The sequence below is a fragment of the Streptomyces sp. Wb2n-11 genome, assembly GCF_001049855.1.
Taxonomy (GTDB): Bacteria; Actinomycetota; Actinomycetes; order Streptomycetales; family Streptomycetaceae; genus Streptomyces; species Streptomyces altiplanensis.
On record NZ_CVPB01000005.1, the window covers coordinates 173,015 to 229,364 of the forward strand.

Genomic DNA, 56,350 nt, shown 5'->3' on the forward strand with positions numbered 1-56,350 from the left:
GGCGCGCCCGCAACGCGGCCGGGGCGGCGGACAGCGCGTCCAGGTACCCCGCCGACCACTCCTCGCCCGCGGCGGACCGCTCGGCGGCCACCCGCATCCGCTCGTACCCGCCGAATACCTCATCGGCGGCGTCACCGGTCAGCGCCACCGTGAAACCGGCCTCGCGCACGGCCCGGAACAGTGCGTACGTGCTCAGTGCGATCGGGTCGGCGTTCGGCTGGCCCAGATGCCACGCCGTGTCCTGGAGGAGCGTGGGGAAGTCCGCCGGGTCGATCTCCACCTGGTGGTGCGTCGCCCCGGCTCGCTCGGCGACCTCCCGCGCGAAGTGCCGCTCGTCGAACGGCCACGTCCCCCGGTAGGCGATGTTGAAGGTGTCCACCGGCCCCCGCTCGGCGGCGAGCGCCGTCACCAGGCTCGAGTCCAGGCCGCCGGAGGTGATCATGGCCACCGGCACGTCCGCGACGAGCAGCCGGCCCACCTCCGTGCGCAGCGTCCTGCGCGCCAGCCGGGCTGCGGTGAAGCCGTCCGGCACCGGCCCCTCGGTCAGATCGGCGGGCCGCCGCCGCACCCGCGGGGTGCCGCCGAGCTCGCACACCCAGGTGGTCCCCGGCTGAAGGACGTCCACGTCCCGGTACACGGTCCGCGTACCGAACGGCGTCCTGGTCGTCAGGTAAGCGTCGAGCGCCGACTCCCGCACCTGGGCGGCGGTCCCGCCGAAGCCCAGCAGCGCGGGCAGTTCGGAGGAGAAGCGCAGGGAATGCTCCGCCGCGTCCCAGCGCAGGTACAGCGGCTTCATCCCGATGTGGTCGGTGGCGAGCAGCAGCCGCGGCGCCGGGCCGCGCTCGTCGACCAGCGCCAGCGCGTACATGCCGTCGAGGTGGTCGGTGAAATCCTCGCCGTACTCCAGGTACAGGGCGGGCAGCACCGAGCCGTCACAGCGGTCGGGGAAGTGGTGGCCGCGCTCCGTCAGGCGGGCGCGCAGCTCCTCGTGGTTGTAGATCTCGCCGTTGAACACGACCCGCACCTGGCCGTCCCGCCCGTACGGCTGCTCGCCGCCGTCCAGGTCGACGACGGCGAGCCGGTTGCTGCCGAGGCCCCAGCCGGGGGCCCGCGCGATCCGGGCGGCGTCCGGACCCCCGTGCCGCTGGAGGGCGGCGACGGCGCGCATCTCGTGCGGCGTCGCCGCCGCGTTGAAGTAACCGAAGATCCGACACATGTCTGCCTGTCTTTCGTGAGGAGACGACGGATCAGCGGGCCGTCGACAGGTAGCGCTCCCCGCTGTCGGGGAATACGGTGACGACCGTCGCGCCCGCCCAGCGGGAGCGGGCGGTCACAGTACGGGCTGCCCAGGCGGCGGCCCCGGAGGAGACGCCGACGGGCACGCCGGTGGCGCGGGTGACCTCCCGGGTGGTCGCCGCGGCCGCCTCGTCGGTGACCGCGACGACCTCGTCCACCAGGGACAGGTCGGTGATCTCGGATATGTATCCGGCGCCGATGCCGGGAATGCCGTGCGGCCCGGCCTCGCCGCCGGACAGCACGGCGCTGCGGGCCGGTTCAACAGCCACCACGTGCAACGCGGTGCGCTCCTTCAGGTAGCGGGCGGTGCCGGTGAGGGTGCCGCCGGTGCCGACCCCGCACACCAGCACGTCGATCCGGTCGCCGAGGGCCTGCCAGATCTCCGGTCCGGTGGTCGCGTAGTGCGCCGCCGGATTGGCCGGGTTGCGGTCCTGGTGCGGCACCCACGATCCGGGCATGGTCCGCTGCAGTTCCTCGGCGTACGCCCAGGCGGCCATCAGCCCGTCCCCGGCCGGCACGAGGCGCACCTCGGCGCCCAGCTCGCGCAGGATCAGGCGGCGTTCCTCGGTGGCGTTGTCGGGCATCACGATGACGCAGCGGTGACCGCGCCGGGCGCACAGCGCGGCCAGCGAGATGCCGGTGCTGCCCGACGAGCACTCGACGACGGTGCCGCCGGTCGGCGGCAGCAGCCCGGCCTCCTCGGCCGCCCGCATCATGAACAGCGCGGCTCGGTCCTTCACGCTGGACAGCGGGTTGGCCGCCTCCAGCTTGGCCAGCAGCCGCACCGACGTGCCCAGTCCGGGCAGGGGCACGTCGAGCAGCGGCGTCCGCCCGACCAGGTCGTCCACCGATCCGGCCGGTGCGCCCACCGGTCCGGCCGGTACTCGCGTGCTGAGCTCTGTCGTCACGGTCGCCCCTTTTCCGTTTCGCGCGGTCAGACCGTGCCGAGGCCGCGGGCCGCGGCCAGATGCGCGGCAGCGGCCTGCTGAAGGTGGGTGATGTCGCTGGAGACGGTGGCGAAGGTGAACCCCTCGGCGAGCCGCTTCGCGGCGTTCTCACCGTCCAGGACGTGGATGCCGCAGGCGATGCCGTTGCGCCGGGCCGCGTCCTTGATCCGCACCAGCGCCGCCTCCAGTGCGTCCGCCGCCGCCGGGTCGCCGAAGAAGCGCGCGCCGAGCGCCGCCGACAGGTCGGCGGGGCCGACGTACACCGCGTCCAGGCCCTCGGTGGCGCAGATGGCATCCAGGTCGTCCATCGCGGCCGCCGTCTCGATCATCACGACGCAGGCGACTCGCTCGTCGATCTCGGCGGGCACCGAGCCGAGCCGCACCTCGGCCCGGACCGGACCGCCCAGGCTGCGGGTGCCCGCCGGGTGGTGCCGGCAGGCCCGGACCACGGTCCTGGTCTGCTCGGCGCTCTCCACCATGGGGACGATCACGGCGCGCGCACCGGTGTCCAGGGCGACACCGATCGCGACCGGATCGGGCGACGGCACCCGGATCACCCCGGCGGACCGGCCACGAGCGTCGACCGCCAGCATCGCCGACTGCCAGCCGGGCTGGTGCAGCACGCCGTGCTGGCCGTCGACGCCGATGTAGTCGTAGCCGAGACCGGCGATCCGCTCGGTCCCGGCCGGATTGTCCAGGGCGATCCAGTAGCCGACCAGCGGCTCCCGGCGCCGCAGCCGCGCGGCGAACTCCCCGGGCGCGGGCACCGACACGTGCGCGTCGCCGGGACCGGCGGGTGCGGTCACGGGTGCGGTGCTCACGCGCCCTCCCGCAGGGTGTAACTGCGCTTGCCGTCGAGACCGACCGGCACGTCACCGTCGACGGACACCCGGTGCAGCACACGCTGGTGGCGGTCGTAGTCGTTGACCGCGTAGTGCTGGGTGCTGCGGTTGTCGAAGATCAGCACGTCGCCGGGGCGCCAGGACCACCGCGCGGTGTTCTCCGGGCGCCGCACGTACGACTGCAGCACGTCGATGATCGGCCGCGACTCGCGCGGAGTCATTCCGACCAGCCACTGCGCGAAACCGCCCAGGAACAGGCTCGGTTCACCGGACTCGGGATGCACTCGCACCACCGGGTGGGCGGTCTCGAACCGGCGGGCCAGGAATGCCTTCCGGACCTTCTCGCCCCGCTCGGTGCCGAGCCGCGGTTGCTCCGCGTGGTTGGTGTGCACGGCCCACAGGCCGTCCGCTACCGCGCGCAGCTCCGCCGGCAGGTCCCGGTACCCGGCGGCCGCGTTCGCGACCATCGTGTCCCCGCCGTAGGGCGGCAGCACCACGCTGCGCAGGCTCGTGCCCAGCGACGGGGCGGTGGTGAAGCTGATGTCGGTGTGCCAGTGGTCGGCACGCTGGTCCTCCCGTCGACCGGGATCACCTGAGGGGTGCCGTCGACCGTCCGCATCATCGGGTGCGGGGCGGTGAGCGGGCCGAACCTCGCGGCGAAGGCGAGCTGGTGGGCGTCGGTGATGTCCTGGTCACGGAAGAACAGGACCTTGTGCTCCAGGAACGCGTCGTGGATCTGCCGGAAGACGGCGTCCGACAGCTCGGCGGAGAGGTCGACGCCCATCACCTCCGCGCCGATCCTGCCGCCGATCCTGCGTAGGTCGAAGAGGGACACCGGCATTCCTTCCGAACGGGTCGGGAGCCCAGTGCTCCCGTGAGGGGTGGGGCCGCGCGGGCATCGGGCGCGACAGACCGTCCCGTCACGCGAGAACACCCGGCGGCGGTCGGACGGGACCGGCCGGGCAGGACGGCGCTGATCACACCACGGCCGGAAAACGACGGCAAGACATCCCGGAATTGCGCCGCGACTTCACCAACTCGGTGTTCACAACCACGAGGAGAGGGCCCGGGGAAATCCACGACTTGTTCAAGTTGTGCCGCCTTTCCGACCACCTCTTGCCGACCGGCCGATGGCGGGGGATTCTCGAGCCGCCGTACCTGTGCCCGCACCCTGAAAACGTCTTCCGCGCTCTTTGCCGCCTTCTGCAGAAAAGGACCGCTGACATGCCGGTGATCACCGTCAACTGGTGGCAGGGCAACGACCGGGAGAGCCGAAGAGATCTCGTGGCCGGCATTACCGATGTGGTCACCCGGGTCTCCGGCTGCCCCGACGAAGCCGTCACCGTGATCGTCCGGGACGTGGACCCCGGTCACTGGGGCAAGGGCGGTCAGCTCGCCGACGAGATCCGCCCGCCGCGGAGCCTGCGATGAGTACGGGGGAAGCGAAGAAGGCGAGGGACGAGGCGCGGACCGTCCTCGCCCTGCGCTCCCTGCACCCCAACATCCGCCTCCGTCTCGGCGTCGGCTTCGTTCAGCGGTTGCTTTCGGTCATGCTGATGCCGCTGCTCGTCATCCACCTCGCGGGCCTGTACGGTGCCGCCGTCGCGGGCGCCCTCACGGTCTGCGTGGCGGCGGCAGGCATCGCGGCCAACTTCCTCGGCGGCCACTTGGCCGACGTGCACGGCAGGCGCCCGGTCATGGTGGCCGGCGAACTCGGCGCCACCGTCACCTTCGCCCTCCTCGCGCTCGCCAACTCGCCCTGGTGGAGCTCGGGACCCGCGACCTTCGGACTGTTCCTGTTCAACACCTGCTGCTCGCAGCTGGCCACCCCCGCGGCCGACGCGATGATGGTGGACGTCTCCACCCCCGAGAACCGCCCGCTCGTCTACACGATCAACTACTGGTCCATCAACCTGGCCTTCACCGTCGGCGCGCTGCTCGGTGGCTTCCTCTACGACGGGCACTTCCTCCAGCTGCTGACCGGCGCCGCCGTGCTCTGCCTGTTGACCACGGCGGTGATGTGGCGGTGGATCAGCGAGACCGCGCCCAGCACCGGTGCCCCCGGCGCGTCCGGTCCGGCCGCGATGGTCCGCGGCTATCTCGCCGTGGCCCGGGACCGGGTCTTCCTGCAGCAGCTGGCCGCCGCCGCGCTGATCGCGGCCGTCGAGATGCAGATCGGCTACTACATCGCCGTCCGGCTCGCCGACGAGTTCCCCCGCCAGACGCTCCTCACCCTGGGGTCCTTCGGCCTCGACGTCGACGGCACGGCGATCCTCGGCGTCCTGCGTGCGGTCAACGCCGCTCTGGTCGTCGCCCTCATCCTCGCCGCCAAGACCCTCCTGGGGCGGGTCGGCGAACGCACGCGGCTGTACGGCGGCATCACTGTCTTCATAGCCGGCTACATGATCTGGGCCGTCAGCAACTCCGGCTGGGTGCTGATCGCCGCCGCCGTACTGCTCACCGTCGGCGAGATCGCCAGCGTCCCGGTGCGCCAGGCCCTGCTGGCCGACCTCATCGACCCCGAGGCCCGCACCAAGTACATGGCCGCCTATGCCCTCAACGCGCGCGTGGGCCTGCTCGTCGCCGCCCTGTGCGTCACGCTCGGCGCTTTCGTCCCCGCTGTCGGCATGAGCCTGCTCTACGCCACCGCCGGCGTCGCCGCGCTGCTCCTGTACCGCTCCCTCCTCGGGGTGCGCGCCACCCGCGAGGCCGGGACGAACCTTGTGGAGGCTGCCTGACATGACCCGCACCGCGACCAGACGTCTGTTCACCTCGGAGTCCGTCACCGAGGGCCATCCCGACAAGATCGCCGACCGGATCAGCGACACCGTCCTCGACGCACTGCTCGCCCAGGACCCCCGGGCCAGGGTGGCGGTCGAGACGCTGATCACCACCGGCCTGGTGCACGTCGCCGGCGAGGTGACCACCACGGCGTACGCACCGATCGCGCAGCTGGTGCGCGAGGCGATCCTGGAGATCGGTTACGACTCCTCGAAGAAGGGCTTCGACGGCGCCTCCTGCGGTGTGTCGGTGTCCATCGGAGCTCAGTCCCCGGACATTGCGCAGGGCGTCGACACTGCGCACGAGGCCCGCGTGGAGGGCGCCGGGGACGTGCTCGCGTCCCAGGGCGCGGGCGACCAGGGCCTGATGTTCGGCTACGCGTCGGACGAGACCCCGAACCTGATGCCGCTTCCCATCGAGCTGGCCCACCGGCTCTCGCGTCGTCTGGCCGAGGTCCGCAAGAACGGCACCGTCCCCTACCTGCGTCCCGACGGCAAGACCCAGGTCACCATCGAGTACGACGGCGACAGGGCCGTCCGGCTCGACACGGTGGTCGTCTCCTCGCAGCACGCGAGCGGCATCGACCTGGAGTCGCTGCTGGCGCCCGACATCCGCGAGTTCGTCGTCGAGCACGTCCTGGGGCAGCTCGTCGAGGACGGCATCAAGCTGGAGACCGAGGGCTACCGCCTCCTGGTGAATCCGACCGGGCGCTTCGAGGTCGGCGGCCCGATGGGCGACGCCGGACTCACCGGCCGGAAGATCATCATCGATACGTACGGCGGGATGGCCCGCCACGGCGGCGGCGCGTTCTCCGGCAAGGACCCGTCGAAGGTCGACCGCTCGGCGGCGTACGCGATGCGCTGGGTCGCGAAGAACGTCGTCGCGGCCGGCCTCGCCCGCCGCTGCGAGGTGCAGGTGGCGTACGCGATCGGCAAGGCCGAGCCGGTCGGTCTCTTCGTGGAGACCTTCGGCACCGAGGAGATCCCCCTTCACCTCATGGAGAACGCCATCGCCGAGGTCTTCGACCTCCGCCCGGCCGCCATCATCCGCGACCTCGACCTGCTGCGCCCGATCTACTCCCGGACCGCCGCCTACGGCCACTTCGGCCGCGAGCTGCCGGACTTCACCTGGGAACGCACCGACCGCGCCGACGCCCTGCGCATCGCGGCCGGCCTCGACTAGTCCCTTCCGCCCCTACGAGAGGAATCACCGTGTCCACGATCACCGCCCCGTCCGGGACCAGCTTCTTCCCGGAACCCGTCGCCACCGAGCGGGCCCGCCACCGCGTCGAGGAACTCATGGCCGACTTCCGTACCGGCGCCTGGCACCCGACCCGGCTCGAAGGCCGCGTCGCCGAGCGGCTCCTCGCGTCGACCGCCGGAGACGGCATGCTCACCCCCCGCCGTATCCGCGCGGCCCTGTGGGAGGGAAACATCGCGCTGACCCACGAGAACGACGGCCGCTTCGCCCAGCTCCTCGCCGACATCGTCCCCGTCCTGGACGACCCCCAGCTCACCGCCCTCGACATCGTCGACGCGGCGGGCGAGCTCGTCGGCGCCGTGGCCTCCACCGCCGCCGTCGCCGCCTGATCCCTCGACGCGGGTGGCCCGGACGGAGAACCTCCGTCCGGGCCACCCGCGTCGAGGACCGGATCAGCCGGCCCAGGGCGCCATCGGGTACCAGATGATGTCGCGGCGGGCCAGGATCCGCAGGTCCCAGTACAGGACCATGAAGACACCCGCCGCGATGAACGCGGCCCCCATCAGCGCCGCCGCACGGCTCGGCCGCTTCGTCATCCACCGGTGCAGCCGCTCCCCGAAGAAGCCGGTCACTAGGAGGAACAGCACCGCCATGACGAGGATGTTGCCCAGGGTCTGGAGGCTGAACGCCAGCGACCCGTACAGCACGTTGCGGCTCTCGGCCGTGTCCCGGAACAGCTGGCGGAACAGCGGGAAGGGACGCCCGATGAGGAAGGCCCCGATCAGACCGCCCATGAACAGCATCGGCGCGCTCGGGTACGCCTCCGACAGCTTCGCCAGCGGGTCGCGCACGATGCCCAGTGCCGCCAGACCGAGGTACGTCATGACCAGGCCGATGAGCCCGTAGACCACCATGGCCTGGATGAGCCGACCGGAGAGACCTGAACCGCCCTGGCTCTGGTCGAACTGCGGCATGACCGTTCCGGACATCGCGACCAGCATCCCGTACACGGCGGACACGGCGACCGCCCCGGCCGCGAGCAGCCCCAGCGGACGCAGCGCGGCGGCCATCCGGCCCCGGCGCGAGACGGCCCGCCCGCCGGTCAGCGGCGCCAGCGCGCTGAACACGGCGATGTTGCACGCGGTGAACGTGCCGGCGACGCCCGTGACCAGGGCGAAGAGGATACCGGCCAGGGCGCCGGCGATCGGGGTGCCCTTGGCGGTGTGCCCCAGAAGCGAGTCCGCGACCGTGTCACCGATGGTCCGGTCGACGAACTCCGCCGACCACACCACCGTCAGGGCGAAACCGAACAGGGCGCTGACCGCGATGACCAGCGCACGGCGCCGCGGAACATGGCCGTTGAAGAAGAACGACGGGGTGGGATGTTCGGGGACCGCGGCCCGTTCCGGCCGGGAGCCGACGGGGGCGGGTCGCTGTGCTGTCTGCGCCATGACATGCCGCTTCCATGAGGGGGTGGGATACGCGGCGAACGCTAGGCGCGACAGCGCGTCACCAGGGATGTCGTCGGCGTGTTCAGCACTCAGGAAGAACGCCCCGCTCCCACTTCGTGAGGTCGGCCCTCACCAGGGCCCGTGGGCGGCGTAGCGGGCGTACCCCTGCGCCTCCACCGCCCGCGCGGGCAGGGACGAGGTGTCCGCCTGCCAGGCGGCTCCCGTCACGTCCGGCAGCACCATGTCGAAGTTCCGCCACATCCACGCCCAGGCCGCGACCGGCCGGAACCGCCCCTGACCGTCCAACCCCGCACCCACACCGGCCGCGATGCCTTCCTCCGGCACGGCGTTCACGCTCGCGCGCCCGTCACCGGACACACGGCTCCGGAGGCGCCCGCCGCCCGTGGTGCTGACGGGAACGCGTAACGCACACCCGTCAGCCCCTCGGACAACCGCCAGAGGCGATCCCGCGCCGCCATGTCCCGGGAGGCCCGGCTGGATCGGGCCGGAGCGGGCGCGCCCCGGCTCTCGAAGAGCTTCGAGGGGCCGAGGTGAGCACCGCCCGGTACGCGCGGGTCGGTGGCCGCACGCAGCGACGGCAGCGCCGCCCGGTCCGCAGGCTGGGCCAGCCACCGCAGTCCCGCCGCGGCCACCGGCCGCAGGAACCGGGGTGGGTCGCCGTGCCACAGGCCGGTCGGGGACAGGCCCGGATGCGCTGCGAGAGAGGCCGTGGCCGCACCCGCCGTGGCGAGCCGGTGGTGCAACTCCCGCGCGAACAGCAGATTGGCGAGCTTGGAACGCCCATACGCCGTCAGCGACCGTCGCCCGGTCGAGGACCGGGCCCCGTCCTCGTCCAGGACCCCGAGACCCGCCCGGTGCGCGAGGCTGGCGACCGTGACGATCCGGGAGTCCGGCACCGCCGTCATCAGGCCGAGCAACAGGCCGGTCAGAGCGAAGTGCCCGAGGTGGTTGACACCGAAGTGCGCCTCGAAGCCGTCCTCGGTACGCCGGTACGGAGGGAACATCACCCCGGCGTTGTTGACCAGCAGGTCCAAGCGCTCGTGCCGGCCGCGGACCAGCGCCGCCGCCTCGCGCACCGAGTCCAGCGACGCCAGGTCCAGCCGGACGACCTCGGTGCTGCCACCGACGCGGGCGGCGGCGGCCCGGCCCCGCCCCACGCTGCGACAGGCGAGGAGAACGTGCGCCCCGCGGGCAGCGAGTACCCGGGCGGTCTCCAGGCCGATGCCGCCGGAGGCGCCGGTGACCAGCGCGACCCTGCCGCTCTGATCGGGAATGTGTACGGGGGACCAGACCATGTCAGCCTCCTGAGGAAGACGGCGCGGACGAGCACGGAACGTCAGCGGGCGGCGCCGTAACCGTGCTGGACGACGAGATCCGCCGCCACGTCGTAGAAGGACGGGTCGGACGGAACGTCCGTGGCCAGACCGTTCACGTACCGGTTGAACATCGCGAACGCGGCCGCGATCAGGACCGTGTCGTGGATATGGGTGTCCGTGGCGCCCTCGGCACGGGCGGCGGCGATCACCTCGCCGGAGACAGGGGCCGCCTCGGCCTGCACCTCGGCCGCCACCTTCAGCAGCGACCGGAGCAGCGGAGTGATCGCCGCCGTGTCGACGTCGGCGAGCACGGACACCACCAGCTCGGCGCCGCCCTCCAGCTGCGCGGCCGCGAACGCGCTGTGCGAACCGGCGCAGAAGTCAGTGCGGTTCAGGTGTGACACGTACGCGGCGATCAGTTCACGTTCGCCCCGGCTCAGCGGCGACGGACCGCTGCGCAGCAGGGTCTCGGCGAGCTCCGACAACACGCCGGCGGTGTCCGGGCGCTGAGCGAACAGTCCACTGATGCCGGGAAGGTCACGGGTGATCTCGATGTGGGGCACCGGCACGTCCTCGTCGTCACATGGGATACGGATGGGCTCATCGTCGGGACCCGTGGGCCGGCCGGCCAACTCCCGGCGTGCGGACCCCGCTCCGGACAGACGCCGTCAGCCCCGCACTCAGAGAGAGGCGTCCCGCCACCCGCTGGTCCAAGAATGAGGACGGGGCAAGGAACATCCTGCGGCACGCGGAGACTTGGGCAGATGGCCGTGCCGGTACGAGCACGCCCCGCTTCCCGGTGTCATGCCTCCACGGGGTGGGTGAGCCGCCAGTCCCGCAAGGCGGACGACAGCACCAGAACCCGCCGGCACACGGCACGACACCGCCGCACGGCGCTCGCCTCGTCCGGGGCCGGCAGGAAGGCGACACCCCGGGCGCCAGCCCGGCTCGCGTGCACCCGTACGGGTGCTGTCACGTTGGCTGTCCGGGTGGGGTGATCTTCGGGTTGGTCATGGTGGAGGGGGAGCGCCCGTGGACAGTGCGCCGTCGTACAGGGGGCACCGGTATCCGGTCGAGGTGATCTCGCACTGCGTGTGGCTGTACTTCCGCTTCCCGCTCGGTTTCCGGGAGGTCGAGGAGCTGATGCTGGAGCGCGGCGTGATCGTCTCGTACGGGACCGTTCGGTGCTGGTGCCTGAAGTCCGGTCAGCAGTACGCCAGCGGCCTGCGCCGCCGACAGCCTCGGCCCGGCGGCAAGTGGCATCCGGACGAGGTCTTCATCGAGATCAGCGGTGAGCAGGAATATTTGTGGCGGGCTGTGGACCAGGACGGGAGGGTGCCCGGCATCCTGGTGCGGAGCCGCCGGGACACGGCTGCGGCCAGGCGCTTCTTCCGTACGCTGCCGACGAAGACGGGCGGGGCGGGGCGGGTGACCGTCACGGACGAGCTCCGCTCCTGCGGCGCGGCCCACCGCGAGGTCGTGTCCTCCGCCCCGCACCGTTGCCACAAGGGCCTGGACAACCGGGCCCAGAACAGCCACCAGCCCGCCCGGCAACGAGAACGGGCGATGAAAGGCTTCCGCGGCGTGGGCGCCGCGCAGCGGTTCCTGTCCGCGTTCATCGGCATCTCACCCCACTTCCGCCCCCCGCCGCCACCTGATGACCGGCACCCAGCACCGCGCCGAGACGACCGTCCGCCTCACTGTCTGGGAGCAGGTCACCGGTGTCACCAGCCGGCCTGTCACGGCCCGAACCCAGAGCCGGCACCCGGCCCCGCCACACCTCGACACGCCGCCAGACACCCGCACACCCCACAACGTGACAACGCCCTCCGAGCTGATGCCGAGTTCCCGGGCGACCGCGGTGACCGTCTTGCCCAAGGAGTCGACGAGCGCGATCGCGTCCCGCTTGAACTCCTCGGTGTACCGCTTCGTGTACTTGTTTCCCACCTGGTGCTACTTCCTCTGGAACCTCAGGTCCCAGTCTCCAGGCGTCTACGATCAAGGGGAAGTTTCACGTATCCCTTTTCTCTGGAAGCGGCTTCCTGCCGCTCGTTTTTCGGATCGGCTCACAACAGCACTGGCAGGTCCCTGCCCGCGCTGCCCGCCACTCTTTTGCAATTACAACCTCCGTTCAGGGGGTTTGGAATCCGAAGTCTTTCAATCTGCTGATTCGAGGCTGGATTCTGAATCGGCACCGTCACGCCGTCGGGGCGGACGGGCGCACCGACAAGGAGACAGTCATGTCCTCAGCACGCAGGGTGGCTCTCGGCTGCACGACGTTTCTCGCCCTGGCGCTCACAGGCGCCGCCATGAGCCCGGCGACAGCCGCGCCCACCGACGACGCCGCTGCCCAAGCCGCCTCGCAGACCCTGGTCCTGCGCACGGTCAAGGACCCGAACCTGGTGGCCGACATGGCCTACAGCTCCCCGACGCCCGGCAACCCGGTCACCCTCTACCCCTACCACGGCGGGGGGAACCAGCAGTGGGAAGTGGTCCCGGTACAGGGCGACTGGTTCCAGCTGCGCAACAAGGCATCCGGCACCTGTCTGGTCAACGGCTACCACAGCGTCGAGAACGGTCACAAGCTGGCCGGCTACGGCTGCAACAGCGGATACGAGGACCAGCTCTGGACGATGGTGGGGGTCGAGAACACCAACCAGTTCACCCTGGTCAACAAGTACAGCGGCAAGTGCATGGACCAGACCCTCAACGGCACCACCCTCACCCAGCTGACCCAGTGGCAGTGCCACGGCCAGAACCAGCAGCGGTGGACCGCCACCGTCGTCTGACGCGGCCTCTCGCCACCGCGTATCCGTGCGCGGCCCACTGCCCGGCGCTCCACGCCGGGACAGCGGCCGCGCACGACCCCGAACTCTTGTCACGGTAGGAAATCGTCAGCCCGGGGCAGCCCTCTCCACAGCGCACTGTGAGCGGCACAAGGACGCAGAGAGATCCGCTGGCAGAAGATGAACACGGCCGACGCGAACACATCGGCCTTCTCCAGGTCTCCCGCTACAGGCTGCTGCCTGACCGCGGTGAAGTCCCGCTGGACCAGGTCCGGCACCAGCGGGGCGGGACGGTCCGCGATGGTGGTGCGCTTCCTTCTTGCGCAGGTGGCGGCCGACGATGCCGTTGCTGCGCATCAGCGGGGCGGCCCGCTTGCGGTTCACCGTGTGGCCGAAGCCGCGTAGTTCGGCATGGACGCGAAGCGCTCCGTGGTTCCCGCGGTGTTCGGCGTGGATCTCCCGGATCTCGTCGACCAGGGCCTCCTCCCCGGCTTGGCCGGGTGGCCCGAGCTTTTGTGTCGGCGATCCACCGGCAGTAGCCGGAGCGGGAGACTTCCAGGACCTGGCGTATCCGCTTGATGCCGAACGTCTCGGCGTGGGCGGGGACGAGGTCCCAGGCGGCGGTCTTCACTTCATCTCCCGGGCGGAACAGGCCGCCGCCCGCCGCGGGATCTCCCGCTCGAGTTGCCATTCCTTCTCCGCCTCGGCCGGCCGGGCGTTCTCCGCGCGCGGCCGGACCAGCTCGTCCATGGCGTCTCCCGGCACACCGGACGCGGCCGGACGGCCGTCGGTGTCACGCACCCGGGCCCTCAGCGTTTCGGGGCTGACGTTCGGATCGGCCGCGAGGTCCCTGGACGTCCGCCTGCCGGCCGAGGCCCGCCACAACGCGATCGCGTCGGACCGGAATTCCGGACCGTACTTCCGGGGCCGTGCCATACGGATCTACACCTTCCCGGACCGTCGAGATCCGTTGTCAGGTGTGTCCACACCACGGGAGTCGCCTCAGTACGTGAGCCACGTCGCAGGTGAGCACACAGATCCTCTCCGTCGGGTGGCTCCGCGCAGGCCGTATCCGCAGCGGGCCGCCGCCCGGCGCCCATGTCATTTCACGCCATCCGCGGCGCGAGAGTGGCGCGAACAAACGTTGCCGCCCTGTTTCGGGGCGAGCAACCTGGAATTACGGGAGCGCTCCCACGCCGTCGATCCCCTACAGGAATCAAACATTCCCCCACGGAAAGAAGAAGGTCATGGATTGTCATATGCATGCCCATCGCGGGCGGCGTCGTCTGATGCTCGTCCTGAGCACCCTCGCCGCGGTGCTGCTCAGCCTGATCCCCTGGAGCGGCACCGCCGTGGCTCATGGATCGGTCGTCGACCCGGCATCGCGCAGCTACGGCTGCTGGCAGCGCTGGGGCAGCGACTTCCAGAACCCGGCCATGGCGCAGCAGGACCCCATGTGCTGGCAGGCGTGGCAGGCCAACCCCAACGCCATGTGGAACTGGAACGGCCTGTACCGCAACGGCTCCGGCGGCAACTTCCAGGCAGTCGTCCCGGACGGGCAGCTGTGCAGCGGCGGCCGGACCGAGGGCGGTCGCTACAACTCGATGGACGCCGTGGGCCCGTGGAAGACCACGGACGTCGGCGCCAACTTCACCGTCAAGCTGTACGACCAGGCCAGCCACGGCGCGGACTACTTCCTGGTGTACGTCACCCGGCAGGGCTTCGACCCCGCCACCCAGCCGCTGCGCTGGAGCGATCTCCAACTGGTGTCCCGCACCGGCAGGTACGCGCCCAGCCAGAACTACTCGATCCCCGTGAGTACGTCCGGCTACAGCGGTCGCCACGTCGTCTACACGGTCTGGCAGGCCTCGCACATGGACCAGACGTATTTCCTCTGCAGTGACGTGAACTTCCGCTGACCTCGCCGGTCATCGGGCCGTCCCGCCGGATGCGGCGCGCCGTTCGGCGGGCCGTGTCCGGTGGGTCGTGTCCGTGCCCTGACGTACCGCCCCGAGGACAGACCGCCACCGCGTCACCCGGCGGCCCGCCCATTGGCCGGAGCCGGCGGCATCCGCTGTGACGAGCGCATCCGTACGGGACGACCGGAGCACGCCGCCCCCCGACCGACCGACCGACCGACCGACCGACCGACCGACCGGGGCCGGTGCCCGTCGCCTGCGGCGCATGCGGACCGGTCCGCCGGACCCGGGAGCCGGGGGCCGGGGGCCGGGGCCGGGAGTCGGCGGACCGCAGCCCTGTCGCGTTTGCCGCCCAGCCAGGCGCCACCGCGTGCAAACACCATCACGTGCAAGCAACCACCGTGCGCAGGCAACCACCGCCGCGCAAGCACCACCGCCATGCAAGCGCCACCGTCTCTGGAGCCGACATGTCACGACGCCGCTGGACCGGGCCCCTTCTGCTGGCCCTCCTGCTGACCGCCCTCACCCCGTTGCCCGCCACGACCCAGTCCTTCGCGGCGGCTCCCCCCGCGACGGCGAACACCATGGCGACCCGGACGGGAGCGGCGCAGGACACTCCGCCGGTGCCCCTGCCGTCGCTCAGCGCGACCACCACCCAGGTCGCCTCCGGGCTGAGGCGGCCCACCGCCCTGGTCGCCCCCGACGACGGCACGGACCGGCTGTTCATCACCGAGAAACCGGGCACTGTACGCGTCTACCACCCGGGCACCGGCCTGGCCCGGGACCCGCTCATCGACATCGCCTCGGCCGTGGACGAATCGGGCAACGAGCGCGGCCTGCTCGGCATCGCCCTCCCACCCGACTTCACCGACAGCCAGGACCTGTACCTGGCGTACACGGCGCTGCCCGACGGCGCGGTCACCCTCGCCCGCTACCGGCTCGACGAGTCCCGCCTGGAGGTCCTGCTCTCCCAGCCACACGCCGAGTACAGCAACCACAACGGCGGCCAGCTCGCGTTCGGCCCCGACGGCAACCTGTACTGGAGCATCGGCGACGGAGGCGGCTCCGCGGACCCCCTGCGCGCCGGACAGCGGCTGGACACCCTGCTGGGCAAGATCCTGCGCATCGACGTGAGCCGCAGCTGCGGCCCGCTCTCCTACTGCGTGCCCAGTGACAACCCCTTCGTGGACACCCCCGGCGCCCGCGAGGAGATCTGGCTCTACGGGCTGCGCAACCCGTGGCGGTTCTCCTTCGACAGCGCCGACGGCTCGATGTGGATCGGCGACGTCGGCCAGGGCCGATGGGAGGAGGTCGACCACCTCGCTCCCGGACAGGGAGGGCTGAACCTCGGCTGGTCCTGCTACGAGGGTCTGGAGAAGTTCGACGGCGGCCACTGCGTGCCCGGCGAGAAACACACCGGGCCGGTCTTCACGTATTCCCCGTACACCGGCGGCTGTTCGGTCATCGGCGGCCACGTCTACCGGGGCCGGAAGTACGCCGGTCTGGTCGGCGGCACGTACATCGCCACCGACTACTGCTCCTCCACGGTCTGGGCGCTGCGCCCCGACGGTGAAGGCGGCTACGAGCAGGCGGAGATCGGGGAGATGCCCACCCAGGTGACATCGGTCGGCACGACCGCCGAGGGGGAGTTCTACGTGGTCAACGACCTGCCCGGCGGCCTGCACCGCGTGTCGTTCGCGCGGGAGGAACCCACCTGTCGGGTGGACCGCACCGTGCGGGCCTGGGGGACCGGCACGACAGTCGATCTCACCGTCACCAACACCGGCGGCACCCCGGTGAACGGCTGGACACTCGAGTTCCCGCTGGCCCTCGGACAGACCGTCATCTCCGACTGGAACACCGACCTGACCCAGGGAAGTAACACGATCGCGGCAGCCGACGCCTCACACAACGCCACGATCGCCCCGGGCGCGAGCATCACCCTCGGCTATCTCGCCGGCCACACCGGTGACTCGTCGCCGCCGCCGCGGTTCACACTCAACGGGGACGCCTGCGCCATCGGCCGCTGAGCCGCCGGCACGCCGATCCGTGAGCCGGAAACCCGCCCCGTTTCGGGAGCGCTCCCATCGGCGTTGTCACGTTGTGGGGTGTGCGGGTGTCTGACGGCGTGTCGAGGTGCGGAAGTACAGCCACACGCGGTGCGAGATCACCTCGACCGGATACCGGTGCCCCCTGTACGACGGCGCACTGTCCACGAGCGGTCCCCCTCCACCACGACCAACCCGAGGATCACCCCACCCGGTCAGCCAACGTGACAGCACCCCTTGATCCCTCACACCACCCGGCGGGACGCCATCACGCTTTTTGTAGCCGAGCGCATTCGCGGATTCATAGACTGCGACGATGCTGACCGAAGTGCTTTCCGACCACCCCGGCCGTCAACTCCGGCAGACCGAGGGGGCGATCGAACGCCACCATCGCGACGTCGCCGAGCACTCAGCGGCTGTCGCGGACCTTCGAGCACGGCACACCGCGTCACGGCGGTGGTGGCAGCTCGGCAAGCGGCTGACGCAGTACTTTGAAGTGCGCGAGCTGGAGGCCAGAGCACCAGTCGTCGACCCGGCGCTCCTCCACCGCCGGGCGCAGCAGGAAGCAGGAGTGCTCGCCGAGGACACGGTGACCCACGCGCTCCAAGAACTGTCGGACGAATGGCTCCTGTTCCGCGGGTACACCAACCGCAGAGGCGAGATCGACCACCTCCTCGTCGGACCGGGCGGTGTCTGGGCGATTGAGGTCAAAGGACGCAACGTATGCGTGCATATACAGGGCGACCACTGGAGTTATGAAAAGTATGACCGGTACGGAAATCTCGTCGGCCAGGGAGCGTTGACGGACCGCCGAGGCCGCAGCTGGGGCCGTCAGGTCAGTGAGCCCGCCTCCGCCCTGCAGACCTTCCTCGCCACGCGCGGCGTGTACACCACGGTCCACACAGCCGTCGCGGTCATCAACGACCGGGCGAGTTTGGGCGTCTGCGACAACTGCCCCATCGATGTGGTGAGCATCGGCACGCACTACCTGCTGGACTCCATCCAGGCCCAGTGGCCGGTCTTCGACGCCGGCACCTGCCGCAAGATCGCTGCGCTGATACGCCGCGACCACACATTCCACGCGCAGCGCCGTGGATCACGACGCTGATGAAGCACGCCGTGAATTGGCCGATGTCGGCGCGGGTTCCGGGGGGCCGGCCGGGTTCTTCCCGCACCTTGCCGCCTCCCCTCCGCCACCGGCGGCCCCGCCGCCCCCGCGCTTGTCCTCCTGCGCTGCCCAACGGGCGGCGGCCCGTCCGGTGTTCAAACTCGTACAGCCGGCACCGGCTGAAGGCACACTGCGCATCCGTTTCCGCCCGCTCCACGTCCCCCACATGGGGACCTGCCAACAGTGCGTATGAAACGCGTAAGGTCGACCATGGAGTGCCGGGAAGTCTGGTCGGCGATGGGGACACGTGTCTTTGCCGATCGAGGGGTTCTTCTCATGGTGCTCATTGCCGTCTTCGGTGCCGCGTTGCTCGTCGCGGTGCTGCTGTCCGGGCTTGCGGCCCGTACCGTGCTGTCCACCTCCTTGCTCTTCCTTGTCGGTGGCGCGCTCGTCAGCGACGGGTTCCTGGGGCTGATCCATATCACTGCGGAAAGCGAGATCGTCGCCGTCACCGCCGATCTGGCTCTGTTCGCGGTGCTGTTCACCGACGGCATGCACGTCTCGTTCCCCAAACTGCGCGAGAACTGGAAGAACCCGGCCCGTGCTCTCGGACTCGGCATGCCCCTGGCCTTCGTCGGCATGGCGCTGATCACTCACTACCTTGTCGGGCTGGACTGGACGACCTCTTTCCTTGTCGGCGCTGTACTGGCACCGACCGACCCGGTCTTCGCCTCGGCGATCGTCGGCCGCAAGGAAGTCCCTTCGAAGCTACGGCAGTTGCTCAATATCGAAAGCGGCATCAACGACGGACTCGCGCTTCCACTCGTGCTGATCCTCATCGCCGCCGCAGGGCCGACGGCAGACTCTGCGAAAGCCTCGCTCGGGACTATCGGACTGGAGCTCGTTCTGGGCCTGGCCTTCGGCATCATGCTGCCCCTGGCCGTGAACGGTGTCGTACGCTTCCGCCTGCTCGGCGCGGAACCCAAGCTCCAGCCTCTGCTGCCGCTTGCCATCGGCATCATGCTGTACGCGCTGTGCCACCTCACGCATGCCAACCCCTACCTGGCCGCATTCTCCGCCGGTGCCGTCCTCACCGCTGTGGCGCCGGAAGGCAGGGCCGCCTTCGAGCCGCTCGGCGAAGCCCTCTCGGAGCTGGCCAAGTTCGCCGCGCTACTGGTCTTCGGAGCACTCCTGACGCCACAGCTCTTCGGTGACCTGTCGATCGGCGGCTACATCACGGTCGTCCTCGCCATCGTGCTGATCCGTCCGGCATCACTGCTGCTCTCGCTGATCGGCACGCGCTTCGACCGCCGCGAGCGACTGGTCGCCGCGTGGTTCGGGCCCAAGGGCTTCGCCTCGGTGGTGTACGGACTGCTGGTACTACAGGCCGGCATCCCCCAGGGCGAAGAAGCCTTCACCCTCATCGCCGTCTGCATCGCCTTCTCGATCATCGCCCACAGCAGCACCGACGTACCCATCGCCCGCCTCTTCGACGTCGACGACCTCGCCGGTATCCCCTCGGCCGAAGACGACAACGGCCGGCCGGCCCAACCGACCGCCGCCGCCGCCCACAACGGAGACGGTCAAGGAAACGCGAAGTGAAACAGCAGAGCTCACGGGTCCAGTACATGGTTTCGACGACCGGCCGGTGTGCCCATCGCCTGTGAGCGCGACGGTCAAGCCGGTCCTACTGTCGCGGATGCCGTGCTCCGGTGCTTTCCGAGACTGGGCGATGCAGTCGTCGGACACCGGTGCTGCGGCAGCAGTTCCGGCAGAGCTTCGAGCGCGCCGCAATACCCGCATTCTCCGCCGCCATACCCCACCGCGGCCGGTGACTTCTCCACATCCGGTCACCCTCATCGACCGTCAGGACCGGGAGGGCTGCTGGAGGTGGCGCCATCGGCTTCGGCTGCGTCGGCGAGAGCCTCGGCAGCAGCTTCCGCCGCCTGCGCAGCGTCGTTGGCGGCCTGGGCAGCCCTGTCGTCCGAGGAGCTTTCGCGGGTGGCCGACGACTGGGGCAGCACCTCACTGAAGGCACGGGACACCCCCTGGAGTGCGGAGGTCATTTCGCTGGGGATCACCCAGAACGTACTGCCCGAGCCCTGCGCGAGTTGGGGCAGCATCTGCAGATACTGATAGGCGAGCAGCTTGGGATCGGGGTCGTTGCGGTGAACTGCCTGGAACACCTCGTCGATGGCCCGGGACTGGCCCTCGGCCTTGAGGATCTCCGCGGTGCGATTGCCCTCCGCACGAAGGACAGCAGACTGCTTGTCGCCTTCGGCGGTGAGTATCTGTGATTGGCGTTGCCCTTCGGCCCCGAGGATCGCGGCCCGCTTGTCCCGTTCGGCCCGCATCTGCTTCTGCATTGCGTCCTTGATGGACTGCGGAGGGTCGATGGCCTTGATCTCCACTCGGTTGACTCTCAGCCCCCACTTGCCCGTCGCCTCGTCCAGGACGCCACGGAGCTGGTTGTTGATGGTGTCGCGTGAGGTGAGAGTTTTTTCCAGGTCCATGGATCCCACGACGTTGCGCAGGGTGGTGACGGTGAGCTGCTCGACCGCCTGGAGGAAATTCGCGATCTCGTAGAAGGCCGCTCGCGGGTCGGTCACCTGGAAGTACAGGACGGTGTCGATCTCGACGACCAGGTTGTCCTCGGTAATGACCGGTTGCGGTCTGAAGGAGACCACCTGTTCCCGGAGGTCGATCACCGGGTGGACGCGGTCGATGTAAGGGATGACGACGTTGAGGCCGGGCTTCAGGGTTCGGTGGTAGCGGCCGAGTCTTTCGACATTGCGAGCGCGTGCTTGGGGCACGATGCGTACCGCCCGCAATACGGTGAAGACTGCGAAGAGCGCGACGAGCAGTCCAGCGACGAGGAATGCCGAGACTTCCATGGCTCACTCCCGGGGGTAGACGAGTGCGGTGGTGCCCCTGATCTCGATGACGTCGACGGTCGCACCAGGAGGAATCACCAGCGTCTCGTCATAGGCGCGGGCGGTCCATTCCTCGCCGTCGATACGGACCCTTCCTCCCAGGCCCGTCACCTCGGAGATCACAGAGGCGGGCCTGCCGACCAGAGCGTCTATACCGAATCGCTCCACCTGGGGCTGGAGCACCTGACGCAGCGCGATGGGACGCACGAACACCACACTGACCACAGCAACGACAGTGAACACCAGAAATTGCAAAGGCAGCGGAAGCCCGACCGCCGCGAATCCTGACGTCACCAGCGCGGCCCCACCCAACATTCCGAGCGCAGCAGTGAGAGTGAAAATCTCCGCTACGGCCAGTACCGCTGCGGCGATCAGCCAGATCAGCCATAGATCCATTACTTACCCCTCCCGACCGGTGCGGCTGGGCGAATGGCCGGACAATTACCCCGGGTCGCCCGTGCGTGACAACGTGTCCCTGGGAAGAACTTCTGCGTAATGAGCGGTTGCGCTGGACAAGGCACCCACGGCGACCATTTGCTTTTGGGGCGATTTTACCCTTTTTGGGTGATGGAAAACGGCCTTCTGCCGTGCAGACGAAGCGAGCATGCCCTCGATCTTTCGCGACGGATCACGGTCCACCTGGCCCGTTGTCCCCCGGTGGCACACGGGGCCGGCAGCGTCGGCAGCCACACGGCGGCTGGCAGCAGGGCAGGGCTGCCTCCTGGCGAGAGCCCCCTGACCGGCCCTCAGAGCGGTCTCGAACCGCCCGGCCACACCGCAGTAGGCAGCCCTGGCGACCTTGGGAGCGATTGAGACCGGAACGGGCCGGCCAGGCGCCAAGGCGACCGCGTCCGCTTGAACCCGGCCGTATGCCGCTTACTCATGTTGCTCTTCTTGCTCACTGTCTGTGACTGCTCCCTCCGGGACCATCCGTCCCAGTATCAAGCTGTCCAGCTGGCAGGGGGAACCTCAGGGGAACCTCACCCGCCCCTGACGGTCACCGCGGTAGCTGTGCACGAACGTAGTGGCCTTCCCCTTGTAGCGTGGAGACCGTGGCTGTGCGGGAAGTCGAGGGTCGTGGCGGGCAAGAGGCGAAAGTCTGACGCGGAGTTCCGTGAGGGGGCTGTGCGGATCGTGGCCGAGACCGGCAAGCCGATCCCGCGGGTCGCGAAGGGCCTTGGGATCAACGGGACGACCCAGGCGACCTGGGTGTCGAGGGCGCGGGCGGCCGGCAGGGCCGGTCCGGCGGGTGAGGAGGACGAACTCGCGCGGCCGCGGCGGGAGAGCGCCCGGCTCGAGCGGGACAACAAGGACTGGTCATGGAGCGTGATGTCCTCAAACGTCGCATGGTCCTGTGGGTGAAGTAACTGTTGCGGACCCGGCGGCGCCCGTCGGGGTGATCAGCGGCCGGAGGAGCGGGTTCAAGCCTTCGCATCGCACCTCCTGCCGGGCTCCTGGGGTGGTGGAGGCGTGGTTCTGCAAGTGGCGACGCAGACCGTCCGGGCCGACGAGACGCGAGGTCAGGGGGGCACTGCCGGCCGGGCGGATCACCTACTTCTTCGACCGCTCGGGCACAACGTAGGGCTCACCGAGGATCACGCCGGACCTGTGGGAGGAGGGCCGGCAGGTGTCGCGGAACACGGTCGCCGAGATCATGGCCGGGCTCGGCCTGCGGGGCCGCAGGCCGCCGCGCCGACGACGTTCGCCGACCCGCCCCGGGGAAGCGGAAGGCGGCACGTGACCTGGTCCTGCGCAGGTTTGGTGCGATCACGCCGAACATCGTGGGGTGGGGCGGCATGACCGAGATCGACACCGGCCAGGGCAAGCTCTACCTCGCCGGCGTCCCCGACGCCTTCTCCCGGCGGGCCTTGGGCTGCGCGAGGGCGGCCGGCACGACACGACGCTGGTCACCGCCGCGCTGCAGATGGCGATCGCCACCCGGGGCGGCGAGGTGGACGGCGTCATTTTCCACACCGGCCGCGCCTCGGAAGGCAACTCCGAGGCGTTCAGGCAACTTTGCGGCAGGTGGGGCGTGGTGCAGTCGATGGGAGGTGTCGGGTCCGTCCTGGACAACGCCGCCGGGGAGTCGTTCCATTCGGTCCCCAAGCTCGAGTACGTCCACCGGCAACGTTTCGCCGCCCGCGCCGAGGCGCGACTGAGGACCGTTACCTGGATCGCGGACTTCTGCACCACCAAGCGCCGCCACGGCGCGGCCGGCGGGCGGCCGCCTGCCGAGTCCGAACGGGTCATCCAAAAAGCGCGGACTCGGACCGGTCAACACGACCGAGCCGCACAACCAACGTCTCTACGAAAACTGGGGATTGACACCAGGAGCCGTACTCCTCAGGCACGTCCCGCCAGGGGCACCCGACCCTGAACCGCCACATCACAGCTGTTCTGTCCACGGAGGGTGGTGACGAATTCCACGGCTGGGTGATCTTGAATGAGTGAGGGCCTTCCGGGTTCGGTGTGGATTGCGACATCTGCACCGGACGACGAAAGGCCCTCATGCCTCACCGTAATGCACCGCTGACCGAGACCGGGCGGCTGCGGCTGGCCCGCTGCGTGGTGGAGGACGGCTGGCCGCTGCGGCGGGCGGCCGAGCGTTTCCAGGTCTCGCCCACGACAGCCCGGCGCTGGGCGAGCCGCTACCGTCAGTTCGGCGAGGCCGCGATGGCCGACCACTCTTCGCGCCCGCATGCCTGTCCGCGCCGGACCCCGACCCGCACCGAGCGGCGGATCATCAAGGTCCGCCTCCTGCGCCGCTGGGCACCGGCGCGGATCGCCGGCCTGCTGCACCTGGTCCCCTCCACCGTGCACCGCGTGCTGACCCGCTACGGCCTGGCCCGGCTCACGCACCTGGACCGGGCCACCGGGCGGCCGGTACGCCGCTACGAGCGCGAGAAGCCAGGCGAGTTGGTGCACGTGGACATCAAGAAACTCGGCAACATCCCCGACGGCGGCGCCCACAAAGCCCTCGGCCGGCAAGCGGGCCGCAAGAAGCGTTCCGGCGCCGGCTACAGCTACATCCACACCGCCGTCGACGACCACTCCCGCCTTGCCTACAGCAAGATCCTCAAGGACGAGAAGAAGGAGACCGCCACCGCCTTCTGGATCCGCGCCCACGCCTTCTTCGTCCAGGCCGGGATCACCGTGGAGCGGGTCCTGACCGACAACGGCTCCTGCTACCGCTCCCGCGACTGGCGCGAGACCCTAGCCGCCGCAGGGATCACCCACAAGCGCACCCGCCCCTACCGGCCACAGACCAACGGCAAGGTCGAACGCCTGAACCGAACCCTGCTCGACGAATGGGCCTACGCCCGCCCCTACAGCAGCGACCAGGAACGACGCGACGCCTTTCCACAATGGCTGCACACCTACAATCACCACCGCGGACACACCGCGCTCGCAGGCCAACCACCCACCAGCCGCGTCCCCAACCTCACAGGGCAATACACCTAGCTCGGCGTGTTGCTGGGTGTGCTGCACTGACCGACTTCGCCGGTGGGCGTGTACGGGCGTCCGTCCAGGGTGGTGTCCGAGTGGGTGTATTCGATGACGCAGGTGCGCAGGAACTTGACGGCGCACCCGTTGAGTTGTGCGGTGATGGAGAACTGGTCGGCGGTCCACGACTTGCTGGTGTTGTGGAAGGTCTCCAGGGTCAGGGCCACGTAGAGGTTGCCGTTGGCGAGGTCTGCCGCTGTGATGGGGGCTGAGACGGTCAGTGCCTCGACGTGGCCGACGGGGGCGCTCGGCATCACGCCGTCACGGGCGATCATTGTGGTGTTGCGGTACAGCCACAGTGAACCGTCCTGGATTACACCCGCGCCTGGTCCGTTCAGGGTGACGCGGGCGGAGACGGTGAGTGTCCCGGTGGCTCCTTCGCAGTTGGGCGGGGTGGCGGTGATGCGACCGACGGCGGTGCGGTAGACCTGGGTGCCGTCGCCGGCGGAGCCGTTCGGGTCGGCCGGGTAGGTGAGAGCGCCACCGGACCACAGGGCGGCATGCGAACCTGGAAGGTCCGGGTTCATCGCCCCCAGACCGAGGGTGGTGACGGTGTCGTCCACGACCGTGGGCGTGACCGGGGTCGTGGTGGTGGTGTCGCACAGCAGCAGCGTCGAGGAGCTGCGGCCCGGCGACGGGCACGAGCAGGCACACGGCGTTCGGCCGCCGTACGGTGCGCAGGGAACAGGGGTGTTACACATGTATGCCTCCTGGCTTGTGCGGCGGCCGGGGGTGACCCGGCCGCCCTTGGGCGTGTTGGTGGGCGGACTTCAGTTCCGCTACGACTGCCCGAGACCTGCTGGTGCCGAAAACCTGCCACAGCAGCCGTGGCTGTCTAGCGCCCTGGCCTGCCCGAGACGACGCGTTTGCATTTCCTCGCGGGGCGCTCGACCCCGGGAACGCAAATCGCCTCGCCGAGTGATTACCCAATTGGCATAACCGATAGTTAAAATTGAACCCTATAGGGTGATAAACGTGATTTCCGCATAAGCTGCGACGTGTCGGAACACTGAACCGTTTTCATCCTGTCCTGCAGGGGTGATGGTGCAGGTCAGCGGGGTGGCGTGACAAGGCGAGGCTCCTGGTCGTTGCGGTGGTGTTCTCTACGCACCACGCTTCGTCCGAGGAGCCTCGCTTGGTCCCGTATCGTGCCACGCTCGACGTTCCTCACGAGCTGGTCGAGCATGTCTCGTGGCTCATCTATGCCCGAAGGTGTGAACGCGGCACGCGGTGGCGGAAGCCGGGCTGCTTCCAGCAGGCTCTGCTGGCGCTGGTGCACCTGCGCCAGAACGAGACGCTGCCCCAACTCACGGCGGGGTTCGGGGTCTCCACCGCGACCGCTTGGCGGTACGTCGACGAGACCCTCGACATCCTGGCCTCCTGGGCTCCCGGCCTGCACGAGGCCCTCGTCGGCCTGGGCGAAGGAGACTTCGTCATCGTCGACGGAACGCTCATCCCCATCGACCGCATCGCCGCGGACCAGCCGTACTACTCCCAAAAGCACCGGAAACACGGCATGAATGTCCGGGTCGTCGCCCGTCCGGACGGCACCCCGCTGTGGTTCTCCCGCGCGACGCCGGGACGCACCCACGACCTGACGGCGGCCCGCGCTCACGGCATCGTCCAGGCCTGCCTCACCCGGCAGATCCTCCTGCTCGCGGACCGCGCCTACCAGGGCGCCGGCGCCACCTTCCGCACCCCGTACTACCACCACAGCGAACAACCCGAGCATTACCGGCAATTCAACCGCGACCATGCCCGGCTGAGGGCGCCCGGCCAACGCGCCTTCGCTCAACTCAAGACGTGGCGGCTGCTGCGGCGAGCCCGCTGTTCCACCCGCCGCATCGGCACGGCCGTCCAAGCCGTCCACACCCTGCTGACCTGCACCTATTCAGGATGAAAACGGTTCACTGAGCTCTTTCAGAGTGGCCACTGATCGAGTGACCCAGGCCGAGTCAGGATGAGGATCGCAACGCACAGGGCTCCCGCGCCGTTGAGGGAGGTGTTCGAAGCCTCAACCCATCGGCACAGGAGCCCTGTTGGTTCCCCATCCTGCCGCACTCGACCTGCCTCATGCTCTGGTCGAGTGGGTATCCATGCTCATCGTCACCCGCGAGGGTGACCGCCGCTGCCGCCCTACCAGCGGGCCCTGGTAGGCATGGTCTACCTTCGCCGGCACGACACGCTCGCGCAGATCGCCGCCGGCTTCGGCATATCCGTCGGCACCGCCTACGCTTACGTCCAAGCCGTTGTCCAGCACCTGTCCGGCCGGGCGCCGGGCCTCCTGCGGGTCCTGCGCGAGGCCGATCCGGATTACGCCCTGCTCGACGGGACGCTCGCCGAGTGCGACCGTGTCGGCGACAGCCGGGCGGACTTCTCCCAGAAGCACCGCCGTCACGGTATGAACGTGCAGGTCGTAGCCGATCCCGCGGGCAACCTGCTGTGGATCTCACCCGCCCTGCCCGGCCGCACGCACGACCTGACCGCCGCCCGCGCCCACCGAATCATCCGGATCTGCGAACGCCAGGGCGTCCCCGTGCTCGCCGACCGTGCCTACATCGGGGCCGGCCCCTGGGTGACCACACCGATCAGACGGCTCTCGAACCGGGACCTCACCACGACCCAGCAGACGATCAATCGGGCCTTGTCAGCGGCGCGAGCACCGATCGAACGAAGCGTCGCGCGACTCAAGTCCTGGCGCATCTTCCGCAAAGCCCGCTGCAGCCCCAACCGCATGACGGCCATCGCCGCAGCCGTCCTCACCCTGGAGCGTCAACGCTGAAAATGCTCACTGTGAACCGTTCCGGGTTCGGTAGAGACTTCAGATTGTGGTTGTGACCTGGGGTTCCGCGGTCGTGAGGTAGTAGTTGGTCTCGTATTCGACTGGTGGGATGTGCCCGATCTCACCGTGGAGTCGGCGATGGCAGTACCACTCGATCCACTCGGCGGTGGCGAGTTCGACCTGGGAAAGGGTCTTCCATGGACGTCGAGGCTTGACGAGCTCGGTTTTGAACAGGCCGATCGTGCTCTCCATGAGGGCGTTGTCGTAGGCATCGCCGACCGAGCCGATCGAGGCCGCGATGCCGGCGGCGTCCAGGTGCTCGGCGAGCCGGAAACTCGTATATTGCGACCCGGCATCGGAATGATGTATCAACTCGCCCCGCTGATACGGCTGTTCGTCGCGGTCGCGTTGCCACAGGGCCATGTCCGGGGCATCCAGGACGAGCCGTGTCTCCTTCGACAGGGCGGCGGCCCAGCCTACGATCCGGCGGGAGAAGGTGTCCACGACGAACGCGACGTAGACCACTCCCGACCAGGTGCTGACGTGGGTGAAGTCGGCGACCCAGCAGCGGTTCGGGGCCGGTGCGACGAACTTGCGGTCCAGCAGGTCCGGCGCCCGCTCGACGGAGCTGTCCGCCATCGTGGTGATGACCTTCTTCCCGCGCACGGCACCGGTGACGCCGAGCTCGCGCATCAGGCGTTCGACCGTGCACCGGGCCACGACGTGACCCTGGCGGTGCAGCTCGCGCCAGACCTTCCTGGCCCCGTAGACACGGTAGTTGGACTCGAAGACCTGCCGGATGAGCGGCTTCAGCTCCGCATCGCGGACCGTGCGAGCGGACGGGGCCTGGAGTCGTTTGTGGTGGGCGTAATAGGTGGAGGGGGCGATCTTGCAATCGTGCTCGGTGAGCACGCGGCAGATGGGCTCGACACCGCCGAAGCGGGCCCGGTGCTCGTCGATGAACGCTACGAGCGAGTGTGTGGCCGGTCGAGCTCGGCCGCGAAGAAAGACGCGGTGAGGTCAATGGGTCGGTGCAACATCCCGGGTAGAACGGCTGCTGGAGGTGTTGCTGGGTGGCGAGAATCGGGCGTCCGGGGCTGTCGGACGAGCAAAAGCGTGAAGTGTGGCGACGATGGCGGGACGGGCAGTCGCTGAGCGAGATCGGGCGTGCGCTGGGCAGGGTGCCCGGGTCAATCCACGGAGTGGTCGCGGCGAACGGCGGATTCGTCCCGGCGGCCAGGGCCCGATCGGCCGGAGTGCTGTCGCTGGCGGAGCGGGAGGAGATCTCCCGGGGTCTGGCCGCTGGCGACTCCTTCCGGGCGATCGCGGGCCGGATGGGGCGGGCACCGTCCACGGTCAGCCGCGAGGTGGGGCGTCACGGCGGGCGTGAGAAGTACCGGGCCGCTCACGCGGACGAGGGGGCCTGGGGCAATGCCCGGCGCCCGAAGTCCTGTTTGCTGCAACAGAGTCCGGCCCTGCGGGACACGGTCGCGGGCAAGCTGAAGGAAGACTGGTCGCCGCGTCAGATCGCAGGCTGGCCCGCCCGCGCCTTCGCGCCCGAGGACGGTATGTACGTGTCTCACGAGACGATCTACAAGAGCTTGTTCATCCAGGCCCGAGGCGTACTGAAGAAGGAGCTCGTCTCCCATCTGCGCCGCCGGCGCACGATGCGCCGCTCGAAGAACGCCTCCACCGCAGGTCAGCAGCGAGGCTGCATCCGTGACGCGGTCTCCATCCGCGAGCGTCCGGCCGAGGCCGAGGACCGGGCTGTTCCCGGCCACTGGGAAGGCGACCTGATCACCGGTGCGAAGAACAGTCATATTGCGACACTGGTCGAACGGCACTCCCGCTACGTCATGCTCGTCCGGGTCGCAGGCAAGGACACCACCAGTGTGATCTCCGCACTGAGTCATCAAGTCCGCTACCTGCCCGACGGGTTGATGACTTCACTGACCTGGGACCGGGGTACTGAGCTGGCCGACCACAAGCGGTTCACAATGGCCACCGACGTCAAGGTCTACTTCGCCGATCCGAAAAGCCCCTGGCAGCGGGGATCGAATGAGAACACCAACGGACTCCTCCGCCAGTACTTTCCCAAGGGAACCGACCTGTCCGGATATACCCAGGTCGAATTGGATGCCGTCGCCCTCAAGCTGAACACCCGCCCCCGGCAGACCCTCGGGTTCGAAACTCCCGCTGATAGGCTCGCGGCAGCTGTTGCATCAACCGGTTGACTCCGCCGCCGCAGCCTTCAGGATGTCGTTCGCCCGCTTCAGCTCGGCAATCTCCTTCTTCATCGCCTTGACCTGCGCGGACTCCTCCGTGGTCGTCCCCGGACGCCGCCCGGAGTCGACCTCGTCCCGCTTCACCCAGTTCCGCAGGGTCTCGGCCGAACCGATCCCGAGTTTCTGGGCGACCGCCCGCAGCGCGGCCGACTCGTTCGGATAGTCACCACGGACCTCGGCGACCATACGGACCGCTCGTTTGCGCAGCTCAACGGGATAAGAGGAGGGACGTGCCATGACTCAATCCTTTCACGGAATCGAGTCTCTACCGAACCCGGAACGGTTCAGTTGCTGGGCTTGCGCCACCAGTAGTCCTTGCTCTTGTGGTTCTCGTCCCCGGAGCCCTTCATCCTGACGTCGCCGCCGATGTCGATCGCCCGCGAGACGAAGTTCGTGCAGTCCTGGTCGTACAGGCTCGGTGCGTTCCAGTCGGACACGGCCCAGGTCGCCGCTCCGGTGCGGAGGTAGGTACCGGCCTGCTGGGCGTTGAAGGAGACCGTGGTGGCGCCGGTGGTCTCGCTCCCGTCGTCCGTGGAGTCGCCGTCGAACGCCGAGGGCTCCAGGCCGTCAGCCGTGAGGTCCCCGTCGACGGAGTCCATAGGGGCACCCCCCGCAGCGTCACCACGTCACATCCTCGCTGTCAGTCGGTGACGAGGTCGTCCGGGGTGGACCGGGCAATTCCGGCCAAGGTGTCCAGGGCCTGGACGAGGACTTCGGCGTGCGGTGAGGCCAGTCCCAGCCGGATCGCGTTGGGGGCGTTGTTGCGGCCGACGGTGAAGGCGGTGGCGGGTGCCACTCCGATGCCGTGCCGCGCGGCGGCAGCGACGAAGGTGTCCGAGCGCCACGAGCGGGGCAGCTGCCACCAGCAGTGGAACGAGCACGGATCGCTCCGTACCTCGAATCCGGCGAGGTGCCGGGCCGCCAGGTCCTGCCGTACGAGGGCTTCGCGCTGCTTGGCCTTGACGAGCGCCCGCACGATGCCGTCCTGCTGCCAGCGGTGGGCGGACTCCAGGGCGAACCGCATGGGGGTCCAGCCGCCCGAGCGCAGGGACGTGTCGATGTCTGCGACCAGGGGGCCGGGCGCCACCACGAAGCCGAGGGTCAGTCCGGGCGCGATGCGCTTGGACAGGCTGTCGACCAGGACGGTGCGCTCCGGGGCCAGTGCGGCGAGCGGCGGTAGTTCGTCGCGGAGGAAGGCCCAGACGGTGTCCTCGATTGCGGGGATCCCCAGGCGTAGCAGTGCCTCGGCCACCCGGGCTACGCGCTCCGGGGGCATGGTGAGTGAGAGCGGGTTGTGCAGCACGGGCTGGATGTACACGGCATTGAGCGGATCGCTGTGGTGGGCCTCCTCGACGGCCTCGGGGACCAGCCCGGAGGCGTCCATGGCCAGCGGGACGAGGGTGATGCCGAGCCGGGCCGCGACGGCCTTGACGATGGGGTAGGTCAGCGTCTCGACGCCGAGTCGGCCACCCGGCGGCACCAGGGCGGTAATGACGGCCGCGATGGCCTGGCGGCCGTTGCCGGCGAAGAGCACCCGTTCCGGTTCGGGGCGCCAGCCTCCGCGGGCGAGCAGGTCGGCGGCCGACTCGCGGACGGCCGGGAGGCCGGCGGCGCCGATGGGCCGCAGGGCGTCCCCGAGGACGTCGGGCCGCATCAGCCCGGCGAAGCCCTCGGCCAGCAGTGCCGTCTGCTCGGGAACCACGGGGTAGTTGAGTTCCAGGTCGATCCGGCTGCCCGCGGGTTCGGTGAGGGCGGGGGCGGCGGATGTGTGGGAGGACTCCGCGCGGACGAAGGTGCCCCGGCCCACTTCGCCGAGCGTGAGGCCCCGGCGCGCGAGCTCGCGGTAGACGCGGGCGGCGGTGGAGCCGGCGATGCCGTACTGCTGGGCGAACTCGCGCTGCGGGGGCAGCTGGTCTCCCGGCCGGAGCAGCCCGGTGCGGATCTGCTCGGCCACCGCGTCGGCGACGCTCCGGTAGTCCTTCACGGCGGTTTCCCCTCAGTCCCTCAGACGAATGCAGCGACCCAATCACAAAATTGCACCGAGTGCAATATTGAGGATTGCATTGAAATGCTCGGATCAATATGATCCGAGCATTGCTCCACGTCCGAGATCGAAGCAGCAAATGAGGGTGTTTCCATGATTGAACTGAGCGGGGTTCTCGGCGTGGTGGTGGTGGCGCTGGGCATGGTGCTCACCCCTGGCCCGAACATGATCTATCTCGTCTCGCGCAGCATCACGCAGGGCAAGCGCGCCGGGATCACCTCCCTCGGCGGCGTGGCCCTGGGCTTCATGGTGTACCTGCTCGCCGCGAACCTGGGTCTGTCCGTCGTCTTCATCGCCGTGCCCGAGCTGTACTTCGCGGTGAAGCTGGCGGGCGCCGCCTACCTCGCCTACCTCGCCTGGAACGCGCTCAAGCCGGGCGGCCTCTCCGTGTTCTCGCCGCAGGAGGTCCCGCACGACTCCCCGCGCAAGCTGTTCACGATGGGCCTGATGACGAACCTGCTCAACCCGAAGATCGCCATCATGTACCTCTCGCTCATCCCGCAGTTCATCGACCTGAACAAGGGCCATGTCCTGCTCCAGGGCATCGTGCTCGGCTCGATCCAGATCGTGGTCAGCGTCGCCGTCAACCTTGCCATCGTCTTGGCGGCCGGCACCATCGCCGGGTTCCTCGCCCGCCGCCCCTCCTGGCTCAAGGTGCAGCGCTACATGATGGGTTCGGTCCTCGGCACCCTCGCCTTCACCCTGGCCCTCGACACCTCGGGCCCGGTCTGACCGGACCTCAGCTGGGCAGCTCCCGGGCCTTGCGGTACGGCGAGAAGAAGACCAGCAGCCAGCTGACCGACAGCACCGCCGCGCCGGCCCACAGGGCCGAGCGGACGCCCACGGTCTCGCCGAGGACGCCGGCCAGGACAGAAGCGATGGCCAGCGAGCCCGTCAGGAGGAACCGGAAGGTGGCGTTCATCCGGCCGAGCAGGTGCGTGGGGGTGGCCCGCTGCCGGAACGTCACCTTGAGCACGTTGTCCGTGCCGACCTTGAAGGTCATCAGCAGGTACGCGGCGCCCGCCGCCCAGAGCATCGGCCCGCGGTCGATGAGCGGGACGACGAACCCGGCGGGGGCGACGCACAGGCCGGTGACCCACATGGCACGCCCCTCGCCCAGCCGACGGCTGATGGCACGGGCCGAGACCGAGCCGATGAAGACCCCGGCGCCGGCCATCGCGAGGAACAGGCCCAGCGCGTACTCCGGCAGCCCCAACTCCCGTACGAAGAGCACCGGGAGCACGGTCACGATCATCTGGAGGGCCAGATTGGTGAGCGCGCCCTCCAGCGCCAGCGGGCGCAGCAGCGGGTGGCCCAGGACGAACCGGGTGCCCTCCAGGATCTCCCGGCCCAGGTGCGTGTCCGGGCGGCGCACGGGGCGCGGCTCGGGAGTGCGCACCCGCAGTAGGAAGAGCGCCGACCACAGGAAGGTGAGGGCGTTCACAGCGAGCGCCAGGGGGGCCGTGAGGAGCTGCACCAGGTAGCCGCCGACGCTGCGCCCTGACACCTGGTTGATGGCCTGCATGGCCACCAGCTTGGAGTTGGCCTCAGCCAGCTGGTCCCGCCCCACCACGTGCGGCAGGAAGCTCTGGTTCGCGACGTCGAAGAAGACCGTCGCGAACCCCGAGACCAGCACCACCGCGTACAGCTGCCCGATGGTGAGGACGTCGAGCCACCAGGCGACCGGCACCGATCCGAACATCACCGCCCGGACCAGGTCCGCCGTGATCTGGAGGCGCCGCTTGCGCATCCGGTCCGTCCAGGCGCCGGCCGGGAGCCCGATGAGCAGGAACGCGACCGTGCCCAGCGCGGCCAGTGCGCCCACCTGGCCGGGAGAGGCGTCGAGCACCGTCACGGCCAGCAGCGGGACCGCGAGATAGCTGATCTGTGTACCCAGCACGCTCACCGCGGAGGCGGCGAAGACGTAGCGGAAGGGCTTGTGGCGGAAGACCGACGGGGCGGGTACGACGGGCGGTGCGTCCTGCCTCGTACCCTCCTCGCCTGCGGCTGTGGTAGTCATGGCGAAGGCCCTTCGGCTGGTCCGGGGGTGAGGGAGGGGGCGGGCCGTGCGGCTCACGCGGTAGAGGTGCTCACACGGTGAGGAAGTGGATCTTCTGCTCGGCCTCCAGGCAGCGGGCCTCCGCGTCGGCTGCGTCACGGCCGCTCGACAGGACGTAGCCGGAGCTGCAGTCCGCGAGGGTGTTCAGCGGCGGCACCACGTCGCCGGGGTTCTTCGCGACGACCGCCCCCGTCTCCAGGGCGCTGACCTCGGTCAGCAGCGGAAGGTAGACCCCTTCGAGCTCTCCCGGGGCCAGCCGCCTGACCACCGCCGGGTTGTCCTTGTCCACCACTACCTCCCGGATCTCCCCGGGCTCGGGGGTGAAGAAGCGGATGGCCGCTCCGCCCACCGGCTCCGGGCAGCTCGCGGGCAGCTCCTCGATGCCGAGCGGCACGGTCAGCATCATCCGGGCGAGGTCGGTCCCGAAGGCGCGCCGCACCAGTTCCGGCAGGGCGTGCCCGCCGAGGCGCGCGTGGGACTCCAGGACCCGCGGGCCCTTGGGGGTGAGGACGAACTCGCTGTGCGAGGGCCCTTCGGTCAGGCCCACGGCGTCGAGCAGTCCGACGGTCAGCTCGCGCAGCTCCGCCATGTACGGCGCCGCGATCCGACTCGGCGTGGACACGGCCCACTCCACGTGCCGTTCGTTCACCTGGTACTCGGAGCAGCCGATGGGCACGTGCCGGCCCTCGTGCGAGAAGGAGTCCACAGAGACCACCGGTCCGTCCAGGTACTCCTCGGCGAGCGCGGCGGTCAGCCCGTCCGCGGCCATCACCGCCCAGGCCGCCAGGACCTCGGCCTCGCTGTCGGCCCGGTGGATGTGGCGGCTGGCCGCTCCGTTCACCGGCTTGAGGACGATGGGACCGTCCAGCTCGCGCTGGAAGGCCACGGCCCGTGCCGCGTCCCGCACCACCTCGTACCGCACCGGACTGAGCCCGTGCTGCTCCAGGGCCCGGCGCGTCAGGGCCTTGTCCTTCAGGGTGCGCGCCGTCGCCTCGCTCACGCCGGCCAGGCCGAGCGCGTCCACCACGTGGCCCACGCTGATGCCGACGGGCTCGGAGGTGGTGATCACCCGGTCGAAGGGCCGCTCCTCGTGCAGGGGCAGCAGGACGGCCAGGACCGCCGGGCCGTCGGTGATCGGGGCGTGCACGATGCGCTCGCAGTGCTGCGCGATGGACGGCTCGTACATGCCCTCTTCGTGGACGAGCACCACGTCGATGCCCAGTTCCCTGGCTCCGGCGATGGGTGCGGGCCGGCCGCCGACCCAGGCCACACGGAATTTCCCGGTCACGGTGTCCTCAGCTCTCGTGTCTCTTGCGGAACTCGTGTGAAATGAAGGGGGGAGCGGACGGTTCAGGAGAGACCGAGGGTTTCCGCCATGATCCGGGCGACCAGGTCGTAGCCGTGGTCGGTGTAGTGGGCCCGGTCCACGTAGACCCAGTCCTGCTGCGTGACGGCGGCGGCCACCACGGGGTTCAGGTCGAAGAAGCGGATGCCGAGCTTCTCGCAGCCGATGCTCAGCTTCTCCGCGAAGGCGCGGGCCACGGCCGGGGTGGAGATGTCCCCGTAGAGGGCTTCCCAGGTGCCGAGCTTGGAGATGCGGTCGATCTCGTCGAAGAGCAGCTGCTCCTCGGGGGAGTGCTGCTCGCGCATCCACAGGGCCATCGGCTGGAGAACATATGTGAGTCGCGCCTCGGGGGCCAGCAGTCGCCAGGTCTCCAGGTGGCGCAGGGTCAGTTCGGCCGCGGCGTCGATGACCTGGGAGACGTCGCGGCGGACGTCTTCGTGGGTGGAGATGGTCGCGCGGCGCGGGGCGGAGCGGAAGCCCATGCGCTTGTTCGCCTTGCGGTTCTCCGCCCGCAGCTCCTCCATCTTCTCGAAGTACTCGCCGCAGAACCAGAAGGCGCCGTGGTCGCCCTGCTGCCACTCGGGGAGGCGGCCGACGGTCAGGTCGTTGAGGCCGGAGAAGACGACGACCTCGTCGATCTCCGGGAGGAGGTGCCGGTGGAGCGTGAACAGGAGCATTTCCTGGGTGGAGTTGTAGCAGCGGCCGCCGAAGTTCAGCCACGGGGCGGAGGGCGCGTGCTCGGTCCACAGTCGCGAGGCCAGGGTGTGCGCGTCGCTGGTGGCGCCGATGCCCATGACGGTGGAGCTGCCGGAGATGATGCGCACCCGACCGCTCGTGGGGATGTTCCCGGCCGCGGAGGCGGTCGCACCGTCCGGGCCGTGGGAGATGCGGAAACCGGCCCGGTCGGTGTTGATGACGTCGGAGAGGTAGTCGGCCCGGTGGAAGTACATGAGGTACGGCAGGTAGCGAGCCTCACCCCGGTCGTCGAAACGGCCGTACTCCTGGGACTGGGGGGTCAGTTCGTCACGATGCAGTGCCATGGGAAGGGTCCTTGCTCGGGTGCGTACGAGGGGAAGAAGGAGGGTGGGACGGACGGACGGGCGGGGTCTCACGAGGTCACGCGGTCAGCGGTCCAGTCCGCAGGGCACCTGGAGGGGCTGTGCCTCCGCGCGCTCGGGTACGCATTCGAGGGAGACCCGTGAGGCCGTGGCGGTGATCGCCTCGAGCACTTCGCGCGTACTGCCCCCGCGGAAGCGGAAGCGGGCGCCCACGTGCTCGTAGCCGCCCACCTTCGGCAGTACCTGTCCGGGCTGCGGTACGACCTGCGCGTACGCGAAGGCCCCGTCGCCATCCGGAATCCGGGCGGCGACGATCCTGCACGGCGCCGGGACCGGCGAGGGCACCAGGAGCCAGCCGCCGAACCTCCCGTCGGGAAGTTCGGGCAGGGCCGGGTCATTGCCCAGCTGGATGGCGGCCGCGGCCGCCATCAGGTCGACCCCGTGCACCTCGCGCCAGATGAAGGGGATCTCGGCCCCGCCGACCCGCCAGCCCGCCTCCAGGAAGGTAACCCGTACCGACCCGTCCTCGGCGGTGCCGACGAACACCTCCAGGTGGAAGACCCAGGGGTGGCGGCCGCCGAGGGCCTTGGCGGCGGCGGCGGTGAAGGCGCCGATCGGCTCCAGCAGGGCCGGGTCGTCCTCCTCGACGGAACCGAGGGCCTCGCCCGTGGGGAATTCCGCGCAGGTGTTGACGTACCGGGAGGCCCGCCACGGGCCCAGCGCGGTCCCGGTCCACAGGCCGTCCACGTGGTAGATGGCATCGCCGCAGAACGTCTGGACGATCCGGTCCTCCGGCTCCTGGGCGTCCAGGACCACCAGGTCGTCCGCGGACCGGAGGGTGAGCACTCCGCGGCTGGCGGTGCCGCGCCGGGGCTTGACCACCAGCGGCCAGCCGTGGTCCTGGGAGAACTCCTTGACCGCCGCGGCGTCGGGGGCGTCGGCGAAGGCGGGGGTGCGCAGTCCCGCCGCGGCGACCGCCTCGATCATGATCAGCTTGTCGCGGAAGCGTGCCAGGCCCGTCATGTCCTGCCCCGGGCAGCCGAGCTGCGCGCGCAGCTGGGCCGCCGTCTCCAGGTCGCCCTCGTTCAGCGCGACGATCAGGTCCGGGGTGCCGAACCTGACGGACAGGGTGTCCGCCGCCCGCCGTACCTCGCGCAGGTCGTCGGTGGCCGCCACCGTGATGCTGCCGGCTGCGGAGACGGGAACCGATGCGCGGCCCAGCCCGGTCGTCACGTAGGTGACGCGGTGGGCACGGTGGTCGATGTAGTCCTCGTACCGGGCGTAGTGGTCACGCCAGCGGGAGATGACGAGAATGTGGGGAAGGGGAGCGGTCATCATGCTTCCGATGTCTGGGGCCTTCAAGCAGGCGACGGCGAGTGGGGCGGGGAGGGCGGCCGAGCGGGAGTGCGGGCGTACGGCCGGATCGGGAACGGCTCCGGTGGCCGGGGTACGGGGACCCCGACCACCGGAGGGACTGGCGAGGGCCGTCAGGCCGTGCGGAAGCGGATGCGCTCGTTGACCGCGTCGCACTTGGCCACGGCGTCGTCGGCGTCGGTGCCGGAGGCGATCACGTAGCCCGAGACGCAGTCGATGACCGTGAGCAGCGGGGGAACCTCCTCGCCGGGGTTCTTCGCGATGAAGGCCGCGACCTCCTTGTCCGCGAACTCGTCCAGGTGCGGCAGGAACACCTGCGGCACCTCGCCCTCCGGCTGACGCCGCAGTTCGATGTCGAGGTCCTCCTCCAGCTCGATGGCGGAGATGGTTCCCGGTTCCGGGGTGAAGAAGCGCACCGCGGCGCCCCCGATGGGCTCCGGGGAGGTCTCGGGCAGGGTGTCGATGCCCAGGGGAACCGTGAGGAACCAGCGGTTGAGGTCGCAGCCGAACGCGCGGCGGACCAGCTCGGGAGCACCGCTGCCGGCCAGCCGGGCGTGCGACTCCAGTACCCGCGGGCCCTTGGGGGTCAGTACGAACTCGCTGTGCGAGGGCCCCTCGGTGAGGCCCACGGCGTCCAGCAGACCGACGGTGAGCTCGCGCAGCGCGTCGAGGTGCGGGACCGCGACCCGGCTGGGGGTAGACACCTCCCACTCCACGAAGCGCTCGTTCATCCGGTACTCGGAGTAGCCGATGGGTACGTGGCGGCCCTCGAAGGAGAACGAGTCCACGGAGACCACGGGGCCCTCCAGGAACTCCTCCGCGATGACCGTGGTGATCCCCGCCTCGACCAGCCGGTCCCACGCCGCGGCCGCCTCTTGGGGCGTCGAGGCGGGGTGGATGTGCAGGCTGGCCACACCGTCGGTGGGCTTGAGCACGATGGGCTCGCCGACCTCGGCGGCGAACGCGGCCGCGTCCTCGGCGGAGTGCACCGAGCGGTAGCGGACCGGGCTCAGCCCGTGCTTTTCGAGGAGCTCGCGGGTGAGCACCTTGTCTTTGAGCGCGCGGGCCGTGGCCTCCGTGACTCCGGGCAGGCCCAGGGCGTCGACCACGTGGCCGGTGGACTCGGCGGCGAACTCGGTGGTGGTGATCACCCGGTCGAAGGGGCGCTCCTCGTGCAGCGGCCTCAGGACCGCCAGGATCGCGGGACCGTCGGTGATCGGCGCGTGCACGATGCGCTCGCAGTGCGCACCGATGGCCGGGTCGTAGGCGTTTTCCTCGTGGACGAGCACCACGTCGATGCCCAGTTGCTTCGCGCCGGTCACAGGTGCCGGACGACCGCCGACGACGGCTATGCGGAACATCTCTTGTTTCTCCTTAACGTCCGGGCCGCGGCGCGGACTTGTGGCTCCAGGGGGGGTGCTGCGCATCAGCTGGCGTAGCAGCGGCGCAGCCACCGGGCGTTGTCGGCGAGGGCGGGGGTGAAGGCGCGCCGCCGGTGGACCACCCGGTAGTTGTCGAAGACGAGGAAGTCGCCGGGATCCAGGGTGATGGCCGAGCCGTGTACCTGCCCCAGTGCCCGGTGCAGGGTGGCGAGGTGCTGTTCGACCTCCGGGGAGATGCCGCGGGTGGTTCCCGCGTCGTAGCGGACCCGGTGGCGCCCGGTGGCGTCCCGTTCGAGCAGCGGGGCCTTGTCCAGCAGCTCGGGGGACTCGGGGAAGTCGTTGGAATCCGGGGCGCCGACCACGAAGCCGCGCCGCTCCAGCGCACGCAGGGCGGTCGGGTCCAGCAGGCCCACCACCTCTTCGGCGGCGGCCAGTTCCGTCGGTACGCGTTCCTCGTTGCGGGCCGTGTAGAACGTCAGGTACTGGGGGACGTAGCCCCGCGGGTCCTCGCCCGGGTCCCCGAAGGGCAGGTGCGGGTTGTCCGTGTGCCAGAAGAACTCGGAGTCCGCGCCCCAGGAACTGGTCGTTCCGGAGGCGGCCGGATTGGGGACGACGTTGCGCATGAGCCGCCCCAGGTTCTCGTAGTTCACCGCGTACGGGGTCATTCCGAGCAACTGGACGAGCCCGAAGTGGACGGCGTTGACGAGGGACAGGGCGGGCTCGTCCCCGTACCCGCTCACCGGGGTGGCGGGCAGGTCCTGCTGGGGGAGGTTGGTCAGCGTCAGCGCGTGCGCCCGGCTGACGCGGAACGTCTCCAGGGCGTTCAGGATCTGTCCCGGGAGGTACTGCCGTAGGACGTACGCTCCTATGGAGGACAGGATGGCCTGGTGGTCGTCCGAGTCGAGGACGGAGGCGTGCGTCCGCGCCACGATCTCCTTGCCCAGGACGTCCCGGGTTCCGTCATCGAGCCGGAAGCGGGTGATCCGGAGGGCGTCCGCTGCCGGCTCCTCGGTAGGAGGATGAATCATTTTCTCTTTCCGCTCGGGTCGTAGTCGGTGTCGACGGGCTCACCTACGGACCGGAGCGACCGTCCAGTAGGACTCGGCGTCCCGTTGGATGCGGCGCTGCATCGGGTCGCGCAGCAGCCGCTGAACGGCACCGACTGGGGTGACGATCAGGTAGTAGGCAAGGAAGAGGAGCGGTTTCTTCATGGGATCCGTCTCTCGTGGAGTGCGCCGCAGCTCGGCGTCGGGGGCTGTGGGGAAGGACCGCCGGCTCAGTCGAGGGGGATGTCCTCGCGCCAGTCGCCGGCCTCCTGCCACTGCGGCTGATCGGCCTTGCTCAGCAGAAAGGACCCCATGGCCAGGTAGTCGATGTTGGTGCGCATGAAGCAGGTGTAGGCGTCCGCCGGGCTGCTGACGATCGGCTCGCCCCGCACGTTGAAGGACGTGTTGACCAGCACCGCGCAGCCGGTGGCGGCCTTGAAGGCCGTCAGCAGCCGGTGGTAGGGCTCGTTGTTGTGGGCCGACACCGTCTGCACCCGGGCCGAGCAGTCCACGTGCGTGACCGCCGGGATGGTGGAGCGTGGCACCTTCAGGAGGTCCAGGCCGGACGCCCCGTTCAACTGCGCGTCGGCGTCCGGAATGCGCAGGGCCTGCGCCACGGGCGCGACCACGAGCATGTACGGGCTCTCCTGCTTCAGCTCGAAGTAGTCCTTGACGTCGGTGTCCAGGACGGAGGGCGCGAAGGGGCGGAAGGACTCGCGGAACTTGATCTTCAGGTTCATCGCGGACTGCATCTTCGGCGACCTCGGGTCCCCAAGGATCGACCGCGCTCCCAGCGCCCGGGGCCCGAACTCCATGCGCCCCTGGAACCAGCCGACGATCTTCTCGTCGGCCAGTACGCCGGCGACGCTCTCGGCCAGCTTCTGCGGGGTGAGTCGCCGGTGGGGGATCCCCTCGCGCTCCAGGTACGCCGCGATCTCCTCGTCGTCGTAGCCCGGGCCGAGCAGTGAACCGCTCATGCCGTCGCGGCCGCCGCCCAGGTGGGTCCGCTCCGCGCCGGATTCGTGGGCCACGGCGAGTGCGGCGCCCAGGGCTCCGCCCGCGTCGCCCGCGGCCGGCTGGATCCACACCTCGTCGAAGATGCCCTCCTGGATGATCTTTCCGTTGGCCACGCAGTTGAGCGCCACGCCGCCGGCCAGGCACAGGCGGGACTCGTTGGTGTGCTCGCGGGCCGTGCTGGCCAGCTTGATCACCACATCCTCGGTGACCTTCTGCACCGAGGCGGCGAGGTCGAATTCCCGCTCGGTCAGCGGGCCTTCGGCGTCGCGTCGCGGACCGCCGAAGAGCTTCTCGAAGCCCCGGCCGGTCATGACCTCGCCGCGCAGGTATTCGAAGTAGCGCATGTCGAGGCGGAAGGAGCCGTCGGGCTTGATGTCGATCAGCCGCTCGCGGATGACCTGCTCGTAACGGGGCACGCCGTAGGGCGCGAGCCCCATGAGCTTGTACTCGCCGGAGTCGACCTTGAACCCGCAGAAGTAGGTGAAGGCCGAGTACAGCAGGCCGAGTGAGTGCGGGAAGCGGATCTCGGCCAGCGAGTCGAGCCGGTTGCCCTGCCCGTGCCACAGCGTCGTGGTGGCCCACTCGCCGACGCCGTCGATGCACAGCACGGCGGCCGACTCGTACGGGCTGGGGAAGAAGGCCGACGCGGCGTGCGACTCGTGGTGCTGCCGCGCCCGGATCTCCGGTACGCGGCCCAGCCCGAGCGCCTCCAGGCGCCGGCGCACCTCGCCGGTGGCGTCGCGCTTCCACTCCTGCCACTCCGGCATGGTCCGGGCGAAGGAGGAGTAGGCGCGGGGAGCGGCCGCCGTGAAGGTGGAGAGCACCCGGCGGTACTTCAGGGCCGGGTCCTCGTAGTAGGCGACGGCGGAGACGTCGTCGAGGGTCGCGCCGGCCTCTTCGAGGCAGTAGGCGATCGCCCGGGCGGGGAAGTCGGAGTCGTGACGGCGGCGGCTGAATCGTTCCTCTTGTGCGGCCGCCACGGGGGCCCCGTCCGCGACCAGGGCCGCGGCGCTGTCGTGGTAGTAGGCGGAGAGGCCCAGAACCAGATCGGTCATACGGAAAAGCTCCTTAACGCACGAAGCGTCTGTCGGGGGCGGAGGCGCTCTGGGCGCGCCGCTGTGCCTGGCGGGCACGGAATCCGGAGGGCGGGGTGAGGGACCGGAATCCCGTGCGCACGCGCGCCCAGACCTCCGGCGCCGCGGTGGCCGGCGTGGTGGACATCAGGGTGTCCACGGCGTCGGCGGCCCAGGCGGAATGGCCGGTGGAGACGTTGTCGATGGTGTTGTGGATGTCCACGAAGCGGGTGCTGAACCGGTGCGCCTTGAGGGCGATGCGGGCCCTGCGGTAGGACCCGCCCACCCCGGACAGCTCCATCGCCAGGTTCAGGCCCAGGACCTCGGGCAGGAAGGTGCGCGGGAACCGGCCGATGGCGAGCCAGTAGACGGGCAGTTCGAAGGAGGAGTCCTGGAAGCCGGACCACTGGGCGAACTCCCTGGACCCGGAGGGCGGGGCGTCCACCCCCATCTCCGCCAGCACTTCCCGGTAGATGAGAGGGTGGTTCAGATGCGGTTCGCCGTTGCCGAGCTCGTCCCAGTACGTCTCGAAGAGCGAGAAGCCGATCTCGGAGGAGGCTTCTTCGTAGTCGGTGAACCCCTGCAGCCAGGCTCCGTCGATCAGGGTCAGCGGAGCCAGCTGCGCGGTGGAGTCGATCAGTTCCTGCCGGGACGGTATGGGGACCTCGTGGCCCTCCGCGAACTCCGCCCCGTGCCGGTCGTGCTCGGCGCCGAGCCACGGCCGCAGCCCCTCCGCCGGCCAGGCCTCGGGAAGGTGCATCCCGCTGCGCTCGATGCCGGTGCCGGAGCGGGCCAGCCAGCCGCGCACGTACCGCTGTGCCCAGTGGTGCAGGGCCGGGGTGGCGGTGCGCTGCTGGAGCATCCAGTAGGCCTCGCGGACGTGTGCCGGGACCTGGCCCCGCTCCTCGGCCGGGGCCGAGAGGGACGGCAGGGCGGGCGCGGGCAGGGCCGGTACGGAACGGCTGGTGCGGGCGGCGTCGCTGTCGGTGTCGTCGTCGGCCACGGCGGCGTGATCCCGCGGGGGCAGCGCGTCGATCCAGCGGCGGATGACCTCCAGGTCCTCGGGCGAGAACACCCGGAACATCGGTCCCCGCTCCCCGACCAGGCCGTTGACGAGCGAACTCGCCTCGGAACGCCCAGGCTTGACCATCCGGCTGCGGGCCAGAACATCCAGGAACGGCTGGGCGTCGGTCAGGCAGTCCGTGAGCCAGTGGGAGAGCGGCTTGCCCTCCATGGGGAAGTCGTGGTGGTAGACGGCGCCCTCGCGGGCCCGCAGCCGCATCAGCTCGGCCATCCCGCTGGCGGGATCGAGGGAGTTCTCCAGGCGGGTGTGGAGGTGTGCGCCCCACGCCTGGAGCGCGCCCAGCGCCCAGCGGAAGCCCTCGGCGACGCGGCGGGCGCGCTCTGCTCCCGTCCCGGTTCCGGGCCCGGTCCCGTCTTCGCCCGCGGCGCCCAGGGCGTCGATGGCGGCGAGGGCCTGCTCGGTCGCTGTGGGACCGCCGGGCTCCCGGGCGGTGCTCGGGTCGATCGATTCCCAGGCGGCGTCGTGCGGATGGGCCTGCTTGACCAGGGCGAGCGCCGGCAGCAGTCCCACGGCACGCAGGCAGAGGTCGGCGCCGAGGATCTCGGGGCGGAAGTCCTCCGGACGGCGTCCGAGGGTCAGCAGCACCGCCGGGACGAAGAAGGCGTCCTCCTCGATGCGCTGGTCCTGGGCGAGCCGGGCCGCCGGGACGGCGTACTCCGCCAGCCGCAGCCGCCGCAGCAGGGCGAGGTAGGCGGAGCCGCGCGAGGCGTGGGGGTGGCCCGCGCCCACGTCGGAGGCGTACAGGCTGAGCGTGCGCAGGGTCGGCAGGCTCTCGAAGCTGCCGGGGGCGCTGAGCCACTGGAGCCAGGCCCCGGACAGCAGGGCGAGCGGAGCGTTCGACAGCGCCGCCCGCCGTACCAGGGCCTGCCGGTCGCCGGCGGTGGTGGCACGGTCCAGCAGACCGGTGAAGCGGTCGGTCTCCCGGGCGGCCCACCCGGAAGCGTGGGCACGGAGCTCGTCGAGGTCGTCGATCCGTCCGCACTCCGGATCGAACCGGGCCAGTTCGGCGCGGAGTTCGTCCAAGAGCGGGCCGCCCGGAAACAGGCACTCCGGATCGGCTGCCCGGGTGTAGACGGCGCGGGCGATCGGTGAGGTGGCGTGCATCTTCTGGATTCCTTTACAGATGATGTCGGCCGGTCGTCCCCGGCAAGTTCCGCGGCTCCGAAATGACGGTCGGGACTCAGAACATCGGGTAGATGGAGGCGTCGTTCTTCTTCCGGCGCTTGCGCCCGAAGAGCTTCTCTTTAATCGTTCGCCACAAGGACATGGCAGAGCTCACCCCCTTTCGATGATTTTCGGCCAGGGTGAAGGTGGCGTCAGCTGAAATGTGACCGGAATACGGATTGTCAGACGGGGAAAATGGATCCCCGGTGCGTCTTGTGCTGGGCGGCCTGAGCCACCGGGCGCACCACCAGGCGATCGACGTTCACGTGCTGCGGCAGGGCCACGGTGAGCGCCACGCACTCGGCGACGTCCTCGGCGCGCAGCGGACGGTCCACACCGGCGTAGACGGCGGCAGCCTTCTCCGCGTCGCCGTGGAAGCGGTTGAGGGCGAACTCCTCCGTGTGGACCATCCCCGGGGCGATCTCGATGACCCGGACCGGGGTGCCGCACAGTTCGAGGCGCAGGGTCTCGGTGAGCGCGTGCTGGGAGGCCTTGGCGGCGCTGTATCCGGCACCGCCCTCGTAGCTGACGAACGCGGCCGTCGAGGTGATGTTGACGATGGTTCCGCCGTCGGGCGAGGTGCGCAGTAGGGGCAGCAGGGTCTGGGTCACGTGGAGGGTGCCCAGGACGTTCACGGAGAACATCCACTGCCAGGACTCACCGGTGGACTCGGCCGTGGAGTCGGCGCCCAGCGCTCCGCCCGCGACGTTGACCAGCAGGTCACAGCGGTCCAGAGCCGCGAAGGCGGTACGTACGGCCGCGGGGTCGGTGATGTCACAGGCCACTGCCGTGCCGCCGGTCTCCTCGGCCAGCTCGGCCAGCAGTTCGGCGCGGCGGGCGACCAGGAAGACGTGGTAGCCGTCCTTGGCCAGCCGCTGCGCGGTGGCCTTCCCGATTCCGCTGCTGGCGCCGGTGACGACGGCTGTGCGGGTCATTGCGTTCCTTCTGAGGGGGTTCGGACCGAGCGGTCCGAAGGACTGGAAGAGAGGGGGAGATGCCGAGCTGCCTAGCCCCAGGCGGAGTCGCTGTACGGGGCGATCGCATTGGGGGAAACGGTGTGGGAGGCCTTGTTCGGGTCCGAGTGGGCCGCATCCGCGGCCACGAGGCCGGAAGCAGAACCGAGCAGGGTGAGAATTAGGGCAGAGATGGCGCCGGTCAACGTCTTGTCTTCTTCCACCAGTGAGACGACTTCGGGATTGAACGCATTCCTGTGTGCCCCGAAAGGTTGCGGCTTCCCCGGGCACCCCTTGAGACTTCCACCCCGGTTGCGCTGTCGACAACGAATAGCGGCAGGATTTAGATGCAGTGCAGGAAAATGCAAGGGGAAATTATGTGTATAAGTGCTGATGAAGAGTCACTTAACGGGCGCGTGGACATCTGCGACCGTGGCGTGAACGTGTACCGGGACGTGCTCAGAGGTGGTCGGGCGGCGGGTGAAATACCGTCCTGCATCGTGGAGATGGGGTTGATTCGTCCCTCTCCGGAGACCGGAGAGTGCGTGGCGGTCCCACCTGACGTGGCCCTCTTCGGCATCACCCAGCCGATCGAGCGCACGATCCTCGACAATCAGCACCGGCTGGCTGCGATGCGGGTCTCGCTGTCCCGGCTGGAAGGCGTCTACCTGGAGGCCCAGGAAGGCGATGCCCTCGTGCGTCGGCTCATCGGGGCCGATGTCATCAGTACAGCCCTGGAACAGGCCGTCAGCAACTGTGTCAGCGAGCTGCTGACCATGCAGCCGGGCGGCGGACGCGCCCCCGCACTGCTGGCGGAGGCGCTGCCCCGGGACCTCAGGCTCGCCGCTCGGGGCGTGCGCCAGCGCACCCTCTACCAACACTCGATCCGCACGCACGGCCCGACGCTGTCCTACGTGGAACAGATCACCGCTGCCGGAGCCGAGGTCCGCACGTCGGAGGAGCTGTTCGAGCGGCTGATCGTGTGTGACCGCACCGTCGCGTTCATCCCCAGCGTCCTCAGCCGCAGCACCGAAGCCCTCGTCGTCCGCCACCCCGGCATCGTGCAGTACCTGGTCCGGTCCTTCTCGCACGAGTGGGCCCGATCCGAGCCGACGCTCATGCACCCCGGATCCACCCTGGACATCCTGACCGAGGAGATCCGCCTCGCCGTCCTGCGCCTCCTCGTCACCGGGTTGCCCGACAAGGCCATCGCGAGCCAGCTCGGCATCAGCCTCCGCTCGGTGGCCAACCATGTGAAGAGGACCTCCGAGATGCTGGGCAGCCGCAGCCGGGTCGAGCTGGGCTTCCTGCTGGCCACCCGCGGGATCGTGGAACCGCCGCGGGGCACCAGACCCGGCGCGGGGCAGGAGGAGGTGGTCGTCGCGTGATCCCCGAAGAGAAGGTCACCCCGTTCCGGATCGACTTCCCCCAAGCCGATCCGGACGATCTCCACGCACGCCTGGACCGCACCCGATGACCGGACGAGATCCCCGGCTCGGGCTGGGCGTACGGGATTCCGGTTGAACACCAGGATCAGGGTGTAAGGGGCGTCCCTGGGTCACGTCCCTTCCCGTGGTGTAGGCGATCAGCCGTCTGACGCCGCTGGCAGGACGGTCGGGATGTCGATGTAGAGAGCGTCCATGCTCTCGTTGGAGAGGTAGCGGCGGGGGAAGGCGATCCATTCGTCGTGAAGTTCGGCGAGGACCGCGGTGGCGAGGCGGAGGACGGCGGTCGGGTTCGGGAAGACCTGGACGACGTCGGTGCGGCGTTTGATCTCCCGGTTCAGCCGTTCCAGCGGGTTCGTGGACTGGATCTTCTTCCAGTGCTGGTGGGGGAAGTCCGCGAACGCGGTCAGGTCTTCTTTGGCCTCCAGCAGCATCTCTCTGACCTTGGGGAACTGTCGGCCGAGCATGTCGGCGACCGTGTCGAGTTGGGTGCGGACGGCGTCTGCGGTGGGCTGGGCGAAGACGGTGTGGATCGTGGCTGCGACCATCTCCGCAGATCCTTTCGGGATCACGGCGAAGACGTTGCGGACGAAGTGGACCCGGCAGCGCTGCCAGGCGGAGCCGAGCATGACCTTGCGGATCGCTTTGACCAGGCCGCTGTGGCTGTCGGAGATGACCAGGCGGACGCCACTCATTCCACGTTCTCGCAGGTGACGCAGGAACTGGGCCCAGAACGCTTCGGTTTCGCTGTCGCCGACCATGACACCGACGACTTCCCGGCCGCCGTCCTGGGTGACGCCGGTGGCGATGACGATGGCCTGGGAGACGATGCGGTGATCGACGCGGGCCTTGACGTAGGTGGCGTCGAGGAAGAGGTAGGGGAAGCGGATGTGGTCCAGCGGACGGGTCCGGAAGGCGTCGAGCTGTTCGTCCAGGTCGGCGCAGATCCGGGAGACCTCGCTCTTGGATATCCCGGTGTCGGAGCCGAGGGCTTTGACGAGGTCGTCGACGGAGCGGGTGGACACGCCGTGGACGTATGCCTCCATGATGACCGCGTAGAGGGCCTGGTCGATGCGCCGCCGGCGCTCGAGGAGGCTGGGGAAGAAGCTCCCGGCCCGCAGTTTCGGGATGGCGAGTTCCAGGTCGCCGGCCTGCGTGGTCATGGTTTTTTCGCGGTGGCCGTTGCGCCAGGTGGTGCGGGTGCCGGTGTGTTCGCCCCACTCGGCTCCGATCTTTGTAGTGGCCTCGGCCTCGATCAGTTCCTGCAGCAGCCGCTCGGCGACCTCGCGGACGAGTTCAAGACCATCGGCCGAACGTAGTGATTCAAGCAGGCGAAGTAGGTCATGCTGGGACAAGGCCACCGTGCACCCCCTGGGGTCGAACTGCCCGTTCACTCCGGACAGTTGCACGGTGGCCTGCCAGTTGAGTAGGGCACAGTCACCGGCAGGCGGTGCACCACAGGGAGCAGAACCCGCGCACTCAACCGCGGAGATCCCCTACACCACACTGCGGGACGCCATCCGTCCCTGGTGCCGGGTGGTGTGAGAAACGGGCGTGCCGGCCAGGTCGATACGGTGCTGGCGCTTGTCCTCCGCAAGCGGCCACTCCACGACCTCGCGGTGAGGGAGCTGAGGAATACGTCCAAATCGGGGCAGGAACTGCTCCCTGCGGCATGCGGGGATGGCCCCGACTGCCCGGCCAACCCACCCTGGTGAAGGCTCGCGCTGTTTCCCACGCTCCCCGGCAGCCTGGCGCCGGTGCACCAGGTGCGCGAGCACACCCCCAAGCACGCGGCCCGCGCAGCGACCCGCCTGCGCGCCTCGCTGAATGCCACCGTGCCAAGAGATTCCGGCCCGTGACCGGGGTGTACTGCTCGGCGACCACCTGCCGTCCGGAGTGGAGCTGCGCGGCTCGGACGAAAACACCTGCATCGCCGTCATGGCGCCGCGCGCGGGCAAGTTGACCGTCCTCGTCATTTCCGTGACGGAAGGTGTAGCTCCCTCCGGAAAGAGGGACAAGGAGGACCGCAACTACGTCTCGAACACCTTGAAGGGCACTGTCACGTTGGCTGGCGGGGTGGAATGATCTTCGGGTTGATCATGGTGGAGGGGGTTGTCCGTGGGCAGTATGCCGCCGTCGCACAAAGGGGCACCGGTTCCCGGTGGAGGTGATCTCCCACTGCGTGTGGCTGTACTTCCGCTTCTCGTTGTCATTTCCGTGAGGTGGCGGAGCTGATGCTGCAGCGCGGCGTCGTCGTGTCCCACGAGACGATTTGCTGGTGGTGTCCGAAGTTCGGGCAGTCCTACGCCAACGCGCTGCGCCGCCGGCGTGCGAGGCCCGGGGGACAAGTGGCACCTGGACGAGGTCTCTCCTACGGTCAACGGCGAGCGGAAGTACCTCCGGCGCGCGGTCGACCAGGACGGCAACGTGCTGGACGTCCTCGTCCAGAGCCGGCGCAACAAGGCCGCGGCCAGGCGCTTCTTTCGTCGGCTCCTCCGAGGAACCGGGGCCGTACCGCGGGTGATCGTCACGGACAAGCTTCGTTCCTGCCGCGCGGCCCACCGCGAGGTGATGCCCTCGGTCGAGCACCGCTCCCACAAAGGCCCGAACAACCGGGCCGAGAACTCCCACCAGCCGACGAGGCAGCGCGAACGGGCGATGAAGGGCTTCCGCAGTACCGGCGGGGCACAGCGGTTCCTGTCCGCCTTCAGCGGTATCTCGCCCCACTTCCGGCCCCGCCGCCACTTGATGACCGCCTCCGGCCACCGCGCCGAGACGACCGTCCGCTTCGCGATCTGGAAGCAGGTCACCGGCGCTGCCCACCTGCCCACCACGGCCTGAAGACAGGCCCGGGCCGCAGGCCCACCATGCCCCGACGCACCGTCAGGCAGTCACGCACCCAACAACGTGACAACGCCGGCCATGGTGCTGTGGTCCATGACCATGCTTATGAGCAGCCGCGTGGCCGGACGGCGCCCCGGCGCCTTCAGCCGCCCGGTGCCCCGAGCGGAGTGAACACCCCCGGCCGCGTCTGGAGCGCCTATCCCCGCTCCACCAGGCGTTTCGCCTTCGACCGTACCCCCTCGACCTTCGCCGGGACCGCCTGAAGGCCCAGGGCCGCGGCCAGCTGCTGGCACCGCATTCCCTCCCGGGCCGCATCCGGCTCCAGCACGGACATGACCCGCTGGTAGTCGGCAGGCAGGACCGTCGCTGTCATCCCCTCGGCCCGTCTGGGCACCACCGCCCCCGCCACCGGCTCCGCGACCGCACACGGCGGCTCGGCCAGCACCTCGGCCACCATCGCACGGGCATCTGCAAGGCGCTGAAGCGCACGTTCTGCCTCGCCGAGGGCGGCCTGCACCCGCTCGGCCTCCTCCCGCAACCGTGCCACCTCTTCCCGGACCTTCTTCTCCCGGGCCTCCAGCAGACCGAGCACCGACGGCACCAGCCACCTCCACAAGCGAGACGAACGGACAAACCATGCCCATCTCTCCCGTTGCCAGCCGGAGTTCATGCCCACCCAGCCCGAACCAAACGATCACGTTCGGAAAGCGGATGGCGTCTCAGCCGGAGTGAAGCCATTCGCGGTCTTGCGGCTTGGTGAAACTCCGATCAGGCTTGCGGCGGATCAATCTGTGGATCTCCACTGCAGGTCAGGTACGAAACCTTGCCTCGTGCCCCTCGATGTAGATGAGCATGGGTCTGATGACTGGGCCCTCATGCACCGGGTGCAGTTCAAGGTGCAGGTCCATCACCGCCTTGACTGCGCTCACCTTGTCCTCGGGGAAGCCGAGTCTGTGCGCTTCGGCCTGAGCTTCAAGAAGGGGGCGAAACCTTTCCCATTCGTCGGACGGTTCGAAGCGGACCACGGTCCATGGCTGATCACCGAATGGTGAAGACAGTGACCCGAGCAACGCCTCACCGCATCTCACCCACCAGATTGGGCCGTCGCTGCTCTCGTTTCTCTGTTGCACAAGTCCTCCTGGAGAGGCCGTCCCAGCCGCTGCGAAGCAGTACCGGCAAGCCCGCACGGCCATAGATAAGGCGAGACCACCCCGCGCATGCAGGGAGGGCCCCGCCCCTCACTTGATCAGCCTGGCCCACGCTTGCTGCTCCCCGCGCAGTCAGCTCTCCGTGGGTGCTGGGCGCGCTACGGGAACAGGCCGTGGGAGCCGTGAGCGGACCGAAGACGCGATGCGCCGGCGACGGCGGCGCGGGCCGTCCTCGTCGTCGTCTTTGCGGTGGCGCCACCAGGCGACAGTGGTGAACGCCGCCATGAACGCGGCGAGGCCTGCACCGCGCCAGTGCTGTATGAAACCGTAGGCGACCAGACAGGTGACCCAGCACAGCGCCATCGTCTTGTAAGCGGTCTTCTTGCTGAGAATGCGCAGGGTGATGGCGAGTTGGGCGGCAAACTGGACCGGCATGAGAACAAGCACGGTCGCCAAGACAGGTCCGTCAGGTTCATCGGCGCTCCCCCCAACTGGCCGGTACAAGACAATCTCGATGAGGACCATCGACTTCATCATGATTCCAGAACTTCTTGTCCGGCCGACAGCCCCGTCAGTACTTCTGGGCAGGAGGGTGGGCGGAAAAGCCTCGTGGGGAGCTGCCTGGCTGCTGGCGAGGAAGGGAGGCGCCGTGCGATGCGCGGTTGGCCTTCGCCGACAGGTCAGCAACCATAAACGTTAAGTTGAGACTTATAGTCCATTTGACCGGTTCGGTGAAAGTGCTCGTAAACCACGTGAACCAGTCGTAGAGCCGCAGGTCGCGGGACCTGCTCGCCGCGCTGACGGACCCGAAGGCCGGCTTCCCGTGCGCCGTCAAGCCGGTAGCCGGGGCGGGCTGCGCCGGCGTCACGGTGGTGACCGGCCCGGCCGCGGCCGCCGACGCCGCCCGTGCGGTGGCCGACATGTACAACAGCGGCGGCGACCCGTGCATCTTGGTCCAGGCGTACGCCGCCGGGGTGGAGTACAGCGTCGAGGCCCTCCCCTCAGGACGACACCACCATGCACCTCGCCGTCACCCGAAAGCAGGTGACCGGCGGTGCGAAGAGGGGCGAGACGGGGCACAGCCCCCCTGTCCGCCTGCCTCCGGCCGTGGAGGCGGCCGTGTGCCGGGAGATGGACGCGGCCATCCGGGCGGCCGGTATCCGGCACGGCGCCTCGCACACCGAGATCATCGTCGGTGCGGACGGGCGGTGCACCGTCATCGAGACCGTCGCCCATCTCGCCGCCGGGCAGATCGGGGTCCTGCTCCAGCTGTGCGACATGCCGTGAGTTCCCCGAACCCCGCTGAGTCCTTTCCGACGTGTGGCCAGGAGGTTCTTCCGTCTTTGAGCGCGGGGTGGCCGGGTGATGGAACTTCGCGATTCTTGAGGCATTCTCACCGTCTCCGAGCGATCTGCAGTCGGGCTGAAGTCGAGGAGGCCCGGTCAGCCGACGCAGAGAACCGCGAGTGCGGTTCGAGGGCGCGCACAGACTGTCAATCCCCTCGGGCTGTGGAGATCTTTCAAGCGGCCGACTCCGCGGTGGGGTCGGCCTGGTGGTTTCGTTCGTAGTCGATCGGGCTGTGGTAGCCGCATACGCTGTGTAGCCGTCGGTTGTTGTGGAAACCGGTGATCCAGGTCGCGGTCCGCAGCTGGGCCTCGGTGCGGGTGGTGAAGGTGTGCCGGTGGACGTACTCGGCCTTGAGCACGCTGTTGAACGCCTCGCTGACGGCGTTGTCGAAGCATGATCCGACGCGGCCCATGGACTGGGTCACGCCCAGGCGGTGACAGGACCTGCGAAAGCGCCGGGAGACGTATTCGCTGCCGCGGTCGCTGTGGAAGATCACGCCCCTGACGTCGTCGCCGCGGGTGGCCGTGGCCATGTTCAGGGAGGCGACGACGAGCTCGGCGTCGTGACGGGCGCCCATCGCACAGCCGAGCAATTCGACGCGAGAACAGGTCGATGACGGTGGCCAGGTAGAGCTTGCCCTCACCGGTGGTGATCTCGGTCATATCACCGCACCACAGCTGGTCCGGAGCGTCCGCGGTGAAGTCACGGCGCACGAAGTCCGGGGCCGCCGGCCGTCTGCCGGGCCGGGTCAGCCCGCGCCGATGGCGGACCTTCCGTCCGACCAGGCCGAGTCCGGCCATGAGGCGGGCCACGGTGTTCACCGAGACCCGCCATCCCGCGCGGAAAGGTGTCAGGCCGGGCCCCCGGCCTCAGCCGTTCGCCACAAGCCCGACAGTTCCTCTCTCCGGCCCGCCCGGTGCCCTTGGACACCACGCCAGCGTAGGACCCAAGGCCACCCGTAACCGGGGATCAGAAACAGGTACTGAGCTTGTTCTTTCTCTACCAAGATCTTCCGGGCTTGCCGATGGCCTTGAGGGTTTCGGGGCGTTTGACGGTCTTGCCGACGTCATAGCGGGGTGCCCGGTGCCTGTTCTTGGCGCCGGGTGGCCGTCCTGGGCCGGCGCCGCGGGGTTTGGGAACGCGAGCCGGGCAGACGAGGTGAGCGCGGATGTTCCTGAACCCCCGGCGGACCCGGGCGGGGGTGAGCCGGCTGGAGGCGGTGGGCTTCTCCCAGGGCCGGCGGAGGTCTTCGGCGAGAGGGCGGGCGAGCCGGAGCTGGGGGTGAGCGACGATCAGGATCCAGGTCCAGCGGTCCGCCGCCTCGGGAGTACGGAGTTTCGGGGTGGTCCAGCCGAGGGTCTGCTTCGCGAAGCGGAAGGTGTGCTCCAGATCGAAGCGGCGGAGGAACGCCTGCCAGAAGCGGTCCACATCGTCCGGGGTGGCACCGGTCTTCGAGGACCGCAACCACACCGGCGGAGCATCCCGGTCCTTCGATAGACGCTCGACCTTCAACCGGATCAACGTGCCTTCGACCAAGGGCAGTTCGCCGTCGTGGTCGAGCCATGAGGAACGGTGGGCGAGCCGGGGATGGACCCGGTCCCATGCCTGTGTTTCGGCCTTGCCGTAGTTGGTGGTGCCGGTGACGGTGGTGATCGCGGGCTCGGGCCAGGTCTCCGGCTTGGTGAAGCGGAACTCCGGTCCGTGCTTGGGTGGCCGGCCGTTCGTCCCCGGTCGGCGGGACGGCTTCGGCAGGCGCATGACGCGGTCGGAGCGGACCCGGCCGACCAGCTCGACCGGCAGATCGCGCAGGACCCAGGCCAGGCGGGTGACGTCGCAGCCGGCGTCGCTGACGATCACGATATGCGGATCCCCGTTCTGCCACTGTCCCGCGGTGATGAGCCGCTCGGCGACTCCCCGCAGCTGGGCGGCGGTGACCGCGGTCGCGTCGTCGACAGGTCCGAGGCGGACCGCGTCCAGGATCGCGGTCCAGAAGGTGGCGCCCGGCTCCAGCACGGCGACGAAGGAGTAGGGCCAGCCCGGGATGAACTGCGAGGCCGTCTTCGCCCGGCCGTAGACGTGGCAGAAGAGCCGTTCCGCCGAGCACGGCGCGTCCGAGCGGAGCCACGGTGACACGTCGACCGCCAGGACCAGGCGCCCGCCGTCGAACCGCGGCAGCGACAGCCCGGCCAGCACCGTCCGCAGCCGACCGGTGTCGATGCGGCCGTGGTTCAGGCCGCCGTACATCGCTCCGTGTCCACGACGATGTTCGGGCAACAGTGTCAGGTCCACCGGGGACTTCACCGCACCGTCGGCACACAGCACCGCGTCCGCCAGCTCGAACAACTCATCCCGCCGGGCGGTCAGACACTCGTAGAACTCTCCCCGGAAGCGTGACGCTTCCGCGAACGCTTCCCTCCGTACGGCATCAGGCAGCAGACTCACCCCCACGGCCTTCGTCCTGGTCAGTGCACCTTGGTCGGAGCACATGATCAGACGAAGGCCGCCCCCGCGTCCGGCGAATCCCCAGGTGAGCGACTCAGTTCGAGACACTGTTCGAGGCCGGAAGAAAAAGAACAAGCTGAGTCGCGGTCCCAGGTCCCTGAGCTCTTGGGTCCCCGAGCCGGTGCACCACCGCGTACCCGTGAGCCGGTCCGCGGAGGCGCGGGGTACCGGGCCGCGGTCAGGACGCGTACAGTGGAACGTCCTGTTTTGTACGCGCCTGTGTACATGACTCTCGCGTGTCCGTCTCAGCCTCTCACCCGCCTCGGAGCAGCCATGCACCACCCGTCCGCCGTGCCGGACGACGGCTCCGACACCCTGTTCGGTCTCGACGCCCTGGGTGTCGGCGACACCCCCGCGCCCCCGGCCGGGGCCGCCGGTCCCGGCCCGTTCTTTTGGGACTCCCCGGCCGCCCGGCGCCTGCTGCCCGTGCGCGAGATCCACGCGGAACCCGTGGCGGCGGCCTCTCCCCGGGGCCGGCAGGTCATCGCGCGCTTCCCGGACGCCCGGGTGGTCGAGGTGGACTCGCACTGGCGGATCCCCGGGCTGCACGGCAACGAGGGCAACGTCGACCGATGGGTGCGCGTTAAGGGTGAGACGTTGGTCCTGGGCGAGAAGAAGACGCTCACCACCCGCCCCAACGGCCGGTCGGCCGACTGGATCGCGCCGGGCCCCTCCAACGGCTGCGCGATGGCCTGCGCCTACTGCTACGTACCGCGCCGCAAGGGGTACGCCAACCCGATCACCGTGTTCACCAACATCGACCGGATCATTGCCCACCTCGGCCGGCACGTCAGGAAGCTGGGTCCGAAGGCCGAGCCGAACCAGTGCGACCCCCAGGCATGGGTGTACGACATCGGAGAGAACGGTGACTGTTCGGTGGACGCGCTGATCTGCGACAACATCGCGGATCTCGTGCACGCCTTCCGGCAGTGGCCCACCGCGAAGGCGTCCTTCGCCACGAAGTTCGTCAACCCCGACCTGCTCTCCCTCGACCCGCGCGGCCGGACCCGCGTCCGCTTCTCCCTCATGCCCGCGGACGACTCCCGGCTCCTGGACGTCCGTACGTCACCGGTGGCCGACCGCATCGCCGCGGCCGCCGACTTCCTGGACGCCGGTTACGAGGTCCACTTCAACCTCTCCCCCGTGGTGGTGCGCCCCGGGTGGCAGGCGGACTGGGCCGAGCTGCTCCGGCACCTGGACGACGTCCTGCCGGACCGCGTGAAGCGGCAGGCGGCCACCGAGGTGATCATGCTGACGCACAACCGGGAGCTGCACGAGGTCAACCTGGGCTGGCACCCCCGCGCCGAGGAGGTGCTGTGGCAGCCGGACCTCCAGCAGGCCAAGCGCTCGCAGAACGGCGCCCTCAACGTCCGCTACCGCAACCAGGTCAAGGCCGAGGCGGTCGCCGCCCTCCGCGACCTGATCTCCGCCCACGCCCCGTGGCTGCGGGTACGGTACGCCTTCTGACCGGTCTGTGGGAGGCGGGAGCCTTTCCTGACGGGTGATTCCACAGATGCCCCAGGGGCTGATGTGGTCCTACGTTGATGCTGCTTACAGCGGTCCGGGCCTCGGAGCCCGGTCGTACCCGGTCCCCGCAGGTGTGGGCGCGGGCAGAGAGGGGCTTGACGATGGACGGTTTCCGGTGGGTGACAGCAGTGGTCGGTCCGTGTGCCGCGGCTGTCCGGCCGGGAGCGCCTGACGAGCCGTCCGCTCCCGCGCCGGGCGGAGACCGGGCGCCGCTGGAGTGACACCCGAGACAACATCCTGGTTCCGTGACGCCCGTGGAGTTCCCCACCCGGGCATCGGCGCACGGGGCTGGGCGAAAGGACCCGTTCGTGCAGGAATCCCCGCTTTCCGCTCCCATTCCCTCCCCCACGCCCGCGGCGGCCGACACCCCGCCGCGTCACCGCCCGGTCGCGCGGCCCGCTCGTGGGCCTGCTGGCCACCCTCGCCGCGGTCGCCGGTCTGGCCACCACCCTCACGGGCGGCGCGGACGCCGCGGACAACCCCTACCAGCGCGGCCCGGCGCCCACCACCAGCGGCATCGAGGCGACGAGGGGCCCGTACGCCGTCTCGCAGATGTCCGCCTCCCGGCTCGCCGCGAGCGGGTTCGGCGGCGGCACCATCTACTACCCCACGAGCAACAGTGACGGCACCTTCGGGGCGGTGGCGATCTCACCCGGTTACACCGCGTACCAGTCGTCGATCGCGTGGCTGGGGCCTCGGCTCGCCTCCCAGGGCTTCGT

At 69.5% G+C, this 56,350-nt stretch carries 53 protein-coding genes and 7 pseudogenes (2 of these 60 cut by a window edge); 24 read left to right on the plus strand and 36 right to left on the minus strand.

Translation table 11 applies throughout. From position 1 onward, the window contains the following. From asnB to BN1555_RS37135, 4 genes and pseudogenes are all read right to left on the minus strand, one after another. A protein-coding gene (gene asnB / locus BN1555_RS37120; RefSeq protein ID WP_093804320.1) for an asparagine synthase (glutamine-hydrolyzing) crosses the window boundary here: on the minus strand, positions 1-1,216 show its 5' portion. It extends 626 nt beyond the left edge of the window; 1,216 of the gene's 1,842 nt are visible here — the first part of the coding sequence; its start codon is at positions 1,214-1,216; its stop codon lies off the left edge, out of view. 31 nt (positions 1,217-1,247) lie between these two features. Then, entirely contained in the window at positions 1,248-2,204 is a 957-nt protein-coding gene (locus tag BN1555_RS37125; RefSeq protein ID WP_176710382.1) for a PLP-dependent cysteine synthase family protein, read from the minus strand. A gap of 26 nt (positions 2,205-2,230) precedes the next feature. Next, a complete protein-coding gene (locus BN1555_RS37130; protein WP_093804414.1) occupies positions 2,231-3,016 on the minus strand; it encodes an HpcH/HpaI aldolase family protein in 786 nt (261 codons plus the stop codon). A gap of 44 nt (positions 3,017-3,060) precedes the next feature. Beyond that, positions 3,061-3,926, minus strand: a pseudogene (locus tag BN1555_RS37135) (TauD/TfdA dioxygenase family protein). A gap of 383 nt (positions 3,927-4,309) precedes the next feature. Here BN1555_RS37135 and BN1555_RS37140 point away from each other — a divergent pair. Genes BN1555_RS37140 through BN1555_RS37155 form a run of 4 tightly spaced genes read left to right on the plus strand, consistent with a single transcriptional unit; the run spans position 4,310 to position 7,455 of the window. Beyond that, positions 4,310-4,516 carry a tautomerase family protein gene (locus tag BN1555_RS37140; RefSeq protein ID WP_093804321.1) on the plus strand — a complete coding sequence of 69 codons (207 nt, stop codon included), beginning with the start codon at positions 4,310-4,312 and terminating at the stop codon, positions 4,514-4,516. Further along, entirely contained in the window at positions 4,513-5,823 is a 1,311-nt protein-coding gene (locus BN1555_RS37145) for an MFS transporter (protein ID WP_093804322.1), read from the plus strand. The genes BN1555_RS37140 and BN1555_RS37145 overlap by 4 nt, the downstream gene beginning before the upstream one ends. A 1-nt stretch (position 5,824) precedes the next feature. Beyond that, complete coding sequence (gene metK / locus BN1555_RS37150) at positions 5,825-7,048, plus strand: methionine adenosyltransferase (RefSeq protein ID WP_093804323.1); 1,224 nt, start codon at positions 5,825-5,827, stop codon at positions 7,046-7,048. A 29-nt stretch (positions 7,049-7,077) separates the two neighbouring features. Next, positions 7,078-7,455 (plus strand): hypothetical protein, encoded by a 378-nt coding sequence (locus BN1555_RS37155; protein ID WP_093804324.1) that lies wholly within the window; start codon positions 7,078-7,080, stop codon positions 7,453-7,455. Between the two features lie 63 nt (positions 7,456-7,518). On the opposite strand, the gene BN1555_RS37160 is transcribed toward BN1555_RS37155, so the two are convergent. From BN1555_RS37160 to BN1555_RS37175, 4 genes are all read right to left on the minus strand, one after another. Next, on the minus strand, positions 7,519-8,517 hold the full coding sequence (locus tag BN1555_RS37160; protein WP_093804325.1) for a hypothetical protein: 999 nt from the start codon (positions 8,515-8,517) through the stop codon (positions 7,519-7,521). Between the two features lie 129 nt (positions 8,518-8,646). After that, positions 8,647-8,871: a hypothetical protein gene (locus BN1555_RS37165; RefSeq protein WP_176710370.1), complete on the minus strand. Its 225-nt coding sequence runs from the start codon at positions 8,869-8,871 to the stop codon at positions 8,647-8,649. Further along, on the minus strand, positions 8,868-9,833 hold the full coding sequence (locus BN1555_RS37170) for an oxidoreductase (RefSeq protein WP_093804327.1): 966 nt from the start codon (positions 9,831-9,833) through the stop codon (positions 8,868-8,870). Before BN1555_RS37170 ends, BN1555_RS37165 begins: the two co-directional genes overlap by 4 nt. A gap of 41 nt (positions 9,834-9,874) precedes the next feature. Beyond that, complete coding sequence (locus BN1555_RS37175; RefSeq protein WP_093804328.1) at positions 9,875-10,417, minus strand: carboxymuconolactone decarboxylase family protein; 543 nt, start codon at positions 10,415-10,417, stop codon at positions 9,875-9,877. Between the two features lie 469 nt (positions 10,418-10,886). On the opposite strand from BN1555_RS37175, the pseudogene BN1555_RS37180 reads away from it, so the two are divergent. After that, a pseudogene (locus BN1555_RS37180) lies at positions 10,887-11,580 on the plus strand (IS6 family transposase); the annotation flags it as partial. A 116-nt stretch (positions 11,581-11,696) separates the two neighbouring features. Here BN1555_RS37180 and BN1555_RS37185 read toward each other — a convergent pair. Then, positions 11,697-11,801, minus strand: a pseudogene (locus BN1555_RS37185) (transposase); the annotation flags it as partial. Positions 11,802-12,094: 293 nt separating this feature from the next. Between BN1555_RS37185 and BN1555_RS37190 the strand changes: the two are divergent. Then, complete coding sequence (locus BN1555_RS37190; RefSeq protein ID WP_093804329.1) at positions 12,095-12,643, plus strand: RICIN domain-containing protein; 549 nt, start codon at positions 12,095-12,097, stop codon at positions 12,641-12,643. Positions 12,644-12,748: 105 nt separating this feature from the next. Here the strand turns inward: BN1555_RS37190 and BN1555_RS41865 are convergent, their stop codons facing one another. Both BN1555_RS41865 and BN1555_RS37200 read right to left on the minus strand, forming a co-directional pair. Next, complete coding sequence (locus BN1555_RS41865) at positions 12,749-13,117, minus strand: IS3 family transposase (RefSeq protein WP_093804330.1); 369 nt, start codon at positions 13,115-13,117, stop codon at positions 12,749-12,751. Positions 13,118-13,267: 150 nt separating this feature from the next. After that, positions 13,268-13,576, minus strand: coding sequence for a transposase (locus BN1555_RS37200; protein WP_093804331.1), 309 nt, complete (start codon positions 13,574-13,576; stop codon positions 13,268-13,270). A gap of 311 nt (positions 13,577-13,887) precedes the next feature. Here BN1555_RS37200 and BN1555_RS37205 point away from each other — a divergent pair, with 311 nt between their 5' ends. The 4 genes from BN1555_RS37205 (at position 13,888) to BN1555_RS37220 (ending at position 19,317) form a co-directional block, all read left to right on the plus strand. Further along, the gene (locus BN1555_RS37205) at positions 13,888-14,559 is read left to right on the plus strand and encodes a lytic polysaccharide monooxygenase auxiliary activity family 9 protein (protein WP_093804332.1); all 672 of its coding nucleotides are present in this window, start codon (positions 13,888-13,890) and stop codon (positions 14,557-14,559) included. 467 nt (positions 14,560-15,026) lie between these two features. After that, positions 15,027-16,589, plus strand: coding sequence for a PQQ-dependent sugar dehydrogenase (locus tag BN1555_RS37210; protein ID WP_093804333.1), 1,563 nt, complete (start codon positions 15,027-15,029; stop codon positions 16,587-16,589). A 334-nt stretch (positions 16,590-16,923) separates the two neighbouring features. Continuing rightward, a complete protein-coding gene (locus BN1555_RS37215; protein ID WP_093804334.1) occupies positions 16,924-17,715 on the plus strand; it encodes a nuclease-related domain-containing protein in 792 nt (263 codons plus the stop codon). Positions 17,716-18,051: 336 nt separating this feature from the next. Then, positions 18,052-19,317 (plus strand): cation:proton antiporter, encoded by a 1,266-nt coding sequence (locus BN1555_RS37220; protein WP_093804335.1) that lies wholly within the window; start codon positions 18,052-18,054, stop codon positions 19,315-19,317. Positions 19,318-19,571: 254 nt separating this feature from the next. On the opposite strand, the gene BN1555_RS37225 is transcribed toward BN1555_RS37220, so the two are convergent. Both BN1555_RS37225 and BN1555_RS37230 read right to left on the minus strand, forming a co-directional pair. Continuing rightward, positions 19,572-20,609, minus strand: coding sequence for an SPFH domain-containing protein (locus BN1555_RS37225; RefSeq protein WP_093804336.1), 1,038 nt, complete (start codon positions 20,607-20,609; stop codon positions 19,572-19,574). A 3-nt stretch (positions 20,610-20,612) separates the two neighbouring features. Next, complete coding sequence (locus BN1555_RS37230; protein WP_093804337.1) at positions 20,613-21,044, minus strand: NfeD family protein; 432 nt, start codon at positions 21,042-21,044, stop codon at positions 20,613-20,615. A gap of 486 nt (positions 21,045-21,530) precedes the next feature. Between BN1555_RS37230 and BN1555_RS41250 the strand changes: the two genes are divergently transcribed. Both BN1555_RS41250 and BN1555_RS41405 read left to right on the plus strand, forming a co-directional pair. After that, the gene (locus BN1555_RS41250) at positions 21,531-22,010 is read left to right on the plus strand and encodes a transposase (protein ID WP_093804338.1); all 480 of its coding nucleotides are present in this window, start codon (positions 21,531-21,533) and stop codon (positions 22,008-22,010) included. A 232-nt stretch (positions 22,011-22,242) separates the two neighbouring features. Then, a complete protein-coding gene (locus BN1555_RS41405; RefSeq protein WP_304364559.1) occupies positions 22,243-22,389 on the plus strand; it encodes a hypothetical protein in 147 nt (48 codons plus the stop codon). An 87-nt stretch (positions 22,390-22,476) separates the two neighbouring features. Here the strand turns inward: BN1555_RS41405 and BN1555_RS39505 are convergent, their stop codons facing one another. Beyond that, complete coding sequence (locus BN1555_RS39505; protein WP_176710371.1) at positions 22,477-22,620, minus strand: hypothetical protein; 144 nt, start codon at positions 22,618-22,620, stop codon at positions 22,477-22,479. Here BN1555_RS39505 and BN1555_RS41870 point away from each other — a divergent pair. Beyond that, a complete protein-coding gene (locus BN1555_RS41870; protein ID WP_093804339.1) occupies positions 22,573-23,025 on the plus strand; it encodes an integrase core domain-containing protein in 453 nt (150 codons plus the stop codon). The two genes, BN1555_RS39505 and BN1555_RS41870, sit on opposite strands and share 48 nt — an antisense overlap. 131 nt (positions 23,026-23,156) lie before the next feature. Beyond that, complete coding sequence (locus BN1555_RS37250) at positions 23,157-24,110, plus strand: IS481 family transposase (RefSeq protein ID WP_093804341.1); 954 nt, start codon at positions 23,157-23,159, stop codon at positions 24,108-24,110. On the opposite strand, the gene BN1555_RS37255 is transcribed toward BN1555_RS37250, so the two are convergent. After that, entirely contained in the window at positions 24,107-24,853 is a 747-nt protein-coding gene (locus BN1555_RS37255) for a hypothetical protein (RefSeq protein ID WP_093804342.1), read from the minus strand. The two genes, BN1555_RS37250 and BN1555_RS37255, sit on opposite strands and share 4 nt — an antisense overlap. A gap of 434 nt (positions 24,854-25,287) precedes the next feature. Here BN1555_RS37255 and BN1555_RS37260 point away from each other — a divergent pair, with 434 nt between their 5' ends. Both BN1555_RS37260 and BN1555_RS37265 read left to right on the plus strand, forming a co-directional pair. Next, a complete protein-coding gene (locus BN1555_RS37260; RefSeq protein WP_176710383.1) occupies positions 25,288-26,052 on the plus strand; it encodes a transposase family protein in 765 nt (254 codons plus the stop codon). A 139-nt stretch (positions 26,053-26,191) separates the two neighbouring features. Continuing rightward, positions 26,192-26,934 (plus strand): annotated as a pseudogene (locus BN1555_RS37265) (transposase family protein). Between the two features lie 39 nt (positions 26,935-26,973). Here the strand turns inward: BN1555_RS37265 and BN1555_RS37270 are convergent. Next, positions 26,974-27,903 (minus strand): annotated as a pseudogene (locus tag BN1555_RS37270) (IS3 family transposase); the annotation flags it as partial. A 104-nt stretch (positions 27,904-28,007) separates the two neighbouring features. Here BN1555_RS37270 and BN1555_RS37275 point away from each other — a divergent pair. After that, positions 28,008-29,168 (plus strand): IS30 family transposase, encoded by a 1,161-nt coding sequence (locus BN1555_RS37275; RefSeq protein ID WP_093804345.1) that lies wholly within the window; start codon positions 28,008-28,010, stop codon positions 29,166-29,168. Here BN1555_RS37275 and BN1555_RS37280 read toward each other — a convergent pair. Genes BN1555_RS37280 through BN1555_RS37290 form a run of 3 tightly spaced genes read right to left on the minus strand, consistent with a single transcriptional unit; the run spans position 29,157 to position 31,203 of the window. Beyond that, a complete protein-coding gene (locus tag BN1555_RS37280) occupies positions 29,157-29,456 on the minus strand; it encodes a transposase (RefSeq protein WP_093804346.1) in 300 nt (99 codons plus the stop codon). The two genes, BN1555_RS37275 and BN1555_RS37280, sit on opposite strands and share 12 nt — an antisense overlap. Before the next feature lie 47 nt (positions 29,457-29,503). Next, a complete protein-coding gene (locus BN1555_RS37285; protein ID WP_093804347.1) occupies positions 29,504-29,818 on the minus strand; it encodes an amidase domain-containing protein in 315 nt (104 codons plus the stop codon). A 41-nt stretch (positions 29,819-29,859) separates the two neighbouring features. Continuing rightward, positions 29,860-31,203, minus strand: a complete 1,344-nt coding sequence (locus tag BN1555_RS37290; protein WP_093804348.1) for an aminotransferase-like domain-containing protein — start codon at positions 31,201-31,203, stop codon at positions 29,860-29,862. A gap of 153 nt (positions 31,204-31,356) precedes the next feature. On the opposite strand from BN1555_RS37290, the gene BN1555_RS37295 reads away from it, so the two are divergent. Further along, positions 31,357-31,995 carry a LysE family translocator gene (locus tag BN1555_RS37295; RefSeq protein WP_093804349.1) on the plus strand — a complete coding sequence of 213 codons (639 nt, stop codon included), beginning with the start codon at positions 31,357-31,359 and terminating at the stop codon, positions 31,993-31,995. A 7-nt stretch (positions 31,996-32,002) separates the two neighbouring features. Here the strand turns inward: BN1555_RS37295 and BN1555_RS37300 are convergent, their stop codons facing one another. The 10 genes from BN1555_RS37300 to BN1555_RS37340 form a co-directional block, all read right to left on the minus strand. After that, the gene (locus BN1555_RS37300; RefSeq protein WP_093804350.1) at positions 32,003-33,283 is read right to left on the minus strand and encodes an MFS transporter; all 1,281 of its coding nucleotides are present in this window, start codon (positions 33,281-33,283) and stop codon (positions 32,003-32,005) included. Between the two features lie 70 nt (positions 33,284-33,353). Next, a complete protein-coding gene (locus BN1555_RS37305; protein ID WP_255306569.1) occupies positions 33,354-34,610 on the minus strand; it encodes an ATP-grasp domain-containing protein in 1,257 nt (418 codons plus the stop codon). Positions 34,611-34,672: 62 nt separating this feature from the next. Then, complete coding sequence (locus BN1555_RS37310; protein WP_093804352.1) at positions 34,673-35,707, minus strand: SGNH/GDSL hydrolase family protein; 1,035 nt, start codon at positions 35,705-35,707, stop codon at positions 34,673-34,675. An 84-nt stretch (positions 35,708-35,791) separates the two neighbouring features. Then, a complete protein-coding gene (locus BN1555_RS37315) occupies positions 35,792-37,063 on the minus strand; it encodes an ATP-grasp domain-containing protein (protein WP_369689054.1) in 1,272 nt (423 codons plus the stop codon). Between the two features lie 149 nt (positions 37,064-37,212). Continuing rightward, positions 37,213-38,460, minus strand: a complete 1,248-nt coding sequence (locus BN1555_RS37320; protein ID WP_093804354.1) for an ATP-grasp domain-containing protein — start codon at positions 38,458-38,460, stop codon at positions 37,213-37,215. Between the two features lie 65 nt (positions 38,461-38,525). Further along, the gene (locus tag BN1555_RS37325) at positions 38,526-39,509 is read right to left on the minus strand and encodes a TauD/TfdA family dioxygenase (RefSeq protein WP_093804355.1); all 984 of its coding nucleotides are present in this window, start codon (positions 39,507-39,509) and stop codon (positions 38,526-38,528) included. Between the two features lie 39 nt (positions 39,510-39,548). Next, positions 39,549-39,692, minus strand: coding sequence for a hypothetical protein (locus BN1555_RS39510; protein WP_176710384.1), 144 nt, complete (start codon positions 39,690-39,692; stop codon positions 39,549-39,551). Between the two features lie 65 nt (positions 39,693-39,757). Beyond that, on the minus strand, positions 39,758-41,599 hold the full coding sequence (locus tag BN1555_RS37330; RefSeq protein ID WP_093804356.1) for a carbamoyltransferase family protein: 1,842 nt from the start codon (positions 41,597-41,599) through the stop codon (positions 39,758-39,760). Positions 41,600-41,612: 13 nt separating this feature from the next. Then, positions 41,613-43,805 carry an iron-containing redox enzyme family protein gene (locus tag BN1555_RS37335; RefSeq protein WP_093804357.1) on the minus strand — a complete coding sequence of 731 codons (2,193 nt, stop codon included), beginning with the start codon at positions 43,803-43,805 and terminating at the stop codon, positions 41,613-41,615. Between the two features lie 242 nt (positions 43,806-44,047). Further along, positions 44,048-44,800 (minus strand): SDR family oxidoreductase, encoded by a 753-nt coding sequence (locus BN1555_RS37340; RefSeq protein ID WP_093804358.1) that lies wholly within the window; start codon positions 44,798-44,800, stop codon positions 44,048-44,050. Positions 44,801-45,363: 563 nt separating this feature from the next. Between BN1555_RS37340 and BN1555_RS37345 the strand changes: the two genes are divergently transcribed. After that, on the plus strand, positions 45,364-46,206 hold the full coding sequence (locus BN1555_RS37345; protein WP_176710385.1) for a LuxR C-terminal-related transcriptional regulator: 843 nt from the start codon (positions 45,364-45,366) through the stop codon (positions 46,204-46,206). Between the two features lie 197 nt (positions 46,207-46,403). Here BN1555_RS37345 and BN1555_RS37350 read toward each other — a convergent pair whose 3' ends face one another. Continuing rightward, positions 46,404-47,624, minus strand: coding sequence for an IS256 family transposase (locus BN1555_RS37350; RefSeq protein ID WP_093804153.1), 1,221 nt, complete (start codon positions 47,622-47,624; stop codon positions 46,404-46,406). A 535-nt stretch (positions 47,625-48,159) separates the two neighbouring features. On the opposite strand from BN1555_RS37350, the gene BN1555_RS39515 reads away from it, so the two are divergent. After that, positions 48,160-48,348 carry a hypothetical protein gene (locus BN1555_RS39515; protein ID WP_176710386.1) on the plus strand — a complete coding sequence of 63 codons (189 nt, stop codon included), beginning with the start codon at positions 48,160-48,162 and terminating at the stop codon, positions 48,346-48,348. Between the two features lie 76 nt (positions 48,349-48,424). Next, a pseudogene (locus BN1555_RS37360) lies at positions 48,425-49,104 on the plus strand (IS6 family transposase). A 199-nt stretch (positions 49,105-49,303) separates the two neighbouring features. On the opposite strand, the gene BN1555_RS37365 reads toward BN1555_RS37360, so the two are convergent. The 3 genes from BN1555_RS37365 to BN1555_RS37370 all read right to left on the minus strand — a co-directional run bounded on the left by BN1555_RS37365 (position 49,304) and on the right by BN1555_RS37370 (position 50,792). Next, positions 49,304-49,708 (minus strand): hypothetical protein, encoded by a 405-nt coding sequence (locus BN1555_RS37365; protein ID WP_093804360.1) that lies wholly within the window; start codon positions 49,706-49,708, stop codon positions 49,304-49,306. Between the two features lie 208 nt (positions 49,709-49,916). Continuing rightward, positions 49,917-50,132, minus strand: coding sequence for a hypothetical protein (locus tag BN1555_RS38690; protein WP_141662990.1), 216 nt, complete (start codon positions 50,130-50,132; stop codon positions 49,917-49,919). A 255-nt stretch (positions 50,133-50,387) separates the two neighbouring features. After that, the gene (locus tag BN1555_RS37370; protein ID WP_093804361.1) at positions 50,388-50,792 is read right to left on the minus strand and encodes a hypothetical protein; all 405 of its coding nucleotides are present in this window, start codon (positions 50,790-50,792) and stop codon (positions 50,388-50,390) included. A gap of 480 nt (positions 50,793-51,272) precedes the next feature. On the opposite strand from BN1555_RS37370, the gene BN1555_RS39520 reads away from it, so the two are divergent. Next, positions 51,273-51,542 carry an ATP-grasp domain-containing protein gene (locus BN1555_RS39520; RefSeq protein WP_093804363.1) on the plus strand — a complete coding sequence of 90 codons (270 nt, stop codon included), beginning with the start codon at positions 51,273-51,275 and terminating at the stop codon, positions 51,540-51,542. Between the two features lie 232 nt (positions 51,543-51,774). On the opposite strand, the gene BN1555_RS37385 is transcribed toward BN1555_RS39520, so the two are convergent. The 3 genes and pseudogenes from BN1555_RS37385 to BN1555_RS37390 all read right to left on the minus strand — a co-directional run bounded on the left by BN1555_RS37385 (position 51,775) and on the right by BN1555_RS37390 (position 54,044). Beyond that, positions 51,775-52,179: a DDE-type integrase/transposase/recombinase gene (locus BN1555_RS37385; RefSeq protein WP_093804364.1), complete on the minus strand. Its 405-nt coding sequence runs from the start codon at positions 52,177-52,179 to the stop codon at positions 51,775-51,777. 25 nt (positions 52,180-52,204) lie between these two features. Further along, positions 52,205-52,402 (minus strand): annotated as a pseudogene (locus BN1555_RS41875) (IS3 family transposase); the annotation flags it as partial. A gap of 199 nt (positions 52,403-52,601) precedes the next feature. Next, complete coding sequence (locus tag BN1555_RS37390; RefSeq protein ID WP_304364565.1) at positions 52,602-54,044, minus strand: NF041680 family putative transposase; 1,443 nt, start codon at positions 54,042-54,044, stop codon at positions 52,602-52,604. Between the two features lie 333 nt (positions 54,045-54,377). Here BN1555_RS37390 and BN1555_RS37395 point away from each other — a divergent pair, with 333 nt between their 5' ends. Together BN1555_RS37395 and BN1555_RS37400 are read left to right on the plus strand one after the other, a co-directional pair. Beyond that, a complete protein-coding gene (locus BN1555_RS37395) occupies positions 54,378-55,571 on the plus strand; it encodes a spore photoproduct lyase family protein (RefSeq protein WP_093804366.1) in 1,194 nt (397 codons plus the stop codon). A gap of 462 nt (positions 55,572-56,033) precedes the next feature. Beyond that, positions 56,034-56,350, plus strand: the 5' portion of a protein-coding gene (locus tag BN1555_RS37400; RefSeq protein WP_107081162.1) for a bis(hydroxyethyl) terephthalate hydrolase. The gene runs 532 nt beyond the window's last position; the window shows 317 of its 849 coding nt (coding positions 1-317); the start codon lies at positions 56,034-56,036; its stop codon lies off the right edge, out of view.

Coding starts and splice junctions, on each gene's coding strand:
- BN1555_RS37315 (WP_369689054.1), bottom strand. CDS start 37,063: ATGATGACCGCTCCCCTTCCCCACATTCTCGTCATCTCCCGCTGGCGT.
- BN1555_RS41250 (WP_093804338.1), top strand. CDS start 21,531: ATGTTGCTCTTCTTGCTCACTGTCTGTGACTGCTCCCTCCGGGACCAT.
- BN1555_RS37320 (WP_093804354.1), bottom strand. CDS start 38,460: ATGTTCCGCATAGCCGTCGTCGGCGGTCGTCCGGCACCTGTGACCGGC.
- metK (WP_093804323.1), top strand. CDS start 5,825: ATGACCCGCACCGCGACCAGACGTCTGTTCACCTCGGAGTCCGTCACC.
- BN1555_RS37285 (WP_093804347.1), bottom strand. CDS start 29,818: ATGGACTCCGTCGACGGGGACCTCACGGCTGACGGCCTGGAGCCCTCG.
- BN1555_RS37395 (WP_093804366.1), top strand. CDS start 54,378: ATGCACCACCCGTCCGCCGTGCCGGACGACGGCTCCGACACCCTGTTC.
- BN1555_RS37140 (WP_093804321.1), top strand. CDS start 4,310: ATGCCGGTGATCACCGTCAACTGGTGGCAGGGCAACGACCGGGAGAGC.
- BN1555_RS37190 (WP_093804329.1), top strand. CDS start 12,095: ATGTCCTCAGCACGCAGGGTGGCTCTCGGCTGCACGACGTTTCTCGCC.
- BN1555_RS39510 (WP_176710384.1), bottom strand. CDS start 39,692: ATGAAGAAACCGCTCCTCTTCCTTGCCTACTACCTGATCGTCACCCCA.
- BN1555_RS37300 (WP_093804350.1), bottom strand. CDS start 33,283: ATGACTACCACAGCCGCAGGCGAGGAGGGTACGAGGCAGGACGCACCG.
- BN1555_RS37325 (WP_093804355.1), bottom strand. CDS start 39,509: ATGATTCATCCTCCTACCGAGGAGCCGGCAGCGGACGCCCTCCGGATC.
- BN1555_RS37250 (WP_093804341.1), top strand. CDS start 23,157: ATGCCTCACCGTAATGCACCGCTGACCGAGACCGGGCGGCTGCGGCTG.
- BN1555_RS37335 (WP_093804357.1), bottom strand. CDS start 43,805: ATGCACGCCACCTCACCGATCGCCCGCGCCGTCTACACCCGGGCAGCC.
- BN1555_RS37220 (WP_093804335.1), top strand. CDS start 18,052: ATGGTGCTCATTGCCGTCTTCGGTGCCGCGTTGCTCGTCGCGGTGCTG.
- BN1555_RS37295 (WP_093804349.1), top strand. CDS start 31,357: ATGATTGAACTGAGCGGGGTTCTCGGCGTGGTGGTGGTGGCGCTGGGC.
- BN1555_RS37210 (WP_093804333.1), top strand. CDS start 15,027: ATGTCACGACGCCGCTGGACCGGGCCCCTTCTGCTGGCCCTCCTGCTG.
- BN1555_RS37330 (WP_093804356.1), bottom strand. CDS start 41,599: ATGACCGATCTGGTTCTGGGCCTCTCCGCCTACTACCACGACAGCGCC.
- BN1555_RS37340 (WP_093804358.1), bottom strand. CDS start 44,800: ATGACCCGCACAGCCGTCGTCACCGGCGCCAGCAGCGGAATCGGGAAG.
- BN1555_RS37170 (WP_093804327.1), bottom strand. CDS start 9,833: ATGGTCTGGTCCCCCGTACACATTCCCGATCAGAGCGGCAGGGTCGCG.
- BN1555_RS37370 (WP_093804361.1), bottom strand. CDS start 50,792: ATGATGAAGTCGATGGTCCTCATCGAGATTGTCTTGTACCGGCCAGTT.
- BN1555_RS37160 (WP_093804325.1), bottom strand. CDS start 8,517: ATGGCGCAGACAGCACAGCGACCCGCCCCCGTCGGCTCCCGGCCGGAA.
- BN1555_RS37200 (WP_093804331.1), bottom strand. CDS start 13,576: ATGGCACGGCCCCGGAAGTACGGTCCGGAATTCCGGTCCGACGCGATC.
- BN1555_RS37225 (WP_093804336.1), bottom strand. CDS start 20,609: ATGGAAGTCTCGGCATTCCTCGTCGCTGGACTGCTCGTCGCGCTCTTC.
- BN1555_RS39520 (WP_093804363.1), top strand. CDS start 51,273: ATGCACCTCGCCGTCACCCGAAAGCAGGTGACCGGCGGTGCGAAGAGG.
- BN1555_RS37280 (WP_093804346.1), bottom strand. CDS start 29,456: ATGGCACGTCCCTCCTCTTATCCCGTTGAGCTGCGCAAACGAGCGGTC.
- BN1555_RS37215 (WP_093804334.1), top strand. CDS start 16,924: ATGCTGACCGAAGTGCTTTCCGACCACCCCGGCCGTCAACTCCGGCAG.
- BN1555_RS41870 (WP_093804339.1), top strand. CDS start 22,573: ATGGCGATCGCCACCCGGGGCGGCGAGGTGGACGGCGTCATTTTCCAC.
- BN1555_RS37385 (WP_093804364.1), bottom strand. CDS start 52,179: ATGGGCGCCCGTCACGACGCCGAGCTCGTCGTCGCCTCCCTGAACATG.
- BN1555_RS37205 (WP_093804332.1), top strand. CDS start 13,888: ATGGATTGTCATATGCATGCCCATCGCGGGCGGCGTCGTCTGATGCTC.
- BN1555_RS37230 (WP_093804337.1), bottom strand. CDS start 21,044: ATGGATCTATGGCTGATCTGGCTGATCGCCGCAGCGGTACTGGCCGTA.
- BN1555_RS37145 (WP_093804322.1), top strand. CDS start 4,513: ATGAGTACGGGGGAAGCGAAGAAGGCGAGGGACGAGGCGCGGACCGTC.
- BN1555_RS37310 (WP_093804352.1), bottom strand. CDS start 35,707: ATGGCACTGCATCGTGACGAACTGACCCCCCAGTCCCAGGAGTACGGC.
- BN1555_RS37255 (WP_093804342.1), bottom strand. CDS start 24,853: ATGTGTAACACCCCTGTTCCCTGCGCACCGTACGGCGGCCGAACGCCG.